The organism is Streptomyces sp. NPDC051940, from assembly GCF_040680895.1.
GTDB lineage: Bacteria > Actinomycetota > Actinomycetes > Streptomycetales > Streptomycetaceae > Streptomyces.
In genome coordinates this window covers 56,720-113,318 of record NZ_JBFAXR010000003.1, presented here as the reverse complement: position 1 = coordinate 113,318, position 56,599 = coordinate 56,720, and the positions used below count along the sequence as shown (strand labels likewise).

The window sequence follows — 56,599 nt, the reverse complement described above, 5'->3', positions numbered from 1 at the left end:
GGGGAACCAGCCCCGGTCGACGGCCAGATACTGGATCATCAGCAGCGCCAGCCAGAAGCCGGGCGCGGCCACGCCGGTCAGCGAGACCACGCGGATCAGCTGGTCGGGCAGCCGGTCGCGGTAGATCGCGGCGGTGGTGCCGAGCAGCAGCGACAGGACGACGGCGATGCCCAGGCCCAGGAACGTCAGCTGCACGGTGAGCGGCAGGGCGGTGGTGACCTGGTCCAACACCGGAGTGCGCCGGAGCACGCTGATGCCCAGGTCGCCCTGCGCGAGATCCGCGACGAAGTGGACGTAGCGGACGGGCAGCGGGTCGAGGAGGCCGTTCTCCTCGCGGAACTGGTGGAGTTGCTCCTCGGTCGGGTTGGCGCCCTGGAAGAACGCGGAGGCCGGATCGCTGTCGGAGAAGCGCATCACGAGGAAGACGAACAGCGCGATGCCCAGCAGCAGTGGGACGAGGAGGGCGGTGCGGCGGGCCAGCATCCTGGCGATCGCGACCACGGGCGGCTCCTAGGGAGGGTTCGTTGCTTCTACGGAGGCGGGGGCCCGGGTTCTGTCGGTGAACCCGGGCGTGCCGGTGCGGGCAGGATCAGGCGGGCCCGGCCTTGAGGAGGTTGATGCCGGGGTAGGGCTGGGCGGTGATGCCCGTCAGCTTCTCCGGGTCCCAGGCCGTCATGAGTTCGTTGTGGACGACGGGGTAGATCACCGCGTTCTCGGCGACGATGTCGATGTACTCCTGGATCATCGTCTTCTTCTTCTCCGCGTCCGGCTCCCGCGTGGCCGCGTCCATGAGCTTGAACAGCTCCTTGGCGGTCGAGCTGCCGCCCCAGCGGGCGTAGCCCATCCAGAGGTTGGTGGGGCCGTGGTTGTAGCGCATGATCAGGTCGGCGTCGAGGCCGAACTGGTTGGGGTTCGAGGCGGCGGCCACGACCTGGTAGTCCTGCTTCTGGTCCATCTTGGTGAACACGGCGGTCGTCTCCTGCGGCTCCAGGGTCGTCTCGACGCCGATGGCGTCCCAGGACGCCTTGATGGTGGGCAGGCAGTCGACGATCCAGGAGACGTTGACGGACATCAGGTTGATCTTCAGCCCCTTGACCCCGGCCTCGTCCAGCAGCTGCTTGGCCTTCTCCGGGTCGTACTCGTAGACCGTCTTCGCCGGGCGGAAGGAGGGGTTGCCCTCGTTGAGGAAGGACTGCGCGCCCTTGCCGTGGCCCTTGAGCGCGGCCTCGATCATCTTCGGCCGGTCGATGGCGTAGTGCAGTGCCTGGCGGACGCGGACGTCGTCGAAGGGCTTGTGGGCGGTGTTGAACATCAGGAACAGGTTGTTCATGCCGGCGCCGCCCTCGACGGTCATCCCGCCGGACTTCAGCCTGTCGATGTTGGCGTACGGGACGTTGTCGGCGATCTGGGCGCCGGCGCTGCCGCCGGAGATCTTCGCGACGCGGGAGGCCGCGTCGACGATGGTCAGCCAGTTCATCGTCTTGAAGGCGGGCTTGCGGGGGCCGTTGTAGTCGGCGAACGCCGCGAAGGTGGTGTTGGACTTCGGGTTGTGGGCGGTCTGCTTGTACGGGCCCGAGCCGATCGCCTTGCCCTTCGTCGCCTCCTCCCACGCGCCGGGCTGGGAGTAGACGTGCTTCGGCATGATCTTCGCCAGCGTCAGGCGCGGGGCGCCCTCGGGGAAGGCGAACTTCAGCACCAGCTCGACGGACCGGTCGTCGACCTTCCGGACCTCCTGCAGCCAGCTGGCGAAGAAGCCCTTGGCCAGGGTCTGGGTGCCCGGGTCGAGGATCCGCTCGAAGGTGAAGACGACGTCGTCGGCGGTGACGGGCTGCCCGTCGTGCCACTTGGCGCCGTCGCGCAGGGTGAACTTCCAGCTGGTGGCGTTGAGATCGGCGGGCACCTCGGTCGCGAGCGCGGCGTAGGGCTCGCGGGTGATGGGGTCGGTGTCGAGGAGGCCCTCGTAGATGTGGTGGTTGCCGGCCATCGCGAACGCGGAGGCGGTCTGGGTGGGGTCCCAGCTGCCGTCGTTGCCGTAGCCGATGACGGCGGTCAGGTTCTCGACCTTGCCCCCCTTGTCGGCGCTGGTGTCCGTGGTGGACTCCGGCCCGCCGGAGCAGGCGGACAGGCTCACGGTGACCGCACCGGCGGCGCCCAGCGCGCCGGTGTACTTCAGCAGGCTCCGGCGGTCGAAGCCATCGCCCTTGGCGGGGGCCGGGGTTACGTTCACGGCTGCTGCCTCCTGGTGAGGGGGATCCGTCCGCCTCTCCCGTCCCGGGTCCGTCCGGGGTGGGGAGGCGGTATGTGGGAGGTCCTACGTTCTACGTCCTGGCGCGGGTGAACGTAAACGGGATGGGGGGTGGAGGTCAAGGGGCGTGCAAGGGCTTGCGGGCGACTGTGATCAGGCGGTGATGTGGGCGTGGGCCGGTGGGTTGGCGGTCATGCGGTCCACACCTGCGGGTCCGTCGCCGGGAGGCGATCGAGCGGGGCCGCCCCGCAGCCGCCGCGGATGTCGTGCGCTTACTTCAACTCGGCGCTTGTGGCCCGCCCGGGCTATTCCGCCACCCCGTAGGAGGCCGCGGTCCGCCTCCGGACGACGTCCTGACCGGCCAGATCAAGCTGGGACTGGATGCTGCCGGCGCGGGGCCCAGGACGGTGCTCGACGGTCCTGCCCTGAGGTTGACTAGGTCCATGGATGGCTCAGGAATTCGCGCCCTGCTCGACCTGGCGTCTCAGCAGCGGTGCCCGCTTCCCGGGCACGGGGACGGCCATATCTGCATCGTTCGCGGCGGATGGGACCTTGCCCAGTTGGAGCGGGCCGCCGTCGAGGCGCTTCCTTGGACCCGCCAGCCCATGCAGCGGCTGGTCACTGCCGGCACCGCCGTTGCCGGATTCCACGGTCCGCCCGCGGGGTCGGACAACGGCGAGGTGATGGAGCTACGTGGGTGGGTGCTGAACGAGCACTGGTTCGGATACGGCTTGATCACCGCAAGCGACGGCCCGCGCGGCGTTATCGTCGCCGCTCACCGACCGGCGCCCGATCCCCATGCCGGATGGGTGCAGCGCCTGCGGACAGCCACCGCATGGGTGACACCGCACCGGCAGTCCGTCGACTGGGCGGTCGCAGAATCCGCGCTGGGCACCGCCCTGCCCAGCGACTACAAGGAGATCGTCGATGTATTCGGCGCGGGCAGCTTCGACGAGTACTTGAGTCTTCTGGTGCCGGGCGCCGTCAGTGTGGACCTCGTCGAATGGGGCCGGGACATGCATCAGTACGCCGGCCTCTATCACCCGTATCCGGTCTACCCTGCTCCGGGCGGCGTGCTGATGTGGGGCACGTCCGAGCAGGAACTGACGTTCCACTGGCTCACCGGCGCCGGCGATCCGGACGGCTGGCCGGTGCTGGTGCAGGACGACGGAGACTGGAAGCGTTTCGACTGCGGAACAGCCGAGTTCATCCTGCGCCTGCTCACCGACCGGGAGCCACCGTTCGGCTATCCGCTGCACGAAGCTGGCCGCGCACTGGTTCGAGTCGAGCGCGCCGGCCACGCGGACGCCCTGACTCGACCACGCGGCGGGGGCGGCGAAGCCGGCCCAACTGGTGGCAGCCGCCGCCTAAGGCGCCCCCACCGCACCCGGCACGATCCACGCCGGAGGCTGGATCGACGGTGTCTTCCAGTAGATGTCCAGCCGCGTCAGCAGCCCACCGGCGTCCAGCTCCATCACGTTCGCGAAGCGCATCGTGTTGCGTGGGGCCTCGGGTGTCGGCTGGATGACCTCGACCGCCTCGTTCAGGGCCGAGCGGGCGTCCGGGCTCAGGAACGTGCGGCGTGAGCGCAGTTCGTGGAAGTACATGCGGCCCACGACCGCGGACACGAAGCGCAGGTACGCCTCGCGGCCGCGGCACGTGTCGGACTCGTCGCCGCGCATTCCGATCCGGACGAAGTCCGGGGCCAGGACCGATCCGACGAGGTCCCAGTCATGGGCGTCCACGCCGCGCCAGAAGGCGGCCACGTTCGCGGCGGCGACGGCACCCGGGAGAGTATCTGACATACCGTCAGGTTAGCCCGTGAGAGCAGCCAGATCGAGTCGCCGGAACTCGATCGTCTCGTACGGGCCCGCGACCCCCGTCTCGTACAGCACCCCCACCGTCGAGCGGTTGAGCTGGACCAGGTCCGAGTACGCCGCGCGCTGCGCCGAGAGCGTCAGCGCCTTCGTGAACGTCGCGCCGCCGTCGTCGCTGCGCCACACCGCGAGCTTCTCGCGGACCAGCGGGTTCGACGGGCCCGCGAAGAGCAGCGGGGCCGCGGCGTCGCCGTGCACCTGGAGGACCGAGGACTGGACCACCGGCACCTCGTCCAGGGCGTGCTGCATCGCGTACGGGCGGGCCAGCGTGGACCCGCCGTCCAGCGAGTACGCGTCGAGGCGGTTGCCCGGCTCCGCGCCGTTCTGGTCGCGGGAGGTGAAGTACACGCGGCCGTCCGGGAGTTCCGCCGCCAGGGACTCGTTGCTGTTCGTCACCCCGTCGTACGAGTCGTCCACGAAGCCGAGCCGCCACGTCGCGCCCCCGTCGTCGCTGTGGATCGCGTGCGCGCCGTAGTACTTCGCCTCCTGGCCCGTGTCCGCGGACCCGGGCGGCGGGGACGTCGAATGGTTCGACGCCACCACCAGCCGGCCGGCGTACGGGCCGCGCGTCAGCGCGAGGGCATGCCCAGGCCCGGTGGCGTACCAGCGCCACTGCGGCAGCTTCGCCGACGCCGTGATCTCCCGCGGCTCGCTGAAGCTGCGGCCGTCGTCGGCCGACGTCTGCACGAAGACCCTGCGGCTCTGCTCCGGCGTGGCCTCGCCCCGCATGATCTGAGCCTCGGTGACCTTGCCGCTGTTGTACGAGCTGAGCAGCACCAGCCTGCCCGTCCTCGGGTCCACCACCGGCGCCGGGTTGCCCCGGGTGTCGCCGTGGCCCGCGGCGACCACCGTCAACGGGCCCCAGGTGCAGCCGCCGTCCGCCGAGCGTCTGACGACGAGGTCGATCCCGCCCGTGTCGCCCGAGCCCCCGACGCGGCCCTCCGCGAAGGCGAGCAGCGCGCCGGTGCGCGTCTTGACGACCGCCGGGATGCGGTACGTGTGGTAGCCGCCCTCCCCGGCGCGGAACGGGACGGAGGACGTGCACGGGCCGCGGTCCTGGGCGGCGGCGCGGGCCATCTCCAGCGGGGTGAACGCAGCCGTCGCGGCGGCTGCGGCCGATGCCTTGATTACGCGTCTGCGGTTCATCGGTCGGTCCATGGTCCCTTCTCGGACAGGAGTACGCGGCTCAAGCTCTTAGGACGTAGGAGGTGGGATGTCCTGCCCGACCGTACGGGTTTGTTCCGGACCCGTGCAATACCCCGTGACAGATCCGCAGGTCGTACGACAGGGTGGTGGTCCAGACCTTGAAAGGACGACAGCACGTGCCTACGGACGACACCGGCATACGTCGGGCCCGCGTGGCCATCGCGGTGGTCTTCGCCCTGCACGGGGCGGTGACCGGCAGCTTCGCCACCCGCGTGCCCTGGGTACAGGACCACACCGGCATCAGCGCCGGTGAGCTCGGCCTCGCCCTCTGCTTCCCCGCGCTCGGTGCCGCCGCGGCCATGCCGCTCGCCGGCCGCATCACCCACCGCTTCGGCGCCCGCCCGGCGCTGCGCGGGCTGATGGTGCTGTGGTGCCTGGCCCTGATCCCGCCGGCCCTCGCCCCCGGCGGGCTCACGCTCGCGCCGGCGCTCTTCCTGTACGGCGCCACCTCCGGCACCGCCGACGTCGCGATGAACGCGCTCGGCGTCGAGACCGAGAGCCGGTACGGCCGCCCCATCATGTCGAGCCTGCACGGTATGTGGAGCGCCGGCGCCCTGGCCGGCTCCGCCGCCGGCACGGTGGCCGCGCACGCGGACCTCGACGCCCGGGTGCACTTCGCGGTCGCGGCCTGCGTGCTGACCGCGCTCAGCCTCGCCGTCTGCCACTGGGTGCTCGATCTGCGCAGCGAGCCGGACGAGGAGCCGCCGCCGCACTTCGCGTTCCCGCCGAAGTCGGCGCTCATCATCGGGGCCGTGGGCTTCTGCTCGGTCTTCGCGGAGGGTGCGAGCCTGGACTGGTCGGCCGTGTACCTGCGCCAGGTCATGGACTCCTCCCCCGGTCTGGCGGCCGCCTGCACCACCGGCTTCGCCCTCACGATGGCCGTCACCCGGCTGCTCGGCGACCGGGTCGTGGAGCGTTTCGGCCCCGTCCGGTCGGTCCGGGTCAGCGGTGTCGTCGGCACGGTGGGCGGCGTCCTGGTCGTCACGGCTCAGAACGCGCCCCAGGCGATGACCGGTTTCGGTCTGCTCGGCATCGGCATCGCCCTGGCCGTCCCGCTGGCGTTCGGCGCGGCGGCGCGGCGCGGTCCGGCGCCGGCCCAGGCGATCGCGGGCGTCGCGACCATCACGTACAGCTCCAGCCTGATCGCCCCGGCCGCGATCGGCGGGATCGCTGACGCGTCGTCGCTGACCGTGTCGTTCATCGTGGTGACGGTGCTGGCGGCGGGGCTCATGGTGGGGGCGGGCGTGCTGCGTACCGAGCCGAAGGCGGTGACCTCGGGGGCGCCGGTCGCGCCGCAGAAGCAGTCCTGACAGCTCGCGGGCGTCGCGGCCGTGCGGCCGTCCGGGTGCGCCGACCACACGGCCGTCCCGGTGCGCCTGCCACGCGGCCGTCCGCGTACGGCGCGCACCCCGCGGAAAATCCGCTGCGGGTGTCCGCCGTACCCGCCTACGGTGGACCGGTGATCGACGATCCCGCCCTCCCAGAGATCCAGTTCGCCTTCCCCGGACCGCTGCGCGACAAGCTCGTCGCCGCCGTGCTGTCCGGCGCGAAGACCTCGACCACCTCGCTCCGGCTGGAGTTCGACCTGCCGTCCTCCGACGAGGAGTTCCCGGTCGTCGGCGCCCGCGGCGCCGTCGTCGACTCCGCCGGCCGGCGCGTCGCCGTGGTGGCGACCACCGCCGTCGAGGTGCTGCGGCTCGCCGACGTGGGCTGGGAGCACGCCCGCGACGAGGGAGAGGGCTACGCGTCGGTCGCCGAGTGGCGCGCGGCGCACGAGCGCTTCTGGAACGGGCCCGAGATGCGCGAGTGGCTCGGCGACCCGTCGTTCGCCGTGACGGACGGGACGCTCGTCGTGGCGGAGAGGTTCCGGGTGGTGGAGCGGCCCGGTGACTGACGCGGACCTCGTACGGCGGCTGGTCGCCGGCCAGTTCCCGCAGTGGGCCGGCCTGCCGCTGCGGGAGGCGCCCGACGCGGGCTCGGACCACGTCATCTTCCGGCTCGGCGACGACATGGCCGTACGCCTGCCCCGCGACTGGGCGGCACACCAGGCGGCCAAGGACGAGCGCTGGCTGCCGCTCCTCGCGCCGCGGCTGCCCCTGCCGGTCCCCGTGCCGCTGGCCGTCGGCGAGCCCGCGTTCGGCTTCCCGCACCGCTGGTCGGTGGTGCGGTGGCTGGCGGGCCGGGTGGCCACGGTCGACGGCTTCGCCGACCCGGCGGGTACGGCGGTGGAGCTGGCGGAGTTCCTGCGGGCGCTGCGCGGCCTCCCGGCGCCGCGGGACCTGGCGCCCGGCTCGTACGACGACTTGTCGACCTGGTCCCTGGCGGACCGGGACGCCTCGACGCGCGCGGCGATCGCGAAGGTCGAGGGCGTCTTCGACACGGCGGCGCTCACCCGGGTGTGGGACGAGGCGCTGGCGGCGCCCGCCTGGGACGGGCCGCCGGTGTGGTTCCACGGCGACTTCCACCTCGGGAACCTGCTGACCGTGGACGGCCGGCTGTCGGCGGTCATCGACTTCGGCGGCCTGGGCACCGGCGATCCGGCGTGCGACCTGATGGTCGGCTGGACGGCGCTCTCGCCGCGTACCCGGCGGGTGTTCCGCGAGGCGCTGGGCGTCGACGACGCCACCTGGGCGCGCGGGCTCGGCTGGGGCATGGCCACCGGGCTCGGGGCGTACGTGTCGTACGCGGCGACCCGGCCCTCGGTGGCGCGGGCCACGACGTACCAGGTCACACAGGTCCTGGCGGATCGTACGGGCGCGTAACGAAACTCTTGCGCTTCGCGGGCGCGGCGGATATCAGTAGGCGGATATCAGTAGTCGGGTTCGCGCGGACACCGGGGCGGCGACGCCCCGCTTCTACGTCGGGGGGCGCAATGCGCCGGGGGGTTCGGGGGCGGGGCGCGGTGTGCCTCGTCGTCGCGGTACTGATGGCGGGCTGTACGGGCGGGACTTCGGGCCCCTCGGCCGGGCGGAGCGCCGCTCCGCGCCCGTCGGCCACGGCGGCCTCGCCGCAGGCGCGGCCGTCCCCGCCGGCGACGGTGGCGCGCCCCTTCACCCTGGTCGGCGCCGGTGACGTGCTCGCCCACAACACGATCATCAGCCAGGCCCGCGGCGACGCGGGCGGCAAGGGCTACACCATCGGCAGGATGCTCGCGGGCGTACGACCGGTCATCTCCGGGGCCGACGTGGCGATCTGCCATATGGAGACCGTGTACGGCCGGCGAGGCGGCCCGTACACGGGCTGGCCGCTGTTCAAAGCGCCGCCGCAGTTCGCCCGCGATCTGAAGAACGCCGGCTACGACTCCTGCTCCACCGCCTCCAACCACACCCTCGACGACGGCTTCGCCGGGGCGAAGAGGACGCTGGACGAGATGGACGCCGTCGGGCTGGCGCACACCGGCTCGTACCGCAGCGCCGCGGACGCGCGGTCGCCCGCCATGCTGCGGGCGGGGGACGCACTCGTCGCGCAGCTGTCGTACACCTACGGCACCAACGGGCTGCCGCTGCCCGCGGGGAAGCCGTGGACCGTCAACCTCATCGACGTACCGAAGATCATCGAGGACGCGCGCGCCGCGCGGGCGGCCGGGGCGGATGTGGTCGTGGTCTCCGTCCACTGGGGTACGGAGTGGCAGGAGGAGCCCGACGCGCTGCAGCGGAGGGTGGCCGAGCGGCTGACCCGCTCCCGGTCCGGCGGCCGGCCGGACATCGACCTGATCCTCGGCACGCACGCCCATGTCCCGCAGGCGTACCAGAAGCTGCACGGGGTCTGGGTGGTGTTCGGGATGGGCGACCAGATAGCGGGGCCGATGAACGACGAGCGGGGCAACTGGGGCACGATCGCCAGGTTCACCTTCTCGCCGCCCGCCGCGCCCGGCGGGCAGTGGCTGGTGACGAAGGCGGAGTTCGTCCCGCAGATCATCGACCTGCACCGGCCGGGCAACCCCCGGGTGCTGAACCTCGCGGTCGACACGGCGGGCGGTCGGCTCGCGCGGGTGCGGGACCGGATCCGGGCGGTCACGCTCAGCCGCGGGGCGGCGGAGGACGGGCTGACGATGGGGTCGTGAGGGCGCGGGCCCGGCGGGACGACGCCTCGGCGTGGCCGCGCTCACCGTCCGGCGTGGGACCGTACCGACGCCCGGACCTGCTCGGACTGATCGGCGGTGAGCCGCCGCATCTCCCAGACCAGCTGGGCCACCAGGTCCACCGTGGGGTGGTGGCGCGAGCCGCGCTCGGTCGGCTCGATGCCGGTCAGGGCCGCCAGCAGGCCCGCGGGGAGGCCGAGCAGGGCCGCGAAGTCCGCCACCCGGCCCGGCGTCAGTTCCGAGCGGCCGCTGCCGATGGCCGGGTAGGTGGCGATGGACAGGTACGTGGGGGTCCACCGGCCCATGGCCTCGGCGATCGCCGGAAGTCGCAGGTTCCGGTTCAAGAGCATCCGGACGAGCACACCGCCGAGCGTCGGCCTGAACCCGCTCTCGAGCGTGGGGTGTTCCGCGTAGGGGACGGTCCGCGGCTCCTGCGGCAGTGACCGGACGAGCATGAGCACCTCGGTCACGCGCCCGGCGGACAGGCGCACGAGGTCGCCCAACATCTGCCGCACCGCCACGGCCGCCTCCGGATCCAGCGGTGCCAACCTGTGCGGTACCGCCGTCCACATCACCACGTGCAGGTCCACGGTGTGCAGCCCCAGCACCGGCGCCAGCCGCCCGACCGTCTCCGGATCCGGCTCCCCGCCGTCCAACACCGCGCGTAGGGCGCCGGCGTCGACCTCCGCCGCCCGCGCCAGGGCTTCGGCGTCCAGGCCGCGGTACGCCATCAGGCGCCCCAGCATCACGCCCGAGCCCGGATACGGGCCGAACGTCCCGGGCGCGGGTACCTCACCCACCGCCTACACCGCCTCGGCCGCCGCCCGCCCCGCCGTCCGCCCCGAGAAGAGGCACCCGCCCAGGAACGTGCCCTCCAGCGACCGGTATCCGTGCACGCCCCCGCCGCCGAAGCCCGAGGCCTCGCCCGCCGCGTACACGCCCGGCAGGGGCTCGCCGCCGTCGGCGAGGACACGGCCCGACAGGTCCGTCTCCAGACCGCCCAGCGTCTTGCGCGTCAGGATGTTGAGCCGGACCGCGACCAGCGGGCCCGCCTTCGGGTCGAGCAGCGGGTGCGGCGCCACCGTGCGGATCAGTTTGTCGCCGAGGTAGTGGCGCGCGCCGTTGATCGCCATGACCTGGAGGTCCTTGGTGTACGGGTTCGCGGTCTCCCGGTCGCGGGCCTCGATCATGCGGCGGATCTCGGCCTCGTCGAGGAGGGTGTCCTTGGTGAGCTCGTTCATCCGGCGGACCAGCGCCGACAGGTCCCGTTCGACGATGAAGTCCGCGCCCTTGTCCATGAACGCCTGGACCGGGCCGGGGACGGGCATCCGGCCGCGCTGCAGCACGTCGCGCACCGACTTGCCGGTCAGGTCCGGGTTCTGCTCGGAGCCGGAGAGGGCGAACTCCTTGCCGATGATGCGGCGGTTGAGGACGAACCAGGTGTAGTCGTGGCCGGTCCTCATGATGTGCTCGAGCGTCCCGAGCGTGTCGAAGCCCGGCCACAGCGGCGCCGGGAGGCGCCGGCCGTGCGCGTCGAGCCAGAGGGAGGACGGTCCGGGCAGGATCCGGATGCCGTGCCGGGCCCAGATCGGGTTCCAGTTCTCGATGCCTTCGGTGTAGTGCCACATCCGGTCGCGGTTGATCAGCCGCGCGCCCGCCGTCTCGGCGATGCCGAGCATCGCGCCGTCGACGTGCGCCGGGACGCCGGAGAGCATCCGCTGGGGGGCCTTGCCGAGGCGCTCGGGCCAGTTCTTCCGTACGAGGTCGTGGTTGCCGCCGATGCCGCCGGAGGTGATGACCACCGCCTGGGCGCGCAGCTCGAACTCCCCGGTGACCTCGCGGCTGCTGGCCGTGCCGCGTTCCGCCGTGCTGGGCGCGAGGATCTCGCCGGTGACCGTGTCGACCGACCCGGCGCTGCGCGCCAGGCCCGTCACCCGGTGCCGGAAGCGCAGGTCGACCAGGCCCTTCGCGGCGGCCTCGCGCACCCGGCGTTCGAAGGGCGCCACCAGGCCCGGGCCCGTGCCCCAGGTGATGTGGAAGCGCGGCACGGAGTTGCCGTGCCCCTGGGCGTCGTAGCCGCCGCGCTCCGCCCAGCCGACGACCGGGAACCAGCGCACGCCCATCGCGTGCAGCCAGGGGCGCTTCTCGCCGGCGGCGAAGTCGACGTACGCCTCGGCCCACTTGCGGGGCCAGTGGTCCTCGTCGCGGTCGAAGCCCGCCGTGCCCATCCAGTCCTGGAGGGCGAGGGCGTGGCTGTCCTTGATCCGCATCCGCCGCTGCTCGGGCGAGTCGACGAAGAACAGCCCGCCGAACGACCAGTGCGCCTGGCCGCCGATCGAGGCTTCGGGCTCCTGGTCGAGGAGGATCACCTTGCGGCCCGCGTCCGCGAGCTCCGCGGTGGCGGCGAGGCCCGCGAGGCCCGCTCCGATCACGATGACGTCCGCGTCGTACGCCATGGGCTCCGCCTCCTCGATGGTTACCGGTCGGTTAGATCTTGATGACCGCAGGGCCGGTCGTCAACCGCCCGCGCATGCCGAACAGCGGCCCCGCGGGAGCTGGGCACGTGCGTCGGCCGCGATCCGCGAGGATGGGCGTATGACACAACCCACCGACCTGCCACCGCTGTCCGCCGACGAGATCCTCGACGTCGTCGACGAGGACGACCGGGTCCTCGGCCAGGCGCCGCGCGCCGAGATCTACGCGAAGGGCCTGCGCCACCGGTGCGTGTTCGTGCTGGCGCGCGATCCGCAAGGGCGGGTCTTCGTCCACCGGCGGACGGCGCGGAAGCTGGTCTTCCCCTCGATGTACGACATGTTCGTCGGCGGTGTGGTCGGCGCGGGCGAGTCGTACGAGGAGGCGGCGCTGCGGGAGGCGGAGGAGGAGCTGGGGGTGAGCGGCCTGCCGGCGCCGCGCGAGCTGTTCGCGTTCCTGTACGAGACGTCCGACGTCAAGGAGTGGGCGCGGGTGTACGAGGTCGCGCTGCCGTCCGACACCGTGTCGCCGCAGGTGGAGGAGGTCGAGTGGTGGACCTTCCTGGACGACGCCGAGCTGCGGGAGCGCCTTCGGGAGTGGCCGTGGGTGCCCGACGGGATCGCGGCGTACCGCCGGCTGACCGGGTTCTGAAACCGGCACGCTCGCGTGCCGGTTTCAGAACCCGGTGCGCGGGCGCCCACGCGGGCGCAGCGTATGGTCGGGGGCGTGATCGCGCCTGACCGTTTCTCCTCGCTCCGCCTCTGGTTCGACCCCGCCAAGCTCCGCTCGGAGGGCACGACGCCGGACTACCGGTTCTCACTCGCCAACGAGCGGACGTTCCTGGCCTGGATCCGCACGGCGCTGGCCCTGGTGGGCGGCGGACTGGCGGCGGACCAGTTCCTGACGGACCTGGACTGGGCGCAGCGCACCACCATCGCCCTGGTACTGCTGGCGATCGGCGCGCTGTGCGCGGTGCGGGCGGTGAACCACTGGGTGAGCTGCGAGCGCGCGATGCGCCGCGGCGAGGACCTGCCGGCCTCGCGCTTCCCGGCGGCGCTGGCGGTGGCGACGGCACTGTCGGCGGTGCTCATCCTGGTCATCGTGCTGACCGGCAAGGCGGGCAAGTGACGGAGGGCGCGGCCGCGCCCCGCGACCCGGGGGCACAGCCCGAACGCACACGGCTGGCGTGGCGGCGTACCACGCTGTCCTTCGCTGTGATCACCATGCTGGGGGCGAAGGCCGGCCTGCACCGCACGGACTCGGCGGCGGCGTGGACGGCGGCGGCGCTGTACGCCCTGCTGTGGCTGGCGTTCCTGGCCGTGGCGCACCGCCGCGTCCGCGCCCTGGCCGCCGCGCAGCCCGACGCGATCGGGCCGGCGGTGGTGTGGGCCGGGGCGCTGTGTGTGATCGGCACGGCGGTGTTCGGCGTCGCTCTGGTCCGGTGACCGGTCGCGAGGGGTAGGTTCGAGACGGCACACACCGTACGGGGAGGGGACATGCCGATGGCCGCGAGCGCGCCGCTCGTCGTCGTGATGGGGGTGAGCGGGTCCGGGAAGTCCACCGTCGGCGAAGCGCTCGCCGAGCGGCTGAACCTGCCGTACACCGACGGCGACAGCTTCCACTCCCGGGGGAACGTCGAGAAGATGGCGGGCGGCACCCCGCTCACCGACGAGGACCGCGAGCCGTGGCTCGACGCCGTCGCCCGCTGGCTGGCGGCCCGTACCGGCAGCGGCGGCGTGGTCTCCTGCTCGGCGCTGCGGCGCCGCTACCGCGACCGGCTCGCGTCGGCCGTGCACGGCGTCGTCTTCCTCCACCTCGACGGTTCGTACGAGCTGATCGCCGGGCGGATGGAGGAGCGCAAGGACCACTTCATGCCGCGGGAGCTGCTGCGCTCGCAGTTCGCGGAGCTGGAGCGGCTGGAGTCCGACGAGAACGGCGCGACCCTCCCGGTCGACGGCGGTCCGGCCGCGCTGGTGGACCTGGCGGTGGACGCGATCCGCGCCCCGTACGTGATGGAGCTGGTCTCGGGCGTGCACGCGTACGTCCAGCCGGACGGCGGCTGGTGCCTCAGCAACGCGGGGTTCGTGAGCGACGGGCACAGCACCCTGCTCGTCGACACGGCCGCCACCGAGTCCCGCGCCCGCCAGCTGCGCGCCGCGGTGCTGGCGAGCGGCTCGCCGCTGCCGACGACCGTGGTGAACACCCACCACCACGGCGACCACACCTACGGCAACGGACTGTTCGCGTCCGCCGCCGCGATCGTCGGCCACACCGAGTGCCGGGCACAGGCGGTGGCGAGCGGGCGTCATCTGGACCTGCTGTGGCCGGACGTGGAGTACGGCGACATCGTGCTGACGCCGCCCACCGTGACGTACGACGACCAGCTGACCGGCCACGTCGGCGGCAGCGAGGTGCGGCTGATCCACCCGGGCCCGGCGCACACGACCGGCGACACGCTGGTGTGGCTGCCGCAGCAGCGCATCGTCTTCACCGGGGACCTGGTCTTCCACCAGGGGACGCCGTTCATCCCGATGGGCTCGCTCACGGGATCGCTGCGGGCGCTGGACCTGCTGCGCTCGCTGGGCGCGCACACGGTGGTGCCGGGGCACGGGCCGGTCACCGATCCGTCGGTGTACGACACGGTGGAGCGGTACCTGCGGTTCGTCGCCGCCCTGGCCGAGGAGGCGCACGCGTCGGGGCTGACACCGCTGCAGGCGGCGCGGGGCGCGGAGCTCGGGGAGTTCGCGGAGCTGCGGGAGAGCGTGCGGCTGGTGGCGAACCTGCACCGCGCCTACGCGGAGATCGAGGGGCGGCCGGCAGGCACGCCCCTCGATCTGTTCACGGTGTTCGGGGACATGGCGGCGCTGAACGGGGGCGTGATGGTGCCCTGTCACGCCTGACGCCGTGCCGGAACCGCGTCACCAGCGCGGCATCACCGGCTGCTCCCAGTCCGGGTGCGCCACCCGCATCGCGGCCACGTCGTCCCGGTCGCGCATCCGGCCGTCGTCCTCCACCCAGCGCTTGTGCAGCGCGGCCAGCGCCTCGCGGTCGAGCTCCACGCCCAGGCCCGGGGCGTCGGAGACGGTGAGCGCGCCGCCCTCGAAGACGTGCGGGGCGGTGATGACGTCCTCGCTCTGCCAGGGGTAGTGGGTGTCGCAGGCGTAGTCCAGGTTCGGGACGACGGACGCGACGTGGGTCATGGCGGCGAGGCTGATGCCCAGATGGGTGTTGGAGTGCATGGACAGGCCGACCCCGAAGGTACGGCAGACCGCGGCGAGTTCGACGGTCCTGCGCAGTCCGCCCCAGTAGTGGTGGTCGGAGAGGACCACCTGCACGGCGCCGCGCGCGAACGCCTCGGGGATCTCCTGGACGGTGGTGACGCACATGTTGGTGGCCAGCGGCACGCCCTCGGCGCGGGCGGCGACGGCCGCCATGCCGTCGGTGCCGCTCGCCGGGTCCTCCAGGTACTCGAGTACGTCGCGCAGCTCGTGGGCGACGCGCACGGACGTCTCCACCGACCAGCCGCCGTTGGGGTCGAGGCGCAGCGGCATCCCGGGGAAGGCCCCGGCCAGCGCGCGGATCGCCGCGATCTCCTGGTCGGGTTCGAAGACGCCGCCCTTCAGCTTGATGGAGCCGAAGCCGTAGCGTTCGGTGAAGCGGCGCGCCTGGGCGACGATCCCCGCCGGGTCGAGGGCGGCGCCCCAGTCGTCGCGGGGCGTGTCGGCTCCGGGGTGCTCGGCCCAGCGGTAGAAGAGGTAGGCGCTGTAGTCGACGCGGTCGCGGACCTTCCCGCCCAGCAGGGCGTGCACCGGGACGCCGAGCGTCCGGCCCTGTGCGTCCAGCAGGGCCACCTCGAACCCGGACAGGACGGACAGCAGCAGCTTGTCGGCGCTCAGCGTGCCGCGCAGACCGCCCACGTCACCGCCCAGTGCCGCGCCGTCGGGCCGCCCGCACACCTCGGCCGCGAGCCGGTACAACCCGTTCACGTCCGTGACCGACCGGCCGGGCAGCGCGGCGGCCAGCGCCCGTGCCGGTTCGAGGAACTTCGCGTCCCCGTACGTTTCGCCGAGGCCCACCACACCCTCGGCGGTGACCACCTCGATGATCAGACGGGGCGTGTAGGGCTGATGGACGCCCTGGACGTTGAGCAGCGGGGGATCGGCGATCAGGATGGGGGTGAGCCGGACCTCTTCGATACGCAGCGCTGTATTCATACATGAACTGTATTCACGTAACCGACCGGCGGCTAGATCCCGGCAGCCTCGGCACTGGACTACATACCGACTGGTCGGCATCATGTACGTGACCGGCCGGACGACTCTCCCAGAGGGGGAATGAATGAGCGACGAGCACCCACCGGGACTCGACCCCGGGGCCCTGCGCCGCCATCTGGACGCGGCGCGCCCGGGACTGGTCCAGGGGCCGCTCACCGCCCGGCTGGTCGAGGGCGGCAGGTCCAACCTCACCTACGTCGTCACCGACGGCTCCGGGCAGTGGGTGGTCCGCCGGCCGCCGCTGGGCCATGTGCTGGCCACCGCGCACGACATGACGCGCGAGTCCCGCGTGATCAGCGCCCTGCACCCGACGGCCGTGCCGGTCCCCCGGGCGGTGCTGCTGTGCGAGGACGCGTCCGTCCTGGGCGCTCCCTTCTACGTGATGGAGTTCGTGGCCGGCACCTGCTACCGCACCGCGGACCAGCTGGCGGCCGTCGGTCCCGACCGCACCCGTGAGGTCGTGCTCGGCCTCGTCGACACGCTGGTGGAGCTGCACGCCGTGGACCCGGCGGCGGTGGGGCTCGCGGACTTCGGCCGCCCGGAGGGCTATCTGGAGCGCCAGCTGCGCCGCTGGGGCAAGCAGCTGGACGCCTCGCGCAGCCGCGACCTGCCCGGCATCGACGAACTGCACTCCCGGCTGGCCAAGGCGCTGCCCGACTCCCCCGCGCCGACCGTCATCCACGGCGACTTCAAGCTCGACAACGTGCTCGTCGGCGCGGACGACCGGATCGCGGCGGTCCTGGACTGGGAGATGTCCACGCTCGGCGACCCGCTGAGCGATCTGGGCCTGCTGGCGATGTACAGCTCCCGCGAGGCGGGCCCGGGCGCGGCGATCGCCTCCACCGGGTCGGCGCCGGGACATCCGCCGGTCACCGAGATGATCGAGCGCTACGCCGCGGGCTCCGGCCGCGACGTCTCCGCGATCGCCTGGTACTGCGCCTTCGCCTACTTCAAGCTCGCGGTCATCGCCGAGGGCATCCACTACCGATTCACACTCGGCCAGACCGTCGGGGCCGGCTTCGACGGCATCGGGGAGCTGGTCCCGATGCTCATCGGCCACGGCCTCACCACCCTTCAGGAGGGCTGACCCGCCATGGACTTCGCCTACGACGCCCGTACCGAGGAGCTGCGCAAGGAGCTGCTCGCCTTCATGGACGAGCACGTCTACCCCGCCGAGGAGGTCGCCCACGAGCAGCTCGCGGCCCAGGACTCGCCGTGGGTGCATCCGCCGGTCGTGCACGAACTGCGCGCGGCGGCGCGGGCGCGCGGTCTGTGGAACTTCTTCCTGCCGGACACGGAGCACGGCGCGGGGCTGACGAACCTGCAGTACGCGCCGCTGGCGGAGATCATGGGGCGCAGCCCGCACCTGGCGCCGCTCGCCCTGAACTGCAACGCCCCGGACACGGGCAACATGGAGCTGCTCGCCCAGTTCGCCACGCCCGAGCAGAAGGCGCGCTGGCTCGAGCCGCTGCTGAACGGGGAGATCCACTCGGCGTTCGCGATGACGGAGCCCGGCGTCGCGTCGTCGGACGCGACGAACATCGAGACGCGGATCGTCCGGGACGGCTCCGACTACGTCGTGAGCGGCCGCAAGTGGTACATCTCCGGGGCGATGAACCCGGACTGCGCGATCTTCATCGTGATGGGCAAGACGGACCCGGACGGCGCGGACGTCCGCCGCCAGCAGTCGATGATCCTGGTGCCGCGCGACGCCCCGGGCCTCACGATCAAGCGGGCGATGGGTGTCTTCGGCTTCGAGGACCACCTCCACGGCGGCCACGCGGAGGTCGTGTTCGACGACGTCCGGGTCCCCGCCTCGAACCTCGTCGGCGAGGAGGGCGGCGGCTTCGCGATCGCCCAGGCCCGGCTGGGCCCGGGCCGGATCCACCACTGCATGCGGCTGATCGGCATGGCGGAACGGGCGATCGAGCTCATGTGCAGGCGAGCGGTGTCGCGTACGGCGTTCGGCAAGTCGCTCGCCCAGCAGGGCGTCGTGCACAACTGGATCGCCGACGCGCGGGTGTCGGTGGAGCAGCTCCGGCTGCTGGTCCTGAAGACGGCGTGGCTGATGGACCAGGTCGGCAACAAGGGCGCGCACACGGAGATCCAGGCCATCAAGATCGCCGTCCCGCGGGCGGTGGTCGCCATCCTCGACCGCGCGATCCAGCTCCACGGCGCGGCGGGCGTCAGCCAGGACACGCCCCTCGCGGAGCTCTACGCGGGGGCGCGGACGCTGCAGTTGGCGGACGGGCCGGACGAGGTCCATCAGCGGTCGCTGGCGCGGCGCGAGCTGAAGCGGTACGTGTAGCTGCGCGGTGCGGTTTGCGCCGGCTGACGCGGATCGGCGCTGCGCGCCTCGTCCTCAAACGCCGGACGGGCTGGGAGCGGTGCCGGTCGCGCTCGAGGGTGCGGTGCACGCCGGCGCCTGCGGCGCGATTCGGCGCTGCGCGCCTCAGTCCTCAAACGCCGGACGGGCTGGATCTGCGCCGGTCACGCTGAAAGCATCCGGTCCCACCGGCGCCTGCGGCGCGATTCGGCGCTCCGCGCCTCAGTCCTCAGACGCCGGACGGGCTGGATCTGCGCCGGTCACGCTGAAAGCATCCGGTCCCGCCGGCGCCTGCGGCGCGATTCGGCGCTTCGCGCCTCAGTCCTCAGACGCCGGACGGGCTGGATCTGCGCCGGTCACGCTGGAAACGTACGGTCGCGTCGGCTGGCGCGCTTCGGGCTTTGCCCGAGGTCCTCCGGCGCTGGACGGGCTGGGAGGGCTGCCCCGCACCACCCAGGCGCCGACGGTGACCAGGCAACACCGCAACGGGTGGTGTGTGGGTGGGGGCAACCCCCGCGCCGAAGGCGCGGGGCGGCGCCGGACACCCGACGTGAACCGCCCGCCCGGGGCGATCCCCGCGCCGAAGGCGCGGGGCGGCGCCGGACACCGGACGTGAACCGAACGACCTACGGGCGCAGCACGCGCAGCAAGAGGTCCGCGAGCTGCTCCGCCACCTGCTCCTTCGTGAGCCGTCCCTCCGGCCGGTACCAGCTGCTGAGGTGGTGCACCGCGCCGAAGTGGTAGTCGACGACCAGCCCCGCCGACGTCTCGGACGTGAAGACCCCCGACGCCTGCCCCTCCTCGATGAGCGCGCGGAAGCGCTCGTGGTACCGGCGCCGCTCCGCCCGTACCTCCTTCTGCTTCTCCGGCGCGAGCAGATGCATCGAGCGGAAGAAGATCGCCGCGTCGTCCGTGTTCTCGATCGACGTGACGATGACGTCCGCGGCCGCCTGCCGCAGCCGGGACTCGACGGGCTCGTCGAGGGACGCGATGTGGTCGAGGCGCTCCTGCTGCAGCCGCAGCAGCCGGGCGTAGATCTCGTGCAGGAGATCGTCCTTGGAGCCGAAGTAGTGGTAGAGCGCCCCCTTGGTGACCCCCGCCGCCTCCACGATCTCCTGCACCGACGTCCGGTCGTAGCCGCGCTCCGCGAAGAGCCGCGTCGCCACGGCCAGCAGCCGCTCCGGGACGGTCAGCCCGTCGTCGCCGTTCCCGCCTGCCGCTCTGGCCATGGCCACACCTCTCTCGTTCCTCAGGTCCGGGAACGCAGTTCCCGGCGCAGGATCTTCCCCGTCGCCGTCTTCGGCAGTTCGGGGAGGATCTCCACCTCGCGCGGGTATTTATACGCGGCGAGCCGGTCCTTGCAGTACCCGGCCAGCTCTTCCGGCGCGACGGACTGCCCGGGCCGCAGGGAGACGTACGCCTTCACCGTCTCGCCGCGGTAGGAGTCCGGCACGCCGACCACCGCCGCCTCGCGCACGGCGGTGTGCGTGTACAGGACATCCTCCACCTCCCGGGGCCAGACCTTGAAACCGGCCGCGTTGATCATGTCCTTCTTGCGGTCGACGACGTACAGCCAGCCGTCGGGGTCCATGAAGCCGATGTCCCCGGTGCGCAGCTCGCCGTCCGGCAGTCCCTCGGCGGTGGCCTCGGGCATCCGCCAGTAGCCGGGGACGACCTGCGGACCGCTGACGGCTATCTCGCCGTTGACGCCGAAGGGGACCTCGCGGCCCTCGTCGTCCAGGATCCGGACCTGGGAGGCCGCGTCCGGCACCCCCACCGCCAGCGTGCCCGACTCCGGGTCGACCGGCGCGCGTTTGCCGGGCGGGACGGCGGCGCAGGGGGCGGCGCACTCGGTGAGCCCGTACCCGTTGTGGACGTAGTGGCCGAAGCGCTTCTCCAGTCCGTCGACCAGGGCGGGCGGCATGGGCGCGCCGCCGGTCGAGATGAGGACGAAGGACGCGAAGTGCTCGCGGGTGACGCCGGGGTGGGCGCCCAGCGCCATGAAGGCGGTGGCCGGACCGACCGTGTACGCGGGCTTGTGCTCGAGGAACGCGTCGAGCACGACGCCCGGGTCGAAGCGGTACGCCAGCGCGAGCGTGCCGCCGCCGAGGACGGCCGCGGAGAACTGGCAGACCATGCCGGTGATGTGGAACAGCGGCGCCAGCGCGAAGAGCGTGGAGCCGTCCGGCAGATCGTGGCCGCGGCGCTGGCGCTCGGCGTTGTGGCAGATGTTGCCGTGGGTGACCGTGGCGCCCTTGGGACGGCCGCTGGTGCCGGACGTGTAGCCGATCAGGGCGATGTCGCCCGGGGTGGGCTGCGCGGCGGGCGGCGCCGCTCCCCCAGTGCGGGCGACCGTGAGCAGGTCGTCGGCGTCGGCGGCCTGCGGCAGCCGCTCGAAGTCCAGCACGCGCGCGTCGTCGCGGGACTGCAGGTCCAGCTCGCAGGCCGTCAGCGCGATCCGGACCGGGGAGCCGGCGGCCGATTCGCGCAGGAAGCCCGCCCAGGCGTGGTCGGAGCAGATGACCGCCGCGACCTCGGCGTCGTTCAGGATGTGCCCGACCTCGTACGCCTTGTACATGGGGTTGAGCGGGACGACCGTGCCGCCGGCCTTCCAGGTGGCGAGGCACGCGATCACGAAGTGCGGGGTGTTCTGCAGCATGAGGGCCAGCCGGTCGCCCTCGGCGAAGCCGCGGGCGGCGAGATGGGCGGCGACGCCGTCGGAGAGGGCGTCCACCTCGGCGTAGCTGAGCCGGCCGTCGAAGTAGGCGAGCGCGGTCCGTTCGGGCACCCGGGCCACGGCCGCCCGGAAGGCGTGCAGCACGGAGGCCGGCGGGTCCAGCTCCGCCTGCTGCGCCTCGGTCAGCTGGGCGAGCCACGGTTTGGCGGCGTAGATGGAGCGCGTCATCGCGGTCCTTCCTCCCCTTGCTCTCCTCGCTCCCCCTGATCGCCTTGATCCAGGAGCTGTTGCAGTCGGTTCATCCCCGTCAGCCAGCGGTCCGGCTCGGCGGCACGGGCGGTGTAGTACCCCGCGACCTCCGGGTGCGGCAGGATCAGGAAGCGGTCCTCGGCGATGCCCGCCATCAGGGCGTCGGCCACGGCCTCCGGCTCGATGGCGGTGTCGCGCAGCACCAGGTCGCCGGCCCGGCCGGTGGCGGTGAGCATGTCGGTGCGTACGCCCTGGGGGCAGATGGCGTGCACCCGGATTCCGCGGTGGCGGTAGGTGAGCGAGAGCCATTCGGCGAAGGCGTACGCGCCGTGCTTGGTGACGCTGTACGGGGCGGCGCCGATCATCGTGAGCAGCCCGGCGGCGGAGACGGTGGAGACGAAGCGTCCGCTGCCGCGTTCCAGCCAGCGCGGGAGCAGTTCGCGCGCCGCCCGGACGTGCGCCATGACGTTGACGTCCCAGGCCAGCTCCCAGGCCGCGTCCGGGGCCTCGGGGCCGCCGCCGGTGCCGACGCCGGCGTTGGCGCACCAGACGTCGACCTCCCCGCCGAGCGCGTCGCGGGCGGCCTCGACGACGGCGGAGGCGTCGCCCGGGACGGCCGTCCCGCCGATCTCCTCCGCGACGGTCTTGGCCTTGTCCGCGTCCAGGTCGTTGACCACGACCCGGGCGCCCTCCGCGGCGAATCTGCGGGCCAGGGCGGCTCCGATACCGCCTCCGGCCCCGGTGACCACGACACCTGCGTCCCGCATGCTGTCCTCCCGGCTCGTGGCCGCAGACTAACCGGTCGGTATGTGATCCGAAAGGGGTCGGCGCCGGCGGGTCGCGGGACCCGCCGCCCGCACCGCCAGTGGTCTGGTCCGATGACACACCCGCAGGGGCGTTCCCCGGCCGGAGGGCCCCGCGCTAGCGTCCCGCCCATGAGCCTTTCGCGTAGATCCCTGCTGGCGGCGGGTGCCGCCTCCACCGCCGTCGCCGTCTCCGGCGGGCAGGCCGCCGCCGCCCCCTCGGCCTCCGGGAGCGGCCCCGTCCGTACCGGCTTCGCCCGTCTCGCGGCGGACGGTTACGCCCTGCTGAGCGGGCGCAAGGTGGGCGTCGTCACCAACCCCACCGGCATCACGGACGACGTCGAGCACATCGTGGACGTGATGCACGCCGACGACCGGGTCCGGCTGACGGCCGTCTTCGGCCCCGAGCACGGCTTCCGCGGCACCGCGCAGGCGGGCGGGTCCGAGGGCTTCTACGAGGACCCCGCGACCGGGCTGCCTGTGTACGACACGTATCTGACCAGCGGCCAGAAGCTGGCCGACATCTTCACGCGCTCCGGCGTGGACGTGGTCGTCTTCGACATCCAGGACGCGGGCGCGCGCTTCTACACGTACATCTGGACCCTGTACGACTGCATGGTCGCGGCGGCCCTCGCGGGCAAGGACTTCGTGGTCCTGGACCGGCCCAACCCGGGCTCGGGCCGAGGCGCCTACGGGCCGGTCATGCACCCCGAGTTCGCGACGTTCGTCGGCCGCAAGGCCATCAGCCAGCAGCACGGGATGACCGTGGCGGAGCTGGCGCGGCTGTTCAACGGCGAGTTCGTGCCCGCGGAGGCGGGGCGGTCGGTGCCGCTGCAGGTCGTGACGATGGGGAACTGGAACCGCGCGCAGTTCTTCGACTCCACCGGCCTGCCCTGGGTGCTGCCGAGCCCCAACATGCCCACCCCCGACACGGCGCTGGTGTATCCGGGGACCTGCCTCTTCGAGGGTACGAACCTCTCCGAGGGGCGCGGCACGACCCGGCCCTTCGAGCTGCTGGGCGCCGAGGGGATCGGCCGCGAGTGGGCGGCGGCGGCCAAGGCGCTGGACCTGCCCGGGGTGCGCTTCCGGGAGGCGTACTTCGCGCCGACGTTCTCGAAGTTCCAGGGCAAGACCTGCGGCGGTGTGCAGGTGCACGTGGAGAACGCGCGGGAGTACGACCCGGTGCGTACGGGCATCGCGCTGCTGGTGACCGCGAAGCGGTCGTGGAGCGGGTTCGCGTGGCGGTCCGACAACTGGATCGACAAGCTGACCGGGTCGACGCTGGTCCGCACGATGATCAACGCCGGCGCCGAGCCGGACGAGGTCGTGGCGGGCTGGGCGGACGAGCTGGCGGCGTTCCGGGCGGTGCGGCAGCGGTACCTGCTGTACTGACGGGGCACTGAGCGGCACCGTCGAGGCGCGTCCCGTTCCGGATTTGAACACTCTCGGGTGATCCGGCCTCTTTTGATCAAGGGGCCGGATTTGCCACGCTGTTCCGTGTGGCTGAGATGAGCGTGTCACCGTACTGGGAGCTGACCTTCGACGCCGAGGGCGACGTGAACAAGGTCCAGCTGACCCGTCTGGAGCAGCAGTGCGCCGAGCGGGGGATCACGGATCTGGTGGTCTTCTCGCACGGCTGGAACAACGACCGGTCGATCGCGACCCGGCTCTACAGCCGGTTCTTCGCGCCGTTCCCCGAGCTGACGCGGGACGCGGGGGACGGCGTACGGCTGGGATACACCGGCGTCCTGTGGCCGTCGATGCGGTTCACGGACGAGCCGATCCCGGATTTCGAGCGGTCCGTCGTGGCGCCCGTCGAGGGCACAGAGCCCCCGCCGTGGTTCGATCCGGTGACCCAGCGGGTGGTCGGGGCGCAGTTCCCCGGGCACGACCGGGCGGTCGAGCGGATCCGCGAGCTGCTCGACGAGCGGCCGGAGGATCCGGAGCGGCTGGCGGAGTTCCTCCGTCTCGTACGGCATCTCGTGCCCCCTCCGCCGGCCAGCGCGGCGCACGGTTTCGCCCCGGACATGGAGGACGAGCCGGCCGCGGACGCCCCGCTGATGCTCGACGAGGCGGATCCGCGGACGGTGTTCGAGGAGTTCGCCGCCGTACAGGAGCATCCGACGGCGCTGTGGGACACCGGCCAGGAGATCCTGCGGCAGGCGACGTACTACGCGATGAAGCGCCGCGCGGGCGTGGTCGGCGAGCGGGGGCTGGGGCCGGCGCTGGGGCGACTGGCGAAGGAGTCGCCGGGCACCCGCGTGCATCTGGTGGGGCACAGCTTCGGGGCGCGGCTGGTGTCCTTCGCGGTGAAGGGGCTGCCGAAGGGCGTCGTGACGGTGGCGTCGCTGACGCTGCTGCAGGGGGCGTTCTCGCACTACGCGTTCAGCGAGAAGCTGCCGCACGACAAGGACCGCGGCGGTGCGCTGCGCGGCGTGCAGCGCAAGGTGCGCGGGCCGGTCGTCGCCTGCTACTCCGAGCACGACGGCGCGCTGCGCACGTTCTACCCGCTGGCCTCGCGGATGGCCCGCGACTCCGCGGGCCTGCTCCCCGGCGCGGAGCGCTGGGGCGCGGTCGGGTACGACGGGTTCCAGGCCGTCACCGGATGCCGCCGGATGACGCTGCGGGAGGCGCTGGAGGGCGACTTCCCGGCCGAGGGCTGCGTCGCCGTGGACGCGGCGGCCGTGGTCCGGCGCGGCGGCGCGCCCTCCGGGGCGCACAGCGACATCTGCCATCCGGAGCTGGCCCGGGTGGTGCTGGCGGCGGGGCGCGTGCCCACGGGATGAGGGTCCGGGGCGGGGCGGGCGTCCCGGACGGCCCGCCCCGTAGGCGTCACCACATCGCCGGCTTGCGCTCCTGCCACGGGTACGCCGCCTCCAGCTGCGCCGCGAGGGCGATCAGGTCGCCGTCGGCGCCGTAGCGGCCGGCCAGCATCACCCCGATGGGCAGCTCCTCCGTCGTCCAGCACAGCGGCACGCTGACCGCGGGCTGGCCGGTGGCGTTGAAGATCGGCGTGAACGGGGTGAAGTGCGCCATCGCCTCGAACTCCGCCGCGGGGTCGTCGTCGTGGCGCAGCTCGCCGACCAGCGCGGGCGGCTGGGCCAGGGTGGGCGTGAGGATCACGTCGTACCCCGTGCCGGGGGCGAGGAGCGTGGAGCCGATCATCTCGCCGAGCGTGCGGAAGGCGTACAGCCCGGTGGCGAAGTCCAGCCCGGACGCCTGGCGGCCGAGCTCGCGCAGATACCGCGTGAGCGGCATCAGCTCCGCCTCCTGGTCCGGCCCGACCGGCCAGACCGTGGCCATCACCGACCACACCTGGGTGAACGCCTGCTGCAGCGCGGCCTGGGCGGGCAGCGACACCTCGTCGACCTCGTGGCCCAGCTCGCGCAGCATGACCGTCGTGGACTCCACGGCGGCCCGGCAGTCGGGGTGGACGTCGGCGCCCGGCACGGGGGTGTCGGTGAGGCTGAGGACGCGCAGCGGGCCGGGGTCGTGGCCGGCGTAGTCGGTGAAGCGGGTGCCGGGCGCGAGCCCCCAGGCGCCGTACGGGTCGCCGGGCTCGGGGCCCGCCATCACGTCGAGCAGGGCCGCGGCGTCGGCGACGGTGCGGGCGAGCGGGCCGTTGGTACTGAGGCCGCTCACGTCGTGCTGCACGGGGCCGCCGCTGACCAGGCCGCGGCTGGGCTTGATGCCGAAGAGCCCGCACGCGGAGGCGGGGATGCGGATGGAACCGCCGCCGTCGCTGCCCTGGGCGACGGGCGCCAGCCCCGCGGCCACGGCCGCCGCGGCGCCGCCGCTGGAGCCGCCCGCGGAGCGCTCCAGGTCCCAGGGGCTACGGGCGGGGGGCGCGACCTTGCTCTCGGTGTAGCAGGGCAGGCCGAACTCCGGCGTGCTGGTCTTGCCCAGCAGGATCGTGCCGGCCTCGCGCAGCCGCGTCACCACGTGGTCGTCGGTGTCCGGCACGTGCTCGGCGTACGGGGCGGAGCCGAGGGTGCAGCGCACGCCCGCCACGAAGTTGAGGTCCTTCACCGGCACCGGCACGCCGTGCAGCGGGGACAGCGGGCGCTCCTCCCGGCGGGCGGCGGCGGCCTCGCTCTCGGCGTCGGCGGCCTGCTTGCGGGCGATCTCCGGGGTGGGGGTGACGTACGCGCCGACCGTGCCGTTGAGCCGGTCGATCCGCTCCAGGTAGTGCTCGGTCAGCTCCACGGGGGACAGCCGTCCCGCCCGGATCTCCTCGGCCTGCTCCAGTGCGGTCAGATCGTGCAGCTGCGCCATGGTGAACGTCCTCTCCCCGTACGGAAACGTCTCCCTGGAGGGGAATCCTGTCACTACCCCCCGGTAGGGAACAGACCGCGTGCGGCACTGATCAACTCGGCGCTGTCCCGGGCCGCCCCGCCCCCGGGCAGCCGCAGGGTGTCCTCCAGCCCGATCCGGGTGGCGAGCCCCCGTTCGGCGGCCAGTCTCAGTACGGGCCAGGCGCCGCCCTCCTCCCCGTGCAGCAGGACCGGCCGGCCGTGGGCCGGGCCCAACTCGGCGAGCAGCGCGCGGGCGGTGTCGGGGGCGGTCGCGGGGTCGGTGTCCATGACCTCGGCGAGGGCGCGCAGGACTCGGGGGCCGAGGGGTGAGTCGGCGAAGCGCGCGGCGCCGTCGGTGCCGGACCACACCCCGGCCTCGACCCCGATCCCCCGCTCCAGCAGCGCGGCGGCGACGCCCTCGGCGCCGTCCTCGTGCCAGTTGACGGACGCGTGGTCGGGCAGCACCGCCCAGGCCCCGACGGCGGCGATACGCCGGGCGGGGTCGGCCTCCGCCCAGGCGCCGGTGGTCACTCCGACGGGAACGTCCACGGCCGACCGTACGGCGGTGAGGGCGGCGGCCACGACGCCGGGGTCGAGGGTGTCGCGGCCGTGGGCGTCCTTGGGGTGGAGGTGGACGTCCCCGGCCCCGGCCGCGACGGCCGACCGCGCCGCGTCGGCGAGCCCGGCCGGGGTGAGCGGGACGGCGGTGGTGCGGGGGCCGTTGAGGCAGACCTGGAGCAGGGGCATGGGGCGACGGTAACGGGGAGGTCTGACATCCGGCGGGCCGCCGTCCACCGGGGCGGCGCCATTGACAGCGCCCCCGCGCCCCACCATGCTAAGCAGTCGCTTAGCACTCGCGCGGAGGCAGGTCCGCGCGGCGACTTGGGAGGCGTACGGAGATGGCAGAGCCCCGGATCTTCGCGTCCGCCGACGAGCTGAAGGCCGCCGTGGGCGAGCAGCTCGGCTGGACGGACTGGCTGGAGGTCGACCAGAAGCGGATCGACCTCTTCGCCGAGGCCACCGGCGACCACCAGTGGATCCACGTCGACCCGGAGAAGGCCGCCGCGGGCCCGTTCGGCACGACGATCGCGCACGGCTATCTGACGCTGTCGCTGCTCCCGCTCTTCGGCCCGCAGCTGCTCGCGGTCGAGGGCGCGAAGATGGGCATCAACTACGGCACGAACAAGGTCCGCTTCCCGGCCCCGGTCCCGGTGGGCTCGCGGCTGCGCGCCACGGCGAGGATCGCGGACGTGACGGACGTCCCGGGCGGCGTACAGCTCGCGGTCGCGTTCACGGTGGAGCGCGAGGGCGGCGACAAGCCGGTGTGCGCGGCGGAGTCGGTGTCGCGGTACTACTTCTGAGCGCTTCCGCCGGGACGCGAAGAGGGCGCACGCGCTCTCGACGAACCCGGCCGAAGCCGGCGGGCGGGCAGCGTGCCCGCCCGCCGGCTTCGGGGCTGTGTCCTACGGCCGGTGATCAGCCGGCTGTCAGCACCGGGAGTACCAGGGATACGCGTACGCGTACTGGATGACGTTGATGAACTTGAACGTGACGAACACCCTCAGGCATCTGCCTCTCTCCTTCGCCAGGTAGGCCCAGTACACGATCCACGCCGCGTACGCCCCCGCGATCGCGGCGAGCACCCCGGCGTAGATGTTCACCACCGCGATGATCGCCGCGATGAATCCGTAGATCGTCAGAACGTATGGACCCTCGTTGGCGATCCGCTTGGTGGCGCGCCAGGTGAAGTAGATCCGCGCCGACACCCCGATGTGCCAGCCCCAGCCGGAGCACCAGCACGACTTCCAGAAGCGCCAGGCGTGCCCGACGACCTTGCCCCAGGAGTAGTAGCGGGTGCGCCAGCGGTGCCACTGGCCGCTCGTGTCCTCCTTGTTGACCGGGTCGCCGGTGGAGTACTCGTAGGCGTTGGCGTTGCCGCCCGCCACCGGGTCCTGGGACAGGAACCGGCCGAGTGCCGGATCGTAGAGCCGGGAGCCCATCAGGATGGCTCCGGTGACCGTCTCGGCGGAGCGCTGCTGGCCGCCGAGCCAGCCGTAGCGGGCGCTGGTGCTCCCGTCGACCGGGTTGCCGTACTCGTCCTGGCGCAGCACGGTCGCGCTCTTGGCGGTGTCGAGGGGCAGCTGCACCGTGACGTCGCCGTGGATGTTGGTCAGCTGCAGCACGGTGTCACCGGTGGCGCTGGTGACGGCCGCCAGATTGCCGCTGGGGCCGCGGACGTTGCGGGCACGCGCCCCGCTCGAGTCGTCGGCGGTCCAGGTCGGGCTGTCGTCGTCCGAGGCGTAGTGGTTGGTCTTGCGGGCCGTCTGGGTCCAGGTGCCGTCGGCGTTCTGCGTCTCGGTCACGGAGCTGCCGAGTCGGCCGCCGGGTTCGAGGTCCCAGGTCTGTCGGCCGGAGCCGGACGTCTGACGGCGGACGAGGTCGTTGGTGAAGTAGTCGATCGTGACCCCGCCCGGCTGGCTGACGGTGCGGCCGAAGGCGTCGTAGGCGACCTCGGCGGCGATCAGCCGGTCCGCGCTGTCGTAGGCGGAGCCGTCGGTGACGGCGCCGGTGTCGGTGCAGGCGGCGCCGGGATCGCTGACGCTGGTCGCCAGGGCCGTGCGGTTGGTGTTGTCGTCGAAGGTGTAGGTGCGGCGGGTGCAGCTGGAGTCCGCGGCGGTGTTGTCCGCACGGGTCAGCCGGCCCGCGTTGTCGTAGGTGTACGCGTACCGGGTGGTGTCGCCCGCGGTGCTGCTGCGGGCGGTGACCCGGCCGTGCACCGTGTAGTCGGCCGTGTCGGCGGTGACGACCGTCCCGTCGCTGTCGCGGGTGTAGACCGCCGCCGTCTCGTCGCCGGCCTGGTTGCCGGTGATGGTGAGCGTGTAGCCGCCGGGCAGCCGCTCGGTGGCGAGCTGGCCGTCGGCGTCGTACGTGGCGCTGAACGTGCCGGCCACCGAGTCCGTCTTGGACGTGGGCAGACCGCGCGGGTCCTTGGCCGGGTCGTAGGCGAAGGTGGTGGTGGAGGGCGCCGAGTCGGTCATCTTCACCGGCCGGTCGAGCAGGTCGTACGTGGTGCTCGTGACGTTGCCCCTGCCGTCGTCGTACGACGTCTGCCGACCGAGCCTGTCGTAGCCGTAGGAGATGGTCAGGCCGTTGCTCTGCCGGGTGGCGAGGCGGCCGGTCTCGGAGTCGTAGGTGATGGTGGTGGCGGGTACGGCGGTGCCGGTGCCGCCGGTGATGGCGATCCCGTTGGTGCGGCCCGCGTTGTCGGTGCTGAAGGTGGTGGTGCGGGTCGTGGTGCCGCTGGTCTCGGTGACCTTGCCGACCTGGCCCCACCAGTCGTACTCGATGGTCTTGACCGGCAGCTGACCCGGGTTGGCGCCCCCGCCGGTGATCGCGGCCGCGGGACCGGTGGAGCACAGCAGTCCGGCCCACTCGGGGCGGCCCTGGCACGTGCCGGTGCCGGTGGCGGACCAGTAGGTGCTGACCGTCGCGCCCGCGTCGGTGCCGCTCGACTCGGGCAGCGTCGCCTTGATGACGCGGCCGTCGGCGTTGTACGCGGTGGTCCGGGTCAGGTTCTTGCCGCCGGCGTCCTGCACGGTGCTGGTGGCGAGGCCCTTCGTCCAGTCGTAGCCGGTTCGGTCGGTGACCGTGTCGGCGTCCGTCGGATAGCCCTCGATCCGCGCTCCGGTGGTGACGGAGGTGGCCAGCCCGGCGGTCTTCGCGCTGCCGTCGGTCGGCCGGCCCTCGTCGTACCGGGTCACGGTGTGCTCGCGGACGGCCACCTCGGTCCCGGCGGCCAGGTCCTGGTGGGCGCCGGCCAGCGTGGCCAGGTGCAGCGGTCCGAAGGACTCCGTCTCGCGCTGCCCGTCCGCGGAGTACGCGTGGATGGTGGACAGCGCCCGGGCCCGGTCCGCGGTGGAGGCGCCGCTCAGGCTGAGCCTGGTGAGCTCGGCGAGTCCGGCACCGCCGGTGGACAGCGCCAGCTCGCGGTTGCCGGGGGTCAGCTCGCGGCGGACGTTGCCCGCCCAGTCGTACTCGACGGTGCTGACGTATCCGCCCGGGGAGGCGTTGTTGACCTCACGGCCGGAGGGGTCGATGTAGGAGATCCCCGCCCGCTGGTAGGCGCCGGCGGTCAGGGTGCGGCCGTCGTGCGAGGCCGGTACCGCGTCCGGCGGGAAGACCGCGGTGGCGTCGGACGGCACGTCCTCCTGGCCCCAGGCGGCGACGCTCGTCGGGCCCATGGCGTAGGGGGCGTTGCTGCCGGACAGCGGTACGTCGTAGACGAGGCTGGTCGCGGCGGTGCCCTCGGTGACGTCGGCCGTGCCCTGCTTCAGGCCGGGCCGGGACGCCTGGAGCAGCATGCCCTCACCCGCGGTGGCGGCGTTGCCCGCCTTGCCGTAGGTGAAGTCCCAGGCCAGCTCCGAGCGGGGGTGCAGCCAGAACACGCGGCCCGCCGAGTCGTAGGAGTACTGGGTCTGCGTGGCCTGCGACAGGTTGGGGTTCCACTCCTGGCGCAGCCGGCCGCTCGCGTCGTACCGGTAGGCGGCCAGCGGCCGGGCCGTCGCGGTGGCCGCGCCGGGCTCCGTGGACCACAGCCGGATCTCCCTGACCTGGCCGGTGTAGTCGCCGAAGTCGGCTGCCGAGGACCAGCCGGTGGCCGTGGTGGTGGTCGCGTACAGCAGCTCCACCACCCGGCAGCCCTTGGTCTGCGGGGTGGACGCGCAGGTGTCGGCGCTGACCGCGCTGGTCGGCGCGATCACCAGCTTGGGCCGGGCCAGGGTGCTGCCGCCCGCGGTCACCTTCTCCGAGACCGTGGTCACCGTGGAGCCGGAGGTGACCAGGTAGGAGGTGGCGGCCTGCCACGTGGTGGCCGCCGCGTCGACCTTGGCGAACGTCGCGGTGGCACCGCTGGAGGTGTCCTTCAGGGTGAAGGTGCCTGTCAGCGAACCGGTCAGGCTCAGCACCTCGGCGCCCGGCTCGGGCGCCCAGCCGCCACCGCTGGTGGCGGTGAAGCCGGTACCCATGCCCTCGGAGTCGAGCACCTCCACCGAGGTCGGCGAGGTCTGGCGGATGCTCGTCCAGTCGGATCCGGTGGACTCCGAGGCCACGCCCGAGGTCCAGTAGGGGCCGAAGATCTGCGCCTGGCCCTCGGTCGCCTCGTCCGCCGTGGCGCGGCGGGAGGAGATGCTGCGGGTGACGGCCATGCCGAACGCGGTCGCGTCGTTCTCGGTGATGGTGAAGTCGCCGGTGAGGAGGTTGACCTCGCCGGGGCCGATCTCGCGGCTCGGGGCGTCGCCTGCCTCGCGGTCCACGGTGACGGTCACGTCCGGGGTGTACCCGGTGGTGGAGCCGTCGGTGAACGCGCCGCGGATGTCGATCGCGCCGTCCTCGGCGAGGGACGTGGTGACGTTCCAGGTGAGCGCCGGCGGGTTGCCGCCGGGGGCGGCGAGCGGCCAGGCGGTCACGGCGCTGCCGTCGGACGCGCGGGTCACGTCGGCGAGCGGCACGGTCTTCCAGGTGTCGGCCTCGCCGCGCCGGTAGTAGTACGTGACGCCGGTGTAGCCGCTTCGCCCGGTGGCCGCCAGCGCCAGCCGGCGCGCGGGCCGGTCGCCGTCGCCCGGGCTGAGCATGGCGGCGCCTGAGCCGGCGCCGAAGCTGTACGCGGTGGCCGTCGTGGAGACGTTGCCGCCGGAGTCCACGGTCTTGGCGTAGAGCGTGTGCCAGCCCTCGGCGGGATCGATGCTGATGGTCAGCGGGTCGCCGCCGGTGCCGTCCGACGTGTCGTCGACGCGTTGCGCGACGGCCTCGTCGTCGAGCCCCCAGAGATAGCCCTGGCCGTCCGTGGCGGAGGTGTCCAGGGTGCAGTTCACGGCCCCGGACGCCTTGGCGGTCCACACGTCCGCCGGATACGCCGCGCAGCTGACCGTCGGGGCGGTGGGCTTCACGGTGTTGAGGGTGAAGGTCGTGTAGTCCGTGTAGGCGCCGAAGCCGCTGCCGTCGTAACCGCGGACCCGCAGGCGCAGGTGCGCCCCGGACGGGAGGGTGTTGGCGGCCGGGACGGTGAGGCTGGAGACCGACCCGGAGGCCACGTAGTTGCCGTTGGCGGTCAGGCTGTAGGTGGTGTCGGCGTACGCCGGATCCGGGGTGATCTCGAACTGCGCCTGCACGTTGCCGCCGGCCGGCGAGGTCACCTTGGCCGAGAGGGTGGGCGTCAGCGACGTCACGTACAGCCTGCCGTTGTAGGCGTTGCGCTGGGACGGTGAGATCGCGGTCCCGGTCGGCACGACCGGCAGGGAGTCGTAGGTCACCGTGAGGTGAGGCTCGGCGGAGTTGTCGCCGGAGACGTAGTTGGCGGAGCGGAAGCGCCGCCAGGTGTAGGGGTCGGTCTCGCTGGCGCCGGCCACGCGGACGCCGTAGTTGGGACTGCCGTTCGCCCATGCCTGCACGATGGCGTCGATGTCGAAGTTCATCGTGCCGCCGGGGCAGCCGGAGTTGTAGCCGAGCGCCGCCTTGTTCACCACCGCGCCGTCGCTGGTGGTGGCGGGCTGGGTGCCCCAGGTGATGGCGGAGGAGTCCCAGGTGCCGGTGATCCGCCGCACCTCGGTGCCGGCGCCGGTGGTGGCACAGGTCGAGGAGTAGTAGGAGTACAGCGCCAGATTGGTGTCGGTGATCTTCTTCCCGGCGTACGCCGAGACGTCGAACTTCAGATAGGAGCGCGCCTTGTCGGCGCCGGTGTTGTACGTGCCCGACTTCAGCTCCGTGGAGGAGACCTGGGAGTCGGGGTAGTCCGGCGTCTGCACCCAGGTGTCCGTGGTGGCCGCCAGGGTGGTGGCCGGGTCCACGGTCACGGGGTACCTGGTCGCCGGGTCGGCGAGGAAGTCCGCGTCGGGGGAGAGGACGAGGGTCTGGGTACCGTCCGCGGCGGTCTCGATCCGGGTGTCGACGCGCGCCACGTGCTCGGGGTCACCGGACAGGGGGTGCTTCGTCGCGTCCCACATCACGGGGGCCGGCGCCTCGGCGACCAGCCTGCCCGCCGTGTCCTTGAGCAGCAGATGACCGGACGCGGCCGCGGAGAGGCGCAGGCCGTCCAGGGTCAGCGGGATGCGGTAGCTGACGGGCCCGTCGGGGGCCCTGCCAAGAACGACGTTCTGCGAGAACCCCTGCTTGAGCGCGGTGACTTCGAGCCGCTGGCCGTCGCCGAGGTCGTAGACGGCGGTGTCCTTCTTGACCTTGGGCGCCGGGAGGCTGGTGGCCCAGCCCATCCCGAAGCGCGCCCTGCCCTTGCTGACGGCGGCGAGCTTGGTGTCGCCGCCGTCGGAGAGGGTGACGTCCGCGGCGGCGGCCCGGGGTGCGAGATGCGGGCCGGAGTCGACGAGTGAGGTGTCGATGGCACGCCAGCCGCCGTCGCGGCGCACGCGGACGGGGCCGGCGTAACTGGTGGTGCGCAGCCGGCCGTCGGGCAGGGCCCAGGTGGAGGAGGTCTCGGTGCGCTCGGAGAGCGCTTCGATGGCACGGTCCTGCAGACGGGCCCGTAGCCGTGCGGAGGACAGGTCGACCGCTTCGGCGGCGCCTTGCGCCGTGGCCGCGGTCTGCTTCTGCGGGGTCTTCCCGGCCACCGCCACCGCGGTGCCGATGCCCTCGACCAGTACGGCGGCCTCGGCGAGCATCACGAGGGTGAGTAGGGCCGCCAGTCGGCGGACCGCCGGGTGTCTGCGGACGGGGGTGGGCCTGGCACGTCTCATCGCGTCTCCAGCGAATGGGGGGATGGAGGAGCGTGGGGGGTGGCGGTACAACGCGCGGCACAGCAATGGACCGATCGTCCAGATCGGGGACAGGGCGGCTTTACCCAACCCATGGTTTGGTCATGGATGCGTCAAACCTGGAGCTCGCGGGCGGGGTGCACACCCCTGCCGGGATACGCAGGGTGAGCGGGACCGTCGACGCAGCGTGAGCTGCGCCGCACCGCAGGCCCCGACAAGCGTCGCAACGATAAGAGGAAGGGGGAATCAGGCCGTTCGCGGCACCCGACGACGTGGCATGGCTTTGTCAAAGCTTGACGGTAGCTGGCCACGAATCATGGCAAACGCCACCCCGCGCGGCATGCCGGACCCGGGGGCCGGCGCGAAGAGCGATGATTCGTCCGGGGTTGGAGGGGCGGCGCGAAACGCGCGTCAGCCGCCGACCATACGGCGGACGAGGTCGGCGTAGAGCTCGCCAACCTGCTCGGGCGTACGGCTGCCCGTCGCGCTGAACCAGCGCGCCACGTCCACGCACAGCGACAGCACCGCCAGCGCCGTGCCCGGGATGTCGTCGACGGCGAAGTCGCCTCCGCGGACGCCGTCCTCGATGATCCCCCGCAGCAGGGAGTCGATGTCCCGCCGCATGGTGACGATCTCGGCGTAGTGCTCCTCCCCCAGGGCCTGGAGCTCGTACTGCACCACGCGGGCCGTCGTGTGCCGCTCCGCGTGCCAGCGGGCGAACTCGCGCACCGCCTGGTCGAGCCGCTCCCGCGGGGAGCCGTCGGCCTCGGCGGCCTCGGCGACGATCCCGCGGGCGCGCTCGTGGCCGACCTTGCTGATGCGGAAGAGCAGCTCTTCCTTGGTCTTGAAGTGGATGTACAGCGCGGCCGGGCTCATGCCCGCCCGGCCGGCGATGTCGCGGGTGGTGGTCGCGTGGTAGCCGCGCTCGGCGAACGCCTCCACGCCGGCCGAGAGCAGCCGCTGCGCGGCCTCCGGCTCCACACCCTGCCAGGCGGCCGCCTCGCTCTCCATCTGTGCCTCTCGCATCGCGCACCCCGCTCGTCCGTCGTCGGCGGGATCACCTTACCCCTGAAGCTGAGCAAGCGCTTAGGGCCTGTCGGCGCTCAAGGCCGGGACGCGGTCAGTTGCGGCCGCCGCGGGTCCAGCGCTGGGCGGTCAGGGTGGTGGGTTCGCCGGCGAGGCGGTCCGCGAGGGGGCGGACGACCCGGTGCGCGTCCTCCGGGACGGTGGTCACGACGGCGACGACCCCCGTCGTACGCGCCTCGTCGTCGTCCACGAGAACGGCCACGAAACGCATCCGGCCGTCCATCGTGATGTCGGACGACTGCGGCTCGAGGTCGTCCGCGCCGCGGTCCTTCGCGGGCCAGCGGGCGATGACCAGCGCGAGGGGCAGTCCGGCCGCCAGCGGATCCGAGGCCGACGGCCGGTCGAGGAGTACGACGGTACGGTCGGCCGTCACGTCCTCGTACAGGCCGGCCGACCAGTACGGCTCCTCGGCCGCGAAGCGCTCCGCCGCCGCCCGGTCGTCCAGGTCGACGACGTGGACGCTGCCGGTGTGCTCCTCCCCGTCCTCGGAGAGGGTGGGACCCCGCAGGATGAGCCCGTCGGCGAACCGGTCCATGTACGACCAGTGCTCCTCCGCCAGCTCCATCAGCCGCTCGCCGACTCCCGGCTTGTCCTGCGCGTGTACGTAGTAGGGCATGCCGGGGAAGGTACCAGGGACCCGGAGCCGGTCTCTCCGCCTTTCCGGCACCCTCAGCGGCTCTCCGGCGGCTCCGCGGGCTCGCGCGCCGCCCCCGCGCGCTCCCCCGGCGCCTCGCCGCGGGCGGCGATCAGCGGCCCCATCAGCCGCGTCCCCGGGCCGACCCGGCCGCCGGGGCCGGGCAGGGCGGTGACGTCGCCCACGGTCAGCGTCCCCCGGCAGTGGGAGCAGGACATGACGGGGGTGACGTCCTGTCCGCAGGTGTCGTGGTGGATGCGGGTGGGCGGGCCCGCCTCCCCCGCGTACCACTTGTCGCCCCAGGCCGTCAGCGCCAGCAGCACCGGAAGGAGGTCGCGGCCCTTCTCCGTGGCGACGTAGTGCTCCCTCGGCGGGCTGTCCTGGTAGCGCTCACGGGTGAGCACGCCCTCCTCGACGAGCCGCGCCAGCCGGGCGGCGAGGACCTTGCGGGAGAGGCCGAGGTCCTCGGCGAGCTCGTCGAAACGGCGGATGCCGACCAGCACGTCGCGCATGATCAGGGCCGTCCACGCGTCGCCGAAGAGATCGGTGGCGCGGGCGATCGAGCAGGCGACGTCGGCGAGGGGGGTGCGGGTCACCTCTCCATCGTACGGGGGACGGGTTCCCTGGGGGAACTGACGAATGCTAGGTTTACTGAGGGAACTCATCCGGGCGGTCGCACCGCCGCCTCCCGACGCCGAGGGAGCCTGCCATGGCCACCGCCCCGCGTATCGCACTCGACTCGACCGGACCCGCCGCCGTCGACGGCCGGCACATCCGGGAGGTGACCTTCCGGTCCGTACGGCTGGAGTATCTGGACCAGGTCTGCTGGGAGCTCAGCCTGCGCCCCGCGGGCAGCCGGGCCCTCGTCGTCGGCAGCGGACGCGGCCTGCTGGCCCGTGAGCTGGCGCGGCGGGGTTACGACGTGGTCGCCGCCGACCCGTCGCCCGCGGCCACGGCGCTCGCCCGGGAGGCCGACGACGGCGCGGGGCTCACCCGGGAGGCGGACGACGGCCCCGACCCCTCCCGCGAGGCGGACGACGGCCCGGCCCTCACGTACCTCACCGCCCCGGCCGAGGACCTGGGCATGCCGGACGGCTCCTTCGACCTCGTGTACGTGGCGGACACCTTCGAGATCACCCCCGACCTGGACGCCGTCACCGCGGAGGCGGCGCGCGTCCTCCGTCCCGGCGGGGCGCTCGTCTACGACACGGTGAACCGCACGCCGGTGTCGCGGCTGATCTACCTCAGCGCCTTCCAGGCCCTCCCCGCCACCCGGATCATGCCCCGCGGCCGCTACGCCGCCCGCCGGCTGCGGACACCGCAGGAGATGGCGGCATCGCTGGACCGGGCGGGCCTGGCGGCGCGGGACGTCTGCGGATTCAAGCCGGCGGACGTACGCAGCCTCGTCACCGCGACGCGGGCGCGCAGGCGCGGCGAGCTGACGGACGAGCAGCTGCCCGGCGTCGTACGCATGGAGCTGGCGCCGGAGGGGCGGCCGGTGGTGACGTATCTCGGGTACGCCGTACGGCGCGCGGTCAACTAGCACCGCTAGTTTCAGCGGCCGCAGGCTCTACCATGTGCCGCATGGCCCGCCCCCGCAAACCCCTGCTCAGCCGCGAGCGCATCGTCGCGACGGCGCTCGCCCTGGTCGACGCGGAAGGGCTCGCCGCGGTGTCGACCCGGCGGCTGGCGGCCGAGCTGGGCGTGAGCGGCCCCTCGCTGTACAACCACTTCACGACCAAGGACGAGATCCTCGGCGCCGTGGCCGACTCGGTGATCGCGGATGTCGATCTGTCGATGTTCGAGGACGGTACGGACTGGCCGGAGGCGCTGACGGCCTGGGCCCGTTCGTACCGCTCGGCGCTGACCGCGCACCCCCATCTCGTCCCGTTCCTGGCCCACGGCCCCGGCCGCCGGCCGGCGGGGCTGCGGCTGGCGGACGCGGTGTTCGGCGCCATGGTGAAGGCCGGCTGGCCGCCCGCGCAGGCCACCCGGATCGGGGCGCTGATGCGGTACTTCGTCACCGGCTCGGCGCTCGCGTCCTTCGCGGGCGGGTTCGTCGACGACCCCGGGGCCTACGATCCGGCGGACTATCCGCACCTCGGCCAGGCGCATCTGCTCGCCACGCACCGGCGGGAGATCGACGAAGGCGCGTTCGAGACGGGTCTGCGGGCGCTGGTGGCCGGATTGGTACTCCAATACCGGGAGCTCGGCGTCGCGGGCCCCTAAGATCACGCCATGGCAGACCTGGTACGCGTTATCTACCGGAAGTTCGACGGCTCGCTGCACTGGAACCTGACCATGCGGCGGCTCGGCGAGGACGAGCACGGTGTGTGGCTGGGGGCGCCCGCGAACACACCGATCTCGAAGGGGCACCAGCCGATGGGGCCGTGGCCCCACGCGTATGTGTGCCTGGTGCCCGCGGATCCCGACGCCTGGTGGGCGGCGACGTTCAACGCGGAGCCCAAGTCGACGGAGATCTACGTCGATGTGACGACACCGGCGCGGTGGGCCTCCGCCGCGGAGGTCAGCTGCGTGGACCTCGATCTCGACGTCCTGCGCAAGAGGGGCCGGAGCGAGGCCCTGCTGGTGGACGAGGACGAGTTCGCGGAGCACCAGGAGCTGTACGGCTATCCGGCGGACGTCGTCGAGAGGGCGTCCGCGACGGCCCAGTGGCTGGTACGGGCGCTGACGGAGCGGACGGAGCCGTTCGGGTCGGCGTACGTGCGGTGGCTGGAGCAGGTGGTCTGAGACCCCCGCGGCCCCGCCCGTACGGCTGTGGGCTCAGGAGGGGCGGGCCGCGAGGTCGTCGAGGGCGGCGAGGAGTCCGGGGAGCCGGTCGCCGCGCCGCAGCGGGATGACGTCGCCGGGCTCGTCGTCGAGGAGTACGAACGCCATGTCGTCGGTACGGGCGACGAGCGACCACCCGGGCCCGTCGGCGCGCAGCAGCCGGGCGTCCTCGGAGGCGAACGTGGACCGGATCCGGCCGGGCGGCGGGGGGTTGTCGAGGTAGCCCTGGAGGTCCTCGAGGACGCGGAGGACGCCGGGGTGGGAGGGTGCGGGCCGGGTCTCGGTGTCCGGGGCGGCCTCGGCATCCGGGGTGTCGTCTGCCTTCGGCTCCTTCTCGGCGTCCGGGGCGTCGTCTGCCGCGGGCTGGACCTCGGTCTCCTGCCCGGCGGCGTCCGCCGGTTCGGCGGCGTCTGCCGCTTCGACGGCGTCCGCCGGTTCGGCGCCATCCGCCGGCCCAGGGTCGGCGTCCTGTTCGGTGTCGCCCTCCCCCGCGTCGAACTGCTCCCGCCAGTCCCGCCAGTTCAGGGCGATCTCGTCCGCCCCCAGCCGCCGCTGGGCCGGTCCCCACTCCGCCATGTCCGGCGGGGACAGCACCGGGCGGTCCGCGTCCGCCGGGTCGTGCGGGGCGGGGAGGTCCGGGGCGGCGATCGCCAGGGCGAGGGGCCAGCCGGGGAGGGTGTCGATGATGCTGCGCTCGTCCGGCGTCAGCTCGTGCTCCATCCCGACGTCCCAGGTGGCGAGGGCGACGGCGACGAGCGAGGCGTCGTCGACGACGACCGTCCACCGGGCGCCTGCGGCGTCCTGCCCGAAGACCAGGCCGTAACCGGCCTCGTGGGACAGCAGGCCCAGCTCCGCGCAGACGGCGGGGTAGTCGTCGCCGAGCACCGCGGGGAACTTCGCGGGGGTCAGCAGCGCCGCGGTGAGCACGTAGAACGCGTCGTCATCGGCTGCTTCGGCCATGTCGGCCCCCCTTCGGTGCGATATCGGTCGGCGCAGATTAACTGGCGGGTAACCCGCCCGTCGAGAGGGTCCGCGCGGCGAATACGCACTGGGCGCCGTCCGGCTCCCCGTCCTACGATGCGGCGCATGGGCATAGCCAACACGCACTACGTGTGTCTCCCGTGCCGCGCGTCGTACAAGAAGGGACGCGACCCCGGCCGCCGGCACGTCTGCCCGCGCTGCGACGGCGACCTGCTGCATGCCGGCACCGCCTTCGCCGCGCCGAAGCGGCGGGACGCGGCGGCCTGGCGGGCGGTGGGCGTGGTGCTGCGGGCGGGGCTCGACTACGACCAGTCGTGCTGCGGTTGCGGGCCGGGCTACCGCCCGCGCAGCCCGCGCGAGATCCGCGACCGGCAGGCGTACGCCCTGCGGACCGGACGGCCGCTCGCCCGCGCGCTGGCGACGCCCGATCCGTGGGGAGCCCGATGAGCGCCGCCGCCTCCGGCAACCCCCTTCGCCGGCTCACCCTCCCCGAGCTCCGGCGCCGTACGAGCGTGAAGTGGCGGGCGTATCCGCCGGACGTGCTGCCGCTCTGGGTGGCCGAGATGGACGTACCGCTCGCGGATCCCGTCGTCGAGGCGCTGCGGGCGGCGATAGACCTCGGGGACACCGGCTACCCCGCGGGTCAGGCGTACGCCGAGGCGTTGTCGGAGTTCGCCAAGGAGCGGTGGGCGTGGGAGCTGCCGCCGGAGCGGACGGCGATCGTGCCGGACGTGATGCTGGGCATCGTGGAGGTGCTGAAGCTCGTGACGCGGCCGGGGGACGCGGTGGTCGTCAACTCCCCTGTGTATCCGCCGTTCTACGCGTTCGTCGCGCATATGGACCGCCGGGTGGTGGAGGCCCCGACGGGCCCCGGCCACCGCATCGACCTGGACGCGCTGGCGCGGTCCTTCGCGGGCGGCGCGCGGGCGTTCCTGCTGTGCAACCCGCACAATCCGACGGGCACGGTGCACACCGCGGAGGAGCTGGCGGCGGTCGCGGCGCTGGCGGAGGAGCACGGCGTACGGGTCGTCGCGGACGAGATCCACGCGCCCCTGGTCCCGGCGGGCGCGCGGTACGTGCCGTACCTGTCCGTGCCGGGCGCGGAGCGCGGCTTCTCCCTGATGTCCGCGTCGAAGGCGTTCAACCTGGCGGGCCTGAAGGCGGCGCTGGCGATCGCCGGTCCGGAGTCGGCGCACGAACTCGCGCTGATGCCCGAGGAGGTGAGCCACGGACCGAGCCACCTCGGCATCGTGGCGCACACGGCGGGCCTGCGGCACGGCGGCGCCTGGCTGGACGCGCTGCTGGCGGGCATCGCGGAGAACCGCGCCCTCCTGGCCTCCCTGCTGACCGAGCAGCTGCCGGACGTGGGCTACCGCCCACCGGAGGGCACGTACCTGGCCTGGCTGGACTGCCGCGCCCTGAACCTGGGCGACGACCCGGCGGCGGCGTTCCTGGAACACGGCCGGGTCGCCCTCAGCGGCGGCCTCCCGTTCGGCACGGGCGGCGCGGGCCACGTACGACTGAACCTGGCCGCGTCCCCGGAGGTGCTCCAGGAGGCGGTACGGCGGATGGCGTCAGCCGTCTGAGGCCTTCGCGCTGCGGAGTCCACCGTCCGTCACTCGAAGACCACCAGCGCCCGGCCGCCCTGGCCCGCCAGCATGGCCTCGAACGCTGTCGGGATGCCGGCGAGGTCGATGCGGTCCGTGACCAGGGACGACAGGTCGAAGCGGCCCGCGCGGACGTGGTCCGCGATCAGGGGGATGTCCGTCGCCGGGTTGCTGTTGCCGTAGACGCAGCCCGCGAGGGTGCGGCCGAAGTAGAAGAGCTCCAGGGCCGAGAACGCGACCTGCTGGTCCTGGCCGCCGATGCCGACCACCGTCGTACGGCCGCCGCGCCGCGTGGACGACCACGCCGCGCGGATCGTGTCGGCGCGGCCCACGCACTCGATGGCGACGTCCGCGCCGATGCCGCCCGTCAGCCGGCGGATCTCCTTGGCCGCGGAGTCCGAGGCGAGGACGAAGTCCGTCGCGCCCGCCGCCAGCGCCAGCTCCTCCTTGGCCGGGGAGACGTCCACCGCCACGATCGGGCCCGCACCCGCGATCCTCGCGGCCTGCAGGACCGCCAGGCCCACCCCGCCGACGCCGAAGACGGCGACCGATTCACCGGCCCGTACCCGCGCGGCGTTGTGCACCGCGCCCCAGCCGGTGAGGACGGCGCAGCCGAGCAGCGCGCCGTCGGCGAGCCCGATGCCCTCCGGCAGCGGGATCGCGGCGTGCGCGGGGACCACCGTCTCCTCGGCGAACGCCGCCGTACCCAGGCCCGGGTACAGATCGCCGCCCTCCCAGCGCGCGTAGGGGACGGCGGCGGCCGCGCCCGCGTTCGCGCACAGCCACACCTCGCCCAGCCCGCAGAAGTGGCAGGAGCCGCAGGAGGGCGCCCAGTTGAGGACGACCCGGTCGCCGGGGGCCACCGCGGTGACGTCGGGACCGACGGCGGTCACCGTGCCGGCACCCTCGTGGCCGAGGACGGCGGGGGCGGGCTGCTTGAGTGTGCCGTTGGACAGCGACAGGTCGGAGTGGCAGACGCCCGCGGCGGCGAGGCGTACCCGAACCTGGCCCGGGCCGGGGGCCGGCAGGTCGATCTCGGCGAGCCGCAGCGCGGAACCGACGGCGGGGAGGACGGCGGCGCGGACCATGGGGTGGCTCTCTTTCGGTGCGGGGCGGGGCGGTTCAGGGCGGTGCGATGCGTTCGGTTCGGTGCGTTGAAGGACGACAGTCTGGCGGCCGGAACCGGTCAGAACTGGAGTGACTTCGTGTGCAGATACTCCGCCAGCCCGTGTACGCCGAGCTCCCGCCCGATCCCCGACTGCTTGTACCCGCCGAAGGGCGCGAGCGGGTTGAACCGCCCGCCGTTGATGTCGACCTGCCCCGTCTCCAGCCGCCGCGCGAAGGCCACCGCCTCCGCCTCGTCGCCCGCCCACACGGCGCCCGCGAGCCCGTACACCGTGCCGTTGGCGATGCGTACGGCGTCGTCCACGTCGCGGTAGCGGATGAGCGACAGCACCGGGCCGAAGATCTCCTCCTGGGCGATCGCCATCTCCGGGGTGACGTCGGCGAAGACGGTGGGCCGGACGTAGTAGCCCGTCCCCGCGTACTCGGGCGTCTGCGCGCCGCCCGCCACCAGCCGGGCGCCCTCCTCGACGCCGCGCGCGATGTAGCCGCGGACGCGCTCGCGCTGGCCGCCGTTGACCAGCGGGCCCATCCGCTCGGGGGTGGCGTACTTGGCAGCGGCCTCGGCGGCCAGGGCGACGGCCTCGTCGTACTGGTCGGTGTGTACGAGCATCCGGGTCCAGGCGCTGCAGGTCTGGCCGGAGTTGGTCATCACGTTGGCCACGCCGACGTTGACGGCCTTGGCCAGGTCGGCGCTCGGCAGGATGACGTTCGCGGACTTGCCGCCCAGCTCCAGGGCGACGCGCTTCACGGCGCCGCCGGCGATGGCGCCGATGCGGCGGCCGACGGCCGTCGAGCCGGTGAAAGAGACCAGGTCGACGCCGGGGTGTTCGGCGAGGGCCTGGCCGGCGACGGGGCCGAGGCCCGTCACGAGGTTGAACACGCCCGCGGGCAGGCCCGCCGCCTCCACCGCCTCGGCGAAGAGCTGCGCCACGAGGGGGGTGTCCTCGGCGGGCTTGAGCACCACCGTGCAGCCGGCGGCGAGTGCGGGGACGACCTTGGCGGTGATCTGGTGCAGCGGGTAGTTCCAGGGGGTGATAGCGCCGACGACGCCGACCGGCTCGTGCAGGACGGTGGAGTTGCCGATCCTCTCCTCGAAGGCGTACGTGGCGGCCAGTTCGGCGTACGAGCCGGTGACCGCGATCGGCAGTCCGGCGTGCACCTTCTGCGCCAGGACGGGCGGCGCGCCCAGCTCCGCGGTGACCGTCTCGGCGATCTCGTCCGCGCGGGCGGCGAGCTGGTCGCGCAGGGCGGCGAGGTGGGCGGCGCGCTCGGCGGGCGGGGTGGCGGCCCAGCCGGGGAAGGCGTCGCGGGCGGCACGGACGGCGGCGTCGACGTCCTGCGCGTCGCCCGCGGGGACAGTGCCGATGACCTGCTCGTCGGCGGGGTTCACGACCTCGATGGAGCCGGACCCGGCGGCGGCGCGCCAGGTGCCGCCGATGAACAGGGCGTCGTGGGCCTTCATGTCGCGTCCTCCCGATGCGGTGGGGGCTGCGCCCCTTGTCCGCGATCCAAACTAGCGCTGATAGTTTTCGGCGCCCAGTCCCGCGCCCCGTGCCATGGATCACTCCGCGGTTCCGGTGCCGGTCGGCCGGTCGTCCCCCGTTCCGCTGCGGGGGCTCCGCCCCCGAACCCCGTTTGCGGGCTGCGCCCGCGATCGCGCCTGCGGCGCTCGTCCTCAAACGCCGGACGGGCTGAGGGTCGCCGCAGCGCCGATGCGCGTAAGGCGCCGCGCGACAACATGAAGCCCGCCCGACGTCTGAGGCCGAAGCGCGCAGCGCCGATACGCCGGTAACCAGGCAGCGGGGCGAAGGGCCCAAACCAGCCCGGCCGGCGCTTGAGGCCGAGGCGCGTAGCGCCGACTCGCGTCAGCCGGCGCTAACGCGGCATGCAGCCCGGCCGGCGTCTGAGGCCGAGGCGCGCAGCGCCGATGCGCCGGCGCCCAGGCATCAGGGCGGAGGGCGCAAACCAGCCCGTCCGGCGTTTGAGGACGAGCGCCGCAGGCGCGATCGCGGGCGCAGCCCGCGAACGGGGGGCCGGGGGCGGAGCCCCCGCAGCGGGACGCGAGCCGGACGCGTCACGACAGCGGCGCCACCTGGACCGGGAACCCGTTCAACACCGACGTACCCGACAGCGGATCGAGCCGCGACCCGTCCAGCAGCTGGTTGACGTTCGCCCCGGGACGCGCCGCCGCGACCCCCATCCGCGTCCCCGCCCGATCGTGCCCCCACCCGTGCGGAAGGCTGACGACCCCCGGCCGAAGGTCGGAGGTCACCTCGACCTCCACCGTGATCTCGCCGCCCTCACCCTTCACGACCGCCCCGCCCCCGTCCGTGAGCCCGAGGCGGGACGCGTCCCCCGGATGCACCTGGAGGGTGCACCGGTTGCTGCCGCCGGTGAGCGGCGCCACGTTGTGCATCCAGCTGTTGTTGGACCGCAGATGACGCCGCCCGATGAGCACGAGGTCCTCCGGCCGCCGGCCGAGCGCCGCCCGCAGCCGCGGCACGTCGGCCGCGAGGGGAGCGGGGCACAGTTCGACACGGCCGGAAGGCGTGCGCAGCACCGCCGGGAGCCGAGGCCGCAGCGGCCCGAGGTCGATGCCGTGCGGGTGCGCCAGGAGCTTGTCGAGGGTGAGGCCTTCGGGGTCGGCGCCGAAGCCTTCCCCGTACGGGCCGAGGCGCAGCATCATGTCGAGCCGCCGCTCCGCGCCCGTACCGCCGGTGAGCCGGGCGGCGAGCGCGGCCGGGTCCTGCCCGTGCACCGGGGAGTCCTCGTCCGCGACGGCCTGCTTCAGCGCGAAGTCCACGGCCATCGCGTCCGCGACGGACGGGTCGGTGTCCGCGGGGAGCCCGCCGGCGATCAGGGCGAGGCGGGCCAGGATCTCGCACTCGTCGGGACGGCCGTCGGGCAGCGGAACGGCCGCGGGGGTGTAGCGGACGTTGTTGCGTACGGCGAGCGAGCTGAACAGGAAGTCGTAGTGGCCGCTCTGCACAGGCCGCGGCGGCGGCAGGATCACGTCCGCGTGCCGGGTGGTCTCGTTGAGGTACGGATCGACGCTGACCATGAACTCGCACGCGTCCAGCGCCCGGGAGAGCCGCTCCCCGTCGGGAGCGGACAGCACCGGGTTCGTGCCGACAGTAAGTACTGCCCGCAGCCGCCCCTCCCCCGGCGTGTCGAGCTCCTCGGCCAGCGAGGCGAGCGGGAACTCGGACATCACCTCCGGGTGCCCGGAGACCCGGCTGTGCCAGCGGCCGGTACGGAAGCCCTTCCCGGGGCCGGGCGGGCGGACCTTCGCCGTGGCGGCGAGCGGGAACATCGCGCCGCCGGGGCGGTCGAGGTTGCCGGTGAGGATGTTGAGCACGTCGACCGCCCAGCTGGTGAGCGTCCCGAACTCGACGGTCGTGGAGCCCACCCGCCCGTACACGGCGGCGGTGGGGGCGGCGGCGAGTTCGCGGGCGAGGGTACGGATCTCCTCGGCGTCGACACCGCAGTGCCCGGCGGCCGCTTCGGGGGTGAAGGGCTGGACGAGGGCGCGCACGTCCTCGACGCCGTCGACGTCCGCGACGGGGGCGGTCAGCTCCTCCGCGAACAGGACATGGACCATCGCCAGCAGCAGCGCGGCGTCGGTGCCGGGCCGCGGTGCGACGTGCCGGTCGGCGATGCGGGCGGTACGGGTGCGGTGGGGGTCGATGACGACGAGCCGCCCGCCGCGGGCGCGCAGGGCCTTCAGCCGGCCGGGGAAGTCGGCGGCGGTGGCGATGCTGCCGTTGGAGACGAGGGGGTTGGCGCCGATCATCAGCAGGTGGTCGGTGCGGTCGAGGTCGGGTACGGGGAAGGCGAGCGGATCGCCGTAGAGGTAGCCGTTCGCGACCTGCCGGGGCATCTGGTCGACGGTGCTCGCGGAGAACACGGCGCGGCTGTTCAGGGCGCGCACGATCAGCGGCGGATAGAGGGCGCCGGCCATCGTGTGCACGTTCGGGTTGCCGAGGACGACGGCGACGCCGTCGCGCCCCAGCCCGGCGGCCACGGCCGCGAACGCCTCCTCCCAGCTCGCCTCGCGCAGCTCGCCGTCGCGCCGGACGAGGGGCGCGGTGAGGCGGTCGGGGTCGGCGTCCAGCGCCCCGAAGGAGGCGCCCTTGGGGCAGATGAACCCGGCGCTGAAAACGTCGTCCCTGTCACCGCGGGCGCCGGTCACCCGTCCGGTGTCGTCGATGGTGAGCGTCAGGCCGCAGGTGGCCTCACACAGCGGACAGATACGCAGGGCGTTCCTCGACATGGCGTCCCCTCGGCCCTCGGCGACATCGGCGTCGTCCGTACCGCGCTGTACGACGCGGCACTTCCCGCGGCGCGACGCAGCACTTCCTGGCGGCACGACGCAGCACATACCGCTCGGTACGACGCGGCACATACCGCACGGTATCCCGGCTCGGCGGCGGGCGACAGGTGCTGCCGCCACCCCCTTCCGGCGCCGCGCCGGAAGGGGCGATCCATTGACGTACCACCGAACCCATTCCTATGGTCATACATAGGAATCACGGATCGAAGGGCAGGGGCCGCGCACCAATGAGCACCGTGGAAGACGCACGCAAGACCGCCGAGGGGCTGACCTACTCCTCCGGCTTCGGCAACGAGCACGAGAGCGAGGCCGTCCCGGGCGCACTGCCCGTCGGCCGCAACTCCCCGCAGCGCGCTCCGCTCGGCCTGTACGCGGAGCAGCTCTCCGGCACCGCGTTCACCGAGCCGCGCGCCCACAACCGCCGCTCGTGGCTGTACCGCATCCGGCCCTCCGCCGCGCACCCGGCGTTCACCCGCGCCGGCAACGGCGGCATCCGCTCCGCGCCCTTCACGGAGACCGTCCCGGACCCGAACCGGCTGCGCTGGAACCCGCTGCCGGAGCCCGCGCCGGGCACGGACTTCGTCGACGGCCTGTGGACGCTGGGCGGCAACGGCGACGCCACGCAGCGCACCGGCATGGCGATCCACCTGTACCACGCGAACACCGCCATGACGGACAAGGTGTTCTCCGACTCCGACGGCGAACTGCTCATCGTCCCCGAGCGCGGCGGGCTGCTGCTGCGCACGGAGTTCGGCCTGCTGACGGCCGAGCCGGGGCATGTGGCGCTCATCCCGCGCGGCGTGCGCTTCCGGGTGGAGCTGCTGGACGAGACGGCGCGCGGTTACGTCTGCGAGAACTACGGCGCCCCGTTCGTCCTCCCCGACCTCGGCCCGATCGGCGCCAACGGCCTCGCCAACGCCCGCGACTTCCTCGCGCCCGTCGCCGCCTACGAGGACGTCAGCCGGCCCACGCTGGTGGTCAACAAGTTCTGCGGCAACCTCTGGACCGCGACGTACGACCACTCCCCGCTGGACGTCGTCGCCTGGCACGGCAACCACGTGCCGTACGTCTACGACCTGCGCCGCTTCAACGTCATCGGCACCATCAGCTACGACCACCCGGACCCGTCGATCTTCACCGTGCTGACGTCCCCCTCGGACACCCCGGGGCTGGCGGGCGTCGACTTCGTGGTCTTCGCCCCGCGCTGGCTGGTCGGCGAGGACACGTTCCGCCCGCCGTACTTCCACCGGAACGTCATGAGCGAGTACATGGGCCTGATCGAGGGCGCGTACGACGCCAAGACTGCCGGTCCAGGGGGGTTCGTGCCCGGCGGCGGCTCGCTGCACAACATGATGTCCGCGCACGGCCCGGACCGGGAGACCTTCGACAAGGCGTCGGCGGCCGAGCTGAAGCCGCAGAAGATCGACGACGGGCTGGCGTTCATGTTCGAGACGCGCTGGCCGGTGACGGCAACCGCGCAGGCCGCCGGGGCCGAGCACCTTCAGCACGGATACGACGACGTGTGGCGGGGGCTGCAGAGTAACTTCCGCCCATGAGCACCTTCGCGCCCGACTCGCTCGAGCTCAACCGGAAGCTGCCGCTCTGGTATCAGATCTCGCAGTCCCTGCGGGCCTCGATACTCGGGCGCGCTCCCGACGCCCCGCTGCGGCTGCCCACGGAGGAGCAGCTTGCGGAGCACTACGGCGTGAGCGTGCTGACCGTGCGCCAGGCGCTGAAGGAGCTCGAGGAGGAGGGCCTGATCAGCCGGCACCGGCGGCGCGGCACGTTCATCGAGGAGACGGTTCGGCGCGGTTCGCCGGTGCGGCTGCTCGGTTCGGTGGACGCGATCGTGGCCCAGCAGTCGGGGGACGCCTCGACGGTGCTGCGCCACGGCCCGGGGCCGGTGCCGGCGGATCTCGCGGAGTACTTCCCCGGGCTGGCGGAGGTCGGGGTCTACCGGCGGCTGCGCAGCGACGAGTCCACCGGTGAGCCGGTGAACTGGGCGGAGAACTTCGTCCGCCCGGAGCTGGCCGCGCGCATCGACCCCGCGGACCTGGAGCGGTGGCCGATGACGCGGGTGCTGCGCGACGCGGTGGGCGTGCGGATCGCCCGGATCACGGACACGGTGGAGGCGCGGCTGGCCGATCCGGAGACGGCCCGCCTGCTGAAGGTTCCCCTGGTCAGCCCGGTGCTGTTCTACACGGGGGTGTCGTACGACGAGTCGGGGACGGTGGTGGACGTGGCGCGCATCCGCTACCGCGGCGACCGGTTCTCCTTCTCCGTGACGGTGGAAGCGCGTTAGTCACCGGGGCGCCCGTCGGTGGTCGCCCGTACGATGCAGCCGAGGGGCGGCAACGGGAGGTCGGCGCGTGACGGTGGGCGGGACGGCTGCACTCGGGGAGCTGATGCCGTGGGGCGTGGCGCCCCTACGGCTCGGGCGGCCCTGGATCATGGCGCCCGACCCCGACTCGCTGCGGGCGCGCTGGGCGCGGCTGCTGGCCGCCGAAGGGCCCGCGCGGGAGGCCCTGTTCCACCCCACCCGCAGCCGTACGCCGACCCGCAGCGTCGGCCAGCTCCCGGGCCAGCGCACGGGCACGGGCCGGCTGGCGCGCGAGACGGCGGCCTGTCCCGATCCGATACCGGTGCTGCACGGGGCGTTCGACCGGCAGTGGCTGATCCCCGACCACCGGCTCATCGACCAGGCACGGCCCGAGCTGTGGCGGGTGGCCGACGAGCGGCAGATGTACGCCGTGGAGCTCGGCCCGCTGCCGGGCGGTCCGCCGCTGGTCGCCTCCGACGTGCTGCCCGACGGCCGCTCCCCCGCCGGCCGCCCCGGCCGGATCCGCCCGCTCTACCGGCGCCCCGGCGGGCGGGAGCCCAACCTGGCCCCGGGACTGGTGGAGTTCCTCACGCGGCGGCTCGGCGTGTCCGTCGCGCCCGAGGACGTACTGGCGTGGGCGCTGGCGGTGGCGCGGGCGGGGACGCAGGGGTGCGAGGTGCCGCTGACCGCCGATCCGCTGGAGTGGGCGGCCGGGCTGGAGCGGGGACACCGGCTGCTGGACCTGCAGTTGCGCGGCGCGCGCAGCGGCACCCGGCCGCGACTGCCGGGCGGCCGCCGCCCGTACGTGCGCGCTGCGCTGCCGGCGCGCCCGCGCGAGCTGGCGTACGACGAGGAGGACGAGGCGCTGCTGGTGGACGAGGGGCGGGTGTCGCCGGTGCCGAAGGAGGCGTGGGAGTTCGAGGCGGCGGGCGTCCGGGTGCTGCAGCTGTGGTTCGAGCGGCGCACGGTAGAGGCCGAGCCGGGTTCCCTGGAGGCGCTGCGCCCGCGCGAGTGGCCGCAGGCGTGGACGTCGGAGCTGCTGGAGCTGGTCACGGTGCTCGCGCTGATGGCGGACGCGCCCCCGGCACCGGAGGTCGCGGCGCCGGTCAGGCCCGCGGAGCTGCGCGAGGCGGGAGTGCTGCCGGTGCCGGGGTGGGCGCGCCGGCCGGCGTCGGTGTTCGACCACCACGAGGAGGGTCCGGAGGGGCAGTTCGCGCTGATCTGAGCTTCCTCCGGATGCCGATCTGAGCTTCCTGCAGATTCCCTACGGATCTCCTACAGATACAGCCCCGCCCCGTCCCGCGCCGTCTGCTCCGGCACGCCCATCGGCCCCGTGCCGCGCCGCAGGGCGAACAGCTCGGCCAGCGCGGCCCCGTCGCGGCCGATCGCGCCCTGGTGGTCCGCGGCGTCGTCGCCGAGCCAGTCGAGCGCCTCGCGCCGGGTCAGCGGGCCCACCTCGATACGCGCCAGGCAGCGGCCGGGCCGGACGACGGCCGGGTGCAGGCGCTCCAGGTCCTCGTTCGTCGTGACGCCGATGAGGACGTTGCGGCCCTGGCCGAGCAGACCGTCCGTGAGGTTGAGGAGGCGGGAGAGGGCCTGGCCCGCCGCGTGCTTCGCCTCGCCTCGGATCAGCTCGTCGCAGTCCTCCAGCAGCAGTAGACGCCAGCGGTTGCCGTTCGTACCGTCGTCCTCGCCGATGGCGATGTCCATCAGATAGCCGACATCGTTGAAGAGCCGCTCGGGGTCGAGCACGCAGTCCACGCGGCACCAGTCCTGCCACGCCCGGGCGAGCGTGCGCAGCGCGGAGGTCTTGCCCGTACCCGGCGGCCCGTGCAGCAGGAGCAGCCGACCGGTGACGTCGTCCGGGGTGGTCCGCATCAGCGCTCCCATGGAACGGGCCACGGAGGCGGTGTAGTTGGCGCGGATCTCCTCCCAGGACGGGGCGCTGATCTTCCGGGTGGTGCGCCGGGGGCCGCGGTTGGCGGAGAAGTACCAGAACCCCATCGGCACGTCGTCCGGCTGGGGTTCGGGCTCGTCGGCGGCGCCGTCCGTGGCCTGGCCCAGGACCTGTTCCGCCAGCTCGTCGCTGACCGCCGTCACCGTGACGTCCGCGCCCCGCTGCCAGCGGGTGGCCAGCACGGTCCAGCCGGGCCCCTCCGCCAGCACGGAGCCGCCGCGGCTGGGGTCGTGGGTCGAGCGCAGCACGGCGGCGCCCGGCGGCAGCAGGGTGGCGCCGGACTTGACCTTGTCGATCGAGCGGGTACGGGAGTAGGGCTGCTCTCCGCTGGCGAAGCGCCCCAGGAACAGGGCGTCCACGACATCCCCCGGGGAGTCGCTGTCGTCCACGTTCAACCGGATGGCGAGGGAGTCCTCGACGGTCGTGGCAGGGGTGTCGACGGGCAGCAGGATCCTCCTGACGTCCTTGGCTCGGTCGGCTCGCTCGGCGCACATGCGCATCATGGTCCGCTACGGGGCCGCCCGGCGCACACAGGTTTTTCACCCGCCCCCGCTCGACCCGGCACGCGGACTCCGGTACGTCAGGACGGCCCGGGGGACGGGCTCTCGGTGGTCTGCTGCTCGCAGGTGGTCGAGAAGGAGACGTACTGCGACGTGGCGCCCGGGCTCTTGACCTCCAGGGCCACCGCGTCCTCGTTGGTGCCGCCCTCGGTGTACGCCGCGATGGTGTGCTCGACGGCCACGGAGTACTCGCCGCTGCCGAACTCCGCGGTGGCCCAGTCGGTACCGTTCTCGCCGCTCTGCGTGATCCAGCGGAACTGCACCTTGGCGGGCGCCTTGTTGACGTCGATGTTGCCGGAGAAGGACGGCGCCTCCCCGTCGGGGGGCGGGCACGCGCCGGTGTACTGGGCGGTGTTGGCGTGGACGGAGAGCTTGACGGTCAGCTCCACCGTCTTGGTGGGCGACGGCGAGTTGCCGTCGTCCGTCTCGTCGGTCGACGGGCTGGCGCTGGGGGTCTCGCTGGCCTCCTCCGTCTCGCCGCCGGTCGTACTGCCCGCGTCCCCGCCGGTGCTCCCCTGCGTGGTGGTACCGGTCGTCTGCTGGCCGCCGTCGTCGTCGCTCAGCAGCGCCCAGGCGATGCCGCCCCCGCTCAGGGCGAGGACCAGCAGCCCGGCGGCGAAGACCAAGCCGGCACGGCGGTTGCCCGGGGTGGTGGCCGTCGTGGTGGTCGAGGGGCCGTACGACGGGCTCGCGGCGGTCGTCGCGGGCGGCGGGCCGAAGGAGGGCGAGCCGGCGGGGGCCTGGCCGCTGACCGCCGTCGGCGAGTATCCGGCGACCGGCGGCACCGCCCGGGTCGTCGCCGTACGGGGCTGCCCGCCGGCGGCGACCAGGTGCAGCTGGCGCTCCGCCTCCTCGGCGCTCGTCCGCTGCGCCGGGTCCTTGCGCAGCAGACCGTCCAGCACACCGGTCAGCGCGCCGGCGCGCACCGGACGCGGCAACTCCTCGTCCACGACCGCACGCAGCGTCGACAGGGCCGTGTCGCGGCGGAACGGCGAGATGCCCTCGACGGCCGCGTACAGCGTCACGCCCAGCGACCACAGGTCGGAGGGCGGGCCCGGGTTGCGGCCCAGCGCGCGCTCGGGGGCGAGGAACTCCGGGGAGCCGATCACCTCGCCGGTGATGGTCAGCGCCGAGCCGCCCTCGATCGTCGCGATGCCGAAGTCGGTGAGGACGACCCGGCCGTCGTTGGCGATCAGGATGTTGCCGGGTTTGACGTCGCGGTGCACGACGCCCGCCTCGTGGGCGCTGCGCAGCGCCGCCAGCACCTCGGCGCCGATCCGCGCGGCGCGGACCGGGGTCATCGGTCCGTCGGCCTCCAGGGTGTCGGCGAGCGACAGTCCGCGGACCAGCTCCATCACGATCCAGGGGCGGCCGTCGTGGGTGGCCACGTCGTACACGGTGACGACGTTGCGGTGGGAGATCCGGGCAGCGGCCCAGCCCTCGCGCTCCAGCCGGGTGTAGAGCCGCTGGACCTCGGCCTCCTCCAGATGCCGGGGGGCGCGCACCTCCTTGACGGCGACCTCGCGGTTGAGCGACTCGTCCAGGGCGCGCCAGACGACGCCCATGCCGCCCTGGCCGAGTGCGTCCAGCAGCCGGTACCGGCCGGCGACGACGACCGGCCCGTTGTTCGCATCCCCGCTCATATGCACGTCCCCCAACCCCCAGCGGTGCGATTCCTACCAAAGGTAGCGCTCAACCGGGTGCGGCTGCTGTGCGTTTGGCGGTGAGATCGACGGGCGCGGCGTGCGGCCGCCCGGTGGCGGGGACGCGGGGTCATGCGAGGGCCGCCGCGGTTCCCTTGAGGACCAGTCCGCAGCCCAGCACCAGGACGAGTGCGGCGCTGCCGAACGGCGCCGCCCGCAGCCAGCGGGCCGCCGTACGCCGGTGCGCGGCGGCCGCCTTGGCCCGGTGCCCCAGCCGTACGACGGCGAAGCCCGCGGCGGTCAGGGTGAGGGCGAGCCCGGCCCCGTACGCCACGACGAGCAGCGCGCCGAACCACGGGCGGCCGAGGGCGGTGGCGCCGACGAGCACGACGACCGCCGAGGGACTGGGGACCAGCCCGCCGGCGAAGCCCAGGAGGACGGTGCGGGGGCGCTTCCTGCGGGGGTGGGGGTGGTCGTGCCCGTGGGGGTGGGGGTGGTCGTGCCCGTGGGGGTGGGGGTGGTCATGGGCGTGGCCGTGGGCGTGGTCATGGGCGTGCGTGTGCCCGTGGTCGTGAGAATGCCCGTGAGAGTGCCCGTGCCCGTGACCGTGCGTATGCCCGTGCTCCCGCCCCGCCCAGGCCCGGCGGAGAAGCCCCGCGCCGGCCAGGATGACCACCGTCCCGCTCACGATGCCGAGCCAGGTCACGACGGCCGGTGTCGCGGAGGAGCCCGCGATCACCATCGCCCCCAGGACGAACACCCCCAGCGTGTGGGTCACCGTGACCGACGCCCCGAGGGTCACCATGTCGCGCAGCGAACCGCGCCCCCCGGCCGCCGCCGCGGCGGCCATCAGCGTCTTGCCGTGACCCGGCGCGAGCGCGTGCAGCGCGCCGAGGGCGAGCGCGATCGCCAGGGCGAGCGCGCCGAAGCCGAGGCTGAGGTCGTGCCGGGCGACGAGCCCGGTCAGCGACTCCGTGAAGCGGTCCGCACCGCGCGGCAGGATGCCGGACGCCGCCACGTCGGACGTGGTGTCCTTGGCAAGGGCGGGGCCGCCGGGCGTCACCGAGAAGGCGGCCGAGGCGTGTTCGGGCGGCGAGGAGAGCAGATCGCCGGGGTAGCGGGTCAGCCGCCGCGACACGGACTCCGCCGGTACGCCGGAGTCCTTCGGCGTCATCCGGTCGCCCCGGACGGTGATCTCCCGCCAGCCGCGTGCGGTCGCCGCGTCGGCCGGCCGGTACTCGATCCGGTGCCCGCCGCTGCCGACGACGCCCGTGCCGGGCTCCGCCCGCAGCGCGCACTCCACCCTGAGGGTGGGCAGACCGGCCTGTCCCTCACGGACGCGGGCGGTCGCGGTCGTACGGCGTACGGGGACCGCGCCGCCGTCGACCGTGGCGCGCGCGTCCCGTGCGGCGGCGTCGCAGCGGGCGCCTGCCCAGGCCGCGAGTTCGCCGGCGTCGAGGGTGCGGTCGCCGTCGCGGTCGATGGCGCCGCGCGCCTGCTGGGCGGGGATCTCGGCGAGGTCCTCCACATGGTCGACGCGCAGGTCCCGCGGGGTGACGACGATCCCGTCGTACTGGTTGACGCTGAAGTTGCCCAGCGGGTGCGCGCTCGCCTGCGGCGCGGCGGCCAGGGCCAGGGCCAGCGCGGCCGCCGCCACCGTGCCGAGCCGCAGCAGGCGCCGGCGGTTCACGCGGGGACGGTCGTTCCGTACGCGCCCGCTCATCGCAGGGCCTCCTTCGCCGCGCGCGCCCCGAGGGGCGAGAAGTGGGGGTTGAGGCGCAGTGCCGTGCGCACGTCCGCCCGGCCGGCCGTCGTGTCGCCCAGGGCGAGCAGGATCATGCCGCGGTGGTAGCGGAGTTCGGCTCCGCGCAGTCCGACGGACACCGCGAAGTCCGCGTAGCGGAGCGCCTCCTCGGAGCGCCCCGAGCGGTGCAGCGCCCACGCCAGCGCGTCGGCCGTGTGCACCGTGTGCCGCCGCGCCCACTCCGCGCGGGCGGCGCGCAGGGCCTCGTCGGGGTCGCCGTGGTCGGAGGCGACGACCGCCGTGTCCAGGTCCACGGCCACGCCGTTGGCGCGGGCGAGCTGTGCCTGGACGGCCACCAGGTCGTACTGCGCGCGTGCCTCGGCGCGGCGGCCGCTCGCCTCGTACAGCTCGCCGAGGGCGGCCAGCGCGCCGGGCAGCGGGCTGCGCCGTACGAGCTGCTCCAGATCGCGCACCGCGCCCCGTACGTCGCCCTGTGCCGCGCGCGTACGTGCTTGCCCTTCCAGCGCGGCAAGGGACGTCGGATCGGCGTCGAGAGCGGAGACGAAGTAGCGGCGGGCCTCGTCGTAGCGTCCCTGCGTCCAGGCCAGCTGGCCGAGTTGGGTGGCGGTGTAGGCGCGGTCGCCGGGGGCGGTGGCGGTGTCCAGCGCGAGGGACAGGACGCGCTTGGCGCCGGCCGGGTCGCCACGCAGTTCGAGGACGTAGGCGTAGCGGGTGAAGACCGGTATGCCGGGGCGGCGGGCGTCGGCGGTGCGGGCGGCGCGCAGGGCGTCGTCGTAGCGGCCGAGTTCGACCAGCGCGTCGACCCGGCTGGACAGGGCGCGCTCGCTGTACGCGTTCACGCGCAGCGCCCGGTCGGCGGCGCGCAGGGCGCCGGAGAAGTCGTGGCGGGCGGCGGCGAGGGCAGCCTGCCCGGCCAGTGCCACCTCGTTGCCGGGGCTCAGCTCCAGGGACCTGGCGAGCGCCTTCTCGGCCTGCGGGTAGCGGGTGGGGTCCGCGCCGGAGCGCGCCTGCTCGACGTAGGCGGCGCCGAGGGCCGCCCAGCCGGCGGCGTCCTTGGGCTGGGCACGCAAATGGGTCTGCAGGGCGCTCACGCCGCGGTCGAGGTCCGCGCCGGCCAGCCGCTCGAACGGGGCGCCGGCCTGCGGTGCCACCGACCTGGCGGCGGGGGACGGCGAGTCGTCCAGGACGAGGGCGGCCCCGGTGAGGAGCAGCGCCAGCGCGGTCGCGCCGGCCGCCGCGCGGGGGCGCGGGAGCCGGATGCGGGTCTTGGTCATCGTGCCCACCTCGTTTCTCGGAGCTGCCTGCGGTCGGGAGGAGTGCTACCTGCGGTCGGGAGGGGTGCTACCTGCGGTCGGAGGGGCGCTGCGTTCTTCCGGGGAGACGGATGGAACCGGCGGTACGGGCGCGCGAAGCGGAGAGGCGCTCCCGTACCGCCGGTGTGGGCACGGCCGCCAGGGGGATCAGGCGGAGCGGCCGCGCCCTGCCGGTGGGGTGCCGGACGGCGCACCGGCCGTCCGGCACCGGATCACAGCG

General features: G+C 73.4%; 46 protein-coding genes and 1 pseudogene (2 of these 47 cut by a window edge). 22 read left to right on the top strand and 25 right to left on the bottom strand.

All coding sequences use genetic code 11. The annotated features are described in order from the left end of the window. The 4 genes from AB0M28_RS02520 to AB0M28_RS02505 form a co-directional block, all read right to left on the bottom strand. A protein-coding gene (locus AB0M28_RS02520) for an ABC transporter permease (protein ID WP_365396433.1) crosses the window boundary here: on the bottom strand, positions 1-501 show its 5' portion. The gene continues 459 nt to the left of window position 1, outside the view; the window shows 501 of its 960 coding nt (coding positions 1-501); the start codon lies at positions 499-501; its stop codon lies off the left edge, out of view. Between the two features lie 88 nt (positions 502-589). Continuing rightward, positions 590-2,227 carry an ABC transporter substrate-binding protein gene (locus AB0M28_RS02515; protein WP_365396430.1) on the bottom strand — a complete coding sequence of 546 codons (1,638 nt, stop codon included), beginning with the start codon at positions 2,225-2,227 and terminating at the stop codon, positions 590-592. 1,385 nt (positions 2,228-3,612) lie between these two features. Beyond that, positions 3,613-4,050 carry a nuclear transport factor 2 family protein gene (locus AB0M28_RS02510; RefSeq protein WP_365396427.1) on the bottom strand — a complete coding sequence of 146 codons (438 nt, stop codon included), beginning with the start codon at positions 4,048-4,050 and terminating at the stop codon, positions 3,613-3,615. Positions 4,051-4,059: 9 nt separating this feature from the next. Beyond that, on the bottom strand, positions 4,060-5,199 hold the full coding sequence (locus tag AB0M28_RS02505; RefSeq protein ID WP_365396656.1) for a sialidase family protein: 1,140 nt from the start codon (positions 5,197-5,199) through the stop codon (positions 4,060-4,062). Positions 5,200-5,444: 245 nt separating this feature from the next. On the opposite strand from AB0M28_RS02505, the gene AB0M28_RS02500 reads away from it, so the two are divergent. The 4 genes from AB0M28_RS02500 to AB0M28_RS02485 all read left to right on the top strand — a co-directional run bounded on the left by AB0M28_RS02500 (position 5,445) and on the right by AB0M28_RS02485 (position 9,391). Further along, positions 5,445-6,638: an MFS transporter gene (locus AB0M28_RS02500; protein WP_365396424.1), complete on the top strand. Its 1,194-nt coding sequence runs from the start codon at positions 5,445-5,447 to the stop codon at positions 6,636-6,638. A 149-nt stretch (positions 6,639-6,787) separates the two neighbouring features. Further along, positions 6,788-7,222, top strand: a complete 435-nt coding sequence (locus tag AB0M28_RS02495; RefSeq protein WP_365396421.1) for an ASCH domain-containing protein — start codon at positions 6,788-6,790, stop codon at positions 7,220-7,222. Continuing rightward, on the top strand, positions 7,215-8,090 hold the full coding sequence (locus tag AB0M28_RS02490; protein WP_365396418.1) for an aminoglycoside phosphotransferase family protein: 876 nt from the start codon (positions 7,215-7,217) through the stop codon (positions 8,088-8,090). The genes AB0M28_RS02495 and AB0M28_RS02490 overlap by 8 nt, the downstream gene beginning before the upstream one ends. A 110-nt stretch (positions 8,091-8,200) precedes the next feature. Further along, positions 8,201-9,391 carry a CapA family protein gene (locus AB0M28_RS02485; protein ID WP_365396415.1) on the top strand — a complete coding sequence of 397 codons (1,191 nt, stop codon included), beginning with the start codon at positions 8,201-8,203 and terminating at the stop codon, positions 9,389-9,391. 41 nt (positions 9,392-9,432) lie between these two features. Here the strand turns inward: AB0M28_RS02485 and AB0M28_RS02480 are convergent, their stop codons facing one another. Then, positions 9,433-10,209 (bottom strand): hypothetical protein, encoded by a 777-nt coding sequence (locus AB0M28_RS02480; RefSeq protein WP_365396412.1) that lies wholly within the window; start codon positions 10,207-10,209, stop codon positions 9,433-9,435. 3 nt (positions 10,210-10,212) lie between these two features. After that, positions 10,213-11,865: an FAD-binding dehydrogenase gene (locus AB0M28_RS02475; protein WP_365396409.1), complete on the bottom strand. Its 1,653-nt coding sequence runs from the start codon at positions 11,863-11,865 to the stop codon at positions 10,213-10,215. Between the two features lie 139 nt (positions 11,866-12,004). On the opposite strand from AB0M28_RS02475, the gene AB0M28_RS02470 reads away from it, so the two are divergent. The 5 genes and pseudogenes from AB0M28_RS02470 to AB0M28_RS02450 all read left to right on the top strand — a co-directional run bounded on the left by AB0M28_RS02470 (position 12,005) and on the right by AB0M28_RS02450 (position 14,781). Further along, positions 12,005-12,532: an NUDIX domain-containing protein gene (locus AB0M28_RS02470; RefSeq protein WP_365396406.1), complete on the top strand. Its 528-nt coding sequence runs from the start codon at positions 12,005-12,007 to the stop codon at positions 12,530-12,532. A 75-nt stretch (positions 12,533-12,607) separates the two neighbouring features. Beyond that, a complete protein-coding gene (locus AB0M28_RS02465) occupies positions 12,608-13,009 on the top strand; it encodes a DUF202 domain-containing protein (RefSeq protein ID WP_365396403.1) in 402 nt (133 codons plus the stop codon). Continuing rightward, positions 13,006-13,326, top strand: a complete 321-nt coding sequence (locus AB0M28_RS02460) for a DUF202 domain-containing protein (RefSeq protein ID WP_365396401.1) — start codon at positions 13,006-13,008, stop codon at positions 13,324-13,326. The genes AB0M28_RS02465 and AB0M28_RS02460 overlap by 4 nt, the downstream gene beginning before the upstream one ends. Positions 13,327-13,377: 51 nt before the next feature. Then, positions 13,378-13,848, top strand: a pseudogene (locus tag AB0M28_RS02455) (gluconokinase); the annotation flags it as partial. A 45-nt stretch (positions 13,849-13,893) separates the two neighbouring features. After that, positions 13,894-14,781 carry an MBL fold metallo-hydrolase gene (locus AB0M28_RS02450; protein ID WP_365396653.1) on the top strand — a complete coding sequence of 296 codons (888 nt, stop codon included), beginning with the start codon at positions 13,894-13,896 and terminating at the stop codon, positions 14,779-14,781. Between the two features lie 18 nt (positions 14,782-14,799). Here the strand turns inward: AB0M28_RS02450 and AB0M28_RS02445 are convergent, their stop codons facing one another. Beyond that, a complete protein-coding gene (locus tag AB0M28_RS02445) occupies positions 14,800-16,095 on the bottom strand; it encodes a glucarate dehydratase family protein (RefSeq protein ID WP_365396398.1) in 1,296 nt (431 codons plus the stop codon). Positions 16,096-16,219: 124 nt separating this feature from the next. Here AB0M28_RS02445 and AB0M28_RS02440 point away from each other — a divergent pair, with 124 nt between their 5' ends. Both AB0M28_RS02440 and AB0M28_RS02435 read left to right on the top strand, forming a co-directional pair. Then, complete coding sequence (locus AB0M28_RS02440; protein WP_365396395.1) at positions 16,220-17,242, top strand: phosphotransferase family protein; 1,023 nt, start codon at positions 16,220-16,222, stop codon at positions 17,240-17,242. Between the two features lie 6 nt (positions 17,243-17,248). Further along, on the top strand, positions 17,249-18,463 hold the full coding sequence (locus AB0M28_RS02435) for an acyl-CoA dehydrogenase family protein (RefSeq protein ID WP_365396392.1): 1,215 nt from the start codon (positions 17,249-17,251) through the stop codon (positions 18,461-18,463). 644 nt (positions 18,464-19,107) lie between these two features. On the opposite strand, the gene AB0M28_RS02430 is transcribed toward AB0M28_RS02435, so the two are convergent. From AB0M28_RS02430 to AB0M28_RS02420, 3 genes are read right to left on the bottom strand one after another with little or no spacing between them, the layout of a single operon-like run. After that, positions 19,108-19,710, bottom strand: a complete 603-nt coding sequence (locus AB0M28_RS02430; protein ID WP_365396389.1) for a TetR/AcrR family transcriptional regulator — start codon at positions 19,708-19,710, stop codon at positions 19,108-19,110. Between the two features lie 20 nt (positions 19,711-19,730). After that, on the bottom strand, positions 19,731-21,386 hold the full coding sequence (locus AB0M28_RS02425) for an AMP-binding protein (RefSeq protein WP_365396386.1): 1,656 nt from the start codon (positions 21,384-21,386) through the stop codon (positions 19,731-19,733). Further along, on the bottom strand, positions 21,383-22,174 hold the full coding sequence (locus AB0M28_RS02420; protein WP_365396383.1) for an SDR family oxidoreductase: 792 nt from the start codon (positions 22,172-22,174) through the stop codon (positions 21,383-21,385). Before AB0M28_RS02420 ends, AB0M28_RS02425 begins: the two co-directional genes overlap by 4 nt. Positions 22,175-22,342: 168 nt before the next feature. On the opposite strand from AB0M28_RS02420, the gene AB0M28_RS02415 reads away from it, so the two are divergent. Together AB0M28_RS02415 and AB0M28_RS02410 are read left to right on the top strand one after the other, a co-directional pair. Then, positions 22,343-23,602, top strand: a complete 1,260-nt coding sequence (locus AB0M28_RS02415; RefSeq protein WP_365396380.1) for a DUF1343 domain-containing protein — start codon at positions 22,343-22,345, stop codon at positions 23,600-23,602. A gap of 116 nt (positions 23,603-23,718) precedes the next feature. Further along, a complete protein-coding gene (locus AB0M28_RS02410) occupies positions 23,719-24,996 on the top strand; it encodes a serine-threonine protein kinase (RefSeq protein ID WP_365396650.1) in 1,278 nt (425 codons plus the stop codon). 46 nt (positions 24,997-25,042) lie between these two features. On the opposite strand, the gene AB0M28_RS02405 is transcribed toward AB0M28_RS02410, so the two are convergent. After that, positions 25,043-26,485 carry an amidase gene (locus AB0M28_RS02405; protein WP_365396377.1) on the bottom strand — a complete coding sequence of 481 codons (1,443 nt, stop codon included), beginning with the start codon at positions 26,483-26,485 and terminating at the stop codon, positions 25,043-25,045. A 53-nt stretch (positions 26,486-26,538) separates the two neighbouring features. Then, positions 26,539-27,246 (bottom strand): 3-keto-5-aminohexanoate cleavage protein, encoded by a 708-nt coding sequence (locus AB0M28_RS02400; protein WP_365396647.1) that lies wholly within the window; start codon positions 27,244-27,246, stop codon positions 26,539-26,541. Between the two features lie 158 nt (positions 27,247-27,404). On the opposite strand from AB0M28_RS02400, the gene AB0M28_RS02395 reads away from it, so the two are divergent. Next, the gene (locus AB0M28_RS02395; RefSeq protein ID WP_365396374.1) at positions 27,405-27,866 is read left to right on the top strand and encodes a MaoC family dehydratase; all 462 of its coding nucleotides are present in this window, start codon (positions 27,405-27,407) and stop codon (positions 27,864-27,866) included. A gap of 126 nt (positions 27,867-27,992) precedes the next feature. On the opposite strand, the gene AB0M28_RS02390 is transcribed toward AB0M28_RS02395, so the two are convergent. The 4 genes from AB0M28_RS02390 to AB0M28_RS02375 form a co-directional block, all read right to left on the bottom strand. Further along, positions 27,993-34,247 (bottom strand): DNRLRE domain-containing protein, encoded by a 6,255-nt coding sequence (locus AB0M28_RS02390; protein WP_365396371.1) that lies wholly within the window; start codon positions 34,245-34,247, stop codon positions 27,993-27,995. 429 nt (positions 34,248-34,676) lie between these two features. Then, positions 34,677-35,291, bottom strand: a complete 615-nt coding sequence (locus AB0M28_RS02385; protein WP_365396368.1) for a TetR/AcrR family transcriptional regulator — start codon at positions 35,289-35,291, stop codon at positions 34,677-34,679. Between the two features lie 94 nt (positions 35,292-35,385). Beyond that, a complete protein-coding gene (locus AB0M28_RS02380) occupies positions 35,386-35,967 on the bottom strand; it encodes a YciI family protein (RefSeq protein WP_365396365.1) in 582 nt (193 codons plus the stop codon). Positions 35,968-36,020: 53 nt separating this feature from the next. After that, complete coding sequence (locus AB0M28_RS02375) at positions 36,021-36,581, bottom strand: helix-turn-helix domain-containing protein (protein ID WP_365396362.1); 561 nt, start codon at positions 36,579-36,581, stop codon at positions 36,021-36,023. Between the two features lie 113 nt (positions 36,582-36,694). On the opposite strand from AB0M28_RS02375, the gene AB0M28_RS02370 reads away from it, so the two are divergent. The 3 genes from AB0M28_RS02370 to AB0M28_RS02360 are packed head-to-tail and all read left to right on the top strand — an operon-like array spanning position 36,695 to position 38,736. Beyond that, positions 36,695-37,528 carry a methyltransferase domain-containing protein gene (locus tag AB0M28_RS02370; protein WP_365396359.1) on the top strand — a complete coding sequence of 278 codons (834 nt, stop codon included), beginning with the start codon at positions 36,695-36,697 and terminating at the stop codon, positions 37,526-37,528. 41 nt (positions 37,529-37,569) lie between these two features. Further along, positions 37,570-38,214 (top strand): TetR/AcrR family transcriptional regulator, encoded by a 645-nt coding sequence (locus AB0M28_RS02365; RefSeq protein ID WP_365396356.1) that lies wholly within the window; start codon positions 37,570-37,572, stop codon positions 38,212-38,214. Between the two features lie 9 nt (positions 38,215-38,223). Then, positions 38,224-38,736, top strand: coding sequence for a DUF402 domain-containing protein (locus tag AB0M28_RS02360; protein WP_365396353.1), 513 nt, complete (start codon positions 38,224-38,226; stop codon positions 38,734-38,736). Positions 38,737-38,769: 33 nt separating this feature from the next. On the opposite strand, the gene AB0M28_RS02355 is transcribed toward AB0M28_RS02360, so the two are convergent. Continuing rightward, positions 38,770-39,735, bottom strand: coding sequence for a hypothetical protein (locus AB0M28_RS02355; RefSeq protein WP_365396350.1), 966 nt, complete (start codon positions 39,733-39,735; stop codon positions 38,770-38,772). A 126-nt stretch (positions 39,736-39,861) separates the two neighbouring features. Between AB0M28_RS02355 and AB0M28_RS02350 the strand changes: the two genes are divergently transcribed. Together AB0M28_RS02350 and AB0M28_RS02345 are read left to right on the top strand one after the other, a co-directional pair. After that, the gene (locus AB0M28_RS02350) at positions 39,862-40,203 is read left to right on the top strand and encodes a deoxyxylulose-5-phosphate synthase (RefSeq protein WP_365396347.1); all 342 of its coding nucleotides are present in this window, start codon (positions 39,862-39,864) and stop codon (positions 40,201-40,203) included. Further along, positions 40,200-41,342, top strand: a complete 1,143-nt coding sequence (locus tag AB0M28_RS02345) for a MalY/PatB family protein (protein WP_365396344.1) — start codon at positions 40,200-40,202, stop codon at positions 41,340-41,342. The genes AB0M28_RS02350 and AB0M28_RS02345 overlap by 4 nt, the downstream gene beginning before the upstream one ends. A gap of 29 nt (positions 41,343-41,371) precedes the next feature. Here AB0M28_RS02345 and AB0M28_RS02340 read toward each other — a convergent pair whose 3' ends face one another. The 3 genes from AB0M28_RS02340 to AB0M28_RS02330 form a co-directional block, all read right to left on the bottom strand. After that, positions 41,372-42,451: a Zn-dependent alcohol dehydrogenase gene (locus AB0M28_RS02340; RefSeq protein ID WP_365396341.1), complete on the bottom strand. Its 1,080-nt coding sequence runs from the start codon at positions 42,449-42,451 to the stop codon at positions 41,372-41,374. A gap of 98 nt (positions 42,452-42,549) precedes the next feature. Then, positions 42,550-43,950 (bottom strand): aldehyde dehydrogenase family protein, encoded by a 1,401-nt coding sequence (locus AB0M28_RS02335; protein ID WP_365396338.1) that lies wholly within the window; start codon positions 43,948-43,950, stop codon positions 42,550-42,552. 612 nt (positions 43,951-44,562) lie between these two features. Then, positions 44,563-46,761, bottom strand: coding sequence for a molybdopterin-dependent oxidoreductase (locus tag AB0M28_RS02330; protein ID WP_365396335.1), 2,199 nt, complete (start codon positions 46,759-46,761; stop codon positions 44,563-44,565). Between the two features lie 287 nt (positions 46,762-47,048). On the opposite strand from AB0M28_RS02330, the gene hmgA reads away from it, so the two are divergent. From hmgA to AB0M28_RS02315, 3 genes are all read left to right on the top strand, one after another. Further along, positions 47,049-48,377 carry a homogentisate 1,2-dioxygenase gene (gene hmgA / locus AB0M28_RS02325; protein WP_365396332.1) on the top strand — a complete coding sequence of 443 codons (1,329 nt, stop codon included), beginning with the start codon at positions 47,049-47,051 and terminating at the stop codon, positions 48,375-48,377. Continuing rightward, positions 48,374-49,123, top strand: coding sequence for a GntR family transcriptional regulator (locus tag AB0M28_RS02320; RefSeq protein ID WP_365396329.1), 750 nt, complete (start codon positions 48,374-48,376; stop codon positions 49,121-49,123). The genes hmgA and AB0M28_RS02320 overlap by 4 nt, the downstream gene beginning before the upstream one ends. A gap of 103 nt (positions 49,124-49,226) precedes the next feature. Further along, a complete protein-coding gene (locus tag AB0M28_RS02315; RefSeq protein WP_365396644.1) occupies positions 49,227-50,366 on the top strand; it encodes a type ISP restriction/modification enzyme in 1,140 nt (379 codons plus the stop codon). A 50-nt stretch (positions 50,367-50,416) separates the two neighbouring features. On the opposite strand, the gene AB0M28_RS02310 is transcribed toward AB0M28_RS02315, so the two are convergent. From AB0M28_RS02310 to AB0M28_RS02290, 5 genes are all read right to left on the bottom strand, one after another. Beyond that, positions 50,417-51,592, bottom strand: a complete 1,176-nt coding sequence (locus tag AB0M28_RS02310) for a DUF5925 domain-containing protein (protein ID WP_365396326.1) — start codon at positions 51,590-51,592, stop codon at positions 50,417-50,419. 86 nt (positions 51,593-51,678) lie between these two features. Then, positions 51,679-53,301: a serine/threonine-protein kinase gene (locus tag AB0M28_RS02305; RefSeq protein ID WP_365396323.1), complete on the bottom strand. Its 1,623-nt coding sequence runs from the start codon at positions 53,299-53,301 to the stop codon at positions 51,679-51,681. 130 nt (positions 53,302-53,431) lie between these two features. Next, a complete protein-coding gene (locus AB0M28_RS02300) occupies positions 53,432-54,991 on the bottom strand; it encodes a nickel transporter (protein ID WP_365396320.1) in 1,560 nt (519 codons plus the stop codon). 29 nt (positions 54,992-55,020) lie between these two features. Then, positions 55,021-56,340 carry a tetratricopeptide repeat protein gene (locus AB0M28_RS02295; RefSeq protein ID WP_365396317.1) on the bottom strand — a complete coding sequence of 440 codons (1,320 nt, stop codon included), beginning with the start codon at positions 56,338-56,340 and terminating at the stop codon, positions 55,021-55,023. Positions 56,341-56,591: 251 nt separating this feature from the next. Further along, positions 56,592-56,599 carry the end of a DUF4331 domain-containing protein gene (locus AB0M28_RS02290; protein WP_365396314.1) on the bottom strand. 1,537 nt of this gene lie beyond the right edge of the window, so only the last 8 of its 1,545 coding nucleotides appear in the window; its start codon lies beyond the right edge, outside the window; its stop codon occupies positions 56,592-56,594.

Coding starts and splice junctions, on each gene's coding strand:
- AB0M28_RS02510 (WP_365396427.1), bottom strand. CDS start 4,050: ATGTCAGATACTCTCCCGGGTGCCGTCGCCGCCGCGAACGTGGCCGCC.
- AB0M28_RS02505 (WP_365396656.1), bottom strand. CDS start 5,199: ATGGCCCGCGCCGCCGCCCAGGACCGCGGCCCGTGCACGTCCTCCGTC.
- AB0M28_RS02485 (WP_365396415.1), top strand. CDS start 8,201: ATGCGCCGGGGGGTTCGGGGGCGGGGCGCGGTGTGCCTCGTCGTCGCG.
- AB0M28_RS02475 (WP_365396409.1), bottom strand. CDS start 11,865: ATGGCGTACGACGCGGACGTCATCGTGATCGGAGCGGGCCTCGCGGGC.
- AB0M28_RS02470 (WP_365396406.1), top strand. CDS start 12,005: ATGACACAACCCACCGACCTGCCACCGCTGTCCGCCGACGAGATCCTC.
- AB0M28_RS02450 (WP_365396653.1), top strand. CDS start 13,894: ATGGAGCTGGTCTCGGGCGTGCACGCGTACGTCCAGCCGGACGGCGGC.
- AB0M28_RS02445 (WP_365396398.1), bottom strand. CDS start 16,095: ATGAATACAGCGCTGCGTATCGAAGAGGTCCGGCTCACCCCCATCCTG.
- AB0M28_RS02440 (WP_365396395.1), top strand. CDS start 16,220: ATGAGCGACGAGCACCCACCGGGACTCGACCCCGGGGCCCTGCGCCGC.
- AB0M28_RS02435 (WP_365396392.1), top strand. CDS start 17,249: ATGGACTTCGCCTACGACGCCCGTACCGAGGAGCTGCGCAAGGAGCTG.
- AB0M28_RS02430 (WP_365396389.1), bottom strand. CDS start 19,710: ATGGCCAGAGCGGCAGGCGGGAACGGCGACGACGGGCTGACCGTCCCG.
- AB0M28_RS02425 (WP_365396386.1), bottom strand. CDS start 21,386: ATGACGCGCTCCATCTACGCCGCCAAACCGTGGCTCGCCCAGCTGACC.
- AB0M28_RS02420 (WP_365396383.1), bottom strand. CDS start 22,174: ATGCGGGACGCAGGTGTCGTGGTCACCGGGGCCGGAGGCGGTATCGGA.
- AB0M28_RS02415 (WP_365396380.1), top strand. CDS start 22,343: ATGAGCCTTTCGCGTAGATCCCTGCTGGCGGCGGGTGCCGCCTCCACC.
- AB0M28_RS02410 (WP_365396650.1), top strand. CDS start 23,719: ATGAGCGTGTCACCGTACTGGGAGCTGACCTTCGACGCCGAGGGCGAC.
- AB0M28_RS02405 (WP_365396377.1), bottom strand. CDS start 26,485: ATGGCGCAGCTGCACGATCTGACCGCACTGGAGCAGGCCGAGGAGATC.
- AB0M28_RS02395 (WP_365396374.1), top strand. CDS start 27,405: ATGGCAGAGCCCCGGATCTTCGCGTCCGCCGACGAGCTGAAGGCCGCC.
- AB0M28_RS02390 (WP_365396371.1), bottom strand. CDS start 34,247: ATGAGACGTGCCAGGCCCACCCCCGTCCGCAGACACCCGGCGGTCCGC.
- AB0M28_RS02385 (WP_365396368.1), bottom strand. CDS start 35,291: ATGCGAGAGGCACAGATGGAGAGCGAGGCGGCCGCCTGGCAGGGTGTG.
- AB0M28_RS02380 (WP_365396365.1), bottom strand. CDS start 35,967: ATGCCCTACTACGTACACGCGCAGGACAAGCCGGGAGTCGGCGAGCGG.
- AB0M28_RS02370 (WP_365396359.1), top strand. CDS start 36,695: ATGGCCACCGCCCCGCGTATCGCACTCGACTCGACCGGACCCGCCGCC.
- AB0M28_RS02365 (WP_365396356.1), top strand. CDS start 37,570: ATGGCCCGCCCCCGCAAACCCCTGCTCAGCCGCGAGCGCATCGTCGCG.
- AB0M28_RS02360 (WP_365396353.1), top strand. CDS start 38,224: ATGGCAGACCTGGTACGCGTTATCTACCGGAAGTTCGACGGCTCGCTG.
- AB0M28_RS02355 (WP_365396350.1), bottom strand. CDS start 39,735: ATGGCCGAAGCAGCCGATGACGACGCGTTCTACGTGCTCACCGCGGCG.
- AB0M28_RS02350 (WP_365396347.1), top strand. CDS start 39,862: ATGGGCATAGCCAACACGCACTACGTGTGTCTCCCGTGCCGCGCGTCG.
- AB0M28_RS02345 (WP_365396344.1), top strand. CDS start 40,200: ATGAGCGCCGCCGCCTCCGGCAACCCCCTTCGCCGGCTCACCCTCCCC.
- AB0M28_RS02340 (WP_365396341.1), bottom strand. CDS start 42,451: ATGGTCCGCGCCGCCGTCCTCCCCGCCGTCGGTTCCGCGCTGCGGCTC.
- AB0M28_RS02335 (WP_365396338.1), bottom strand. CDS start 43,950: ATGAAGGCCCACGACGCCCTGTTCATCGGCGGCACCTGGCGCGCCGCC.
- AB0M28_RS02330 (WP_365396335.1), bottom strand. CDS start 46,761: ATGTCGAGGAACGCCCTGCGTATCTGTCCGCTGTGTGAGGCCACCTGC.
- hmgA (WP_365396332.1), top strand. CDS start 47,049: ATGAGCACCGTGGAAGACGCACGCAAGACCGCCGAGGGGCTGACCTAC.
- AB0M28_RS02320 (WP_365396329.1), top strand. CDS start 48,374: ATGAGCACCTTCGCGCCCGACTCGCTCGAGCTCAACCGGAAGCTGCCG.
- AB0M28_RS02315 (WP_365396644.1), top strand. CDS start 49,227: ATGCCGTGGGGCGTGGCGCCCCTACGGCTCGGGCGGCCCTGGATCATG.
- AB0M28_RS02310 (WP_365396326.1), bottom strand. CDS start 51,592: ATGTGCGCCGAGCGAGCCGACCGAGCCAAGGACGTCAGGAGGATCCTG.
- AB0M28_RS02305 (WP_365396323.1), bottom strand. CDS start 53,301: ATGAGCGGGGATGCGAACAACGGGCCGGTCGTCGTCGCCGGCCGGTAC.
- AB0M28_RS02295 (WP_365396317.1), bottom strand. CDS start 56,340: ATGACCAAGACCCGCATCCGGCTCCCGCGCCCCCGCGCGGCGGCCGGC.